The sequence below is a fragment of the Pseudomonas sp. WS 5010 genome (assembly GCF_012985565.1).
Classification (GTDB): Bacteria; Pseudomonadota; Gammaproteobacteria; order Pseudomonadales; family Pseudomonadaceae; genus Aquipseudomonas.
The window spans coordinates 284927-342273 of sequence record NZ_JAAQWQ010000005.1 but is presented as its reverse complement, the minus strand read 5'-3'; the positions used below and the strand labels follow the sequence as shown (position 1 = coordinate 342273).

Sequence of the window (57347 nt, the reverse complement as noted above, 5' to 3'; positions counted from 1 at the left end):
TCGGTCAATGGTGTTGCCGACGAAGTCAAGCGCGCCCTTGTGCGGGAAACCCTTGTCCGTGGTCAGCCCGACCTGCACGGGCAGCGAAGCCTTGCTACCGGCGCCCGCAGCGGGCCGCGAGCGGCTGACGACGTTGAGATAGGTGGCCTCATCAATGTCGAAGTACACGTGCAACGGGTCGATGGATACGATCGTGGTCAGCAGCGTGGCCGCGCCGGCGCCGCCACCGCTGACCAAGTTGCCCTCGGTCACGAGCACGCGGTCGACGCGCCCGGCGATGGGCGCAGTGACGCGGGCGTAGGACAGGTCCAGCTGAGCCGCAGCAACGGCGGCCTTAGCCGCCTGCACCTGAGCCTGGCGCGCGTTGCGTGCGGAGGCGGCATCGTCATAGGTCTTGCGCGCGACGGCGCCGGTCGCCACCAGGCGCTCGGCGCGGTCAAAGTCGGCCTGGGCCTGGCTGGCCAGCACCTCGGCCTGACGCAGTTGCGCCACGGCCGTGTCGAGCGCAACCTGGAACGGCCTCGGGTCGATCTGGAACAGCAGTTGGCCCTTGCGCACGAGGCTACCTTCGGGAACGCTCACCGCATCGACGGCGCCGCCGACCCGCGAGCGCAGCTCGACGGTCTTGGGCGCGGCCAGGAAGCCGGTGTACTCGGCCGATGGCGCGACCGTGCGGGTAATGACCTCGGCCACGGGCACCTGCGGCGCCATCGGCGCGCCCGCCGGGGGCGCCGCGGCCTTGCCCTCGTCCTTGGCGTCGCGGGCAGCGATCGCTATCCCCCCCGACGGCTGCGATGACGCCTGCCACCACAATGATTCTGATTTTTTTACGCATGGAAGTGACCCTTTCTTGGATGCAGGACTCCGGCCCTTCCGAAGCGCTCTGCAGACATTTGTGTGGAGGCTAGGCGTTACAACGACGGCAAGGTCAAGCCCTCTTGTTGCCTCAGCGGGCAGACGGCACGGGCAAGGTGGTGGGACGCCCGGCGTCGTCGCCGTGGTTGGCCTCCGGCGCGCCCTTGAAGCGCAGCAGGCGCAGTGCGTTCAGCGTGACCAGGGCCGTGGCGCCGGTGTCGGCCAGCACGGCAACCCACAAGCCGGTGATACCCAACACGGTGGTGACCAGGAACAAGCCCTTGAGGCCAATGGCGAATACGACGTTTTGGTGGATGTTGGCCATCGTCGCCCGCGACAGGGCCACCAGGTGGGCCACGTCCGTGACGCGGCTCTTGAGCAGCGCGGCATCGGCGGTTTCCAGCGCCACGTCCGTGCCGCCGCCCATGGCGATACCCACGTCGGCGGTCGCCAAGGCCGGCGCGTCGTTGATGCCGTCGCCGACCATCGCCACCTTGGCATCACGCTTCATCTCGTTGACCAAGCGCAGCTTGTCCTGCGGCAGCAGCTCGGCCTCCCACTCGATGCCCAGCTTGCCGGCGATCGCCTGCGCGGTGCGGCGGTTGTCGCCGGTCAGCATGACCGAGCGCACGCCCATGGCGTTGAGCTGGGCCACGCCTTCGCGCGCGTCGCGGCGGGGCTCGTCGCGCAGGGCCAGCAGGCCCAGAACGTTCTTGCTGGCTTCGTCGAACAGGACCACCACGGTCTTGCCGCCATCCTCCAGCTTGTCGATTTCCCTGCGGTGCGCGGCTGTCAGCGTGGCCGTCTGTTCCGCATGGGCGGGCGATCCGACAGCGAGCGCACTGCCGTTCACGGTGGCGCGCACCGCCTTGCCGGCAATGGCCGATGCGCCCGTGGCCTGGGGAATCGCCACGTCCAGGCTCTTGGCATGGGCGACAATGGCCTTCGCCAAGGGATGGTTTGAGCCGGACTCGACAGCGGCGGCAAGCGCAAGGACCTGTTGATGCTTGAACAGCCCGAAGGGCAGGACCTCGGTGATGCGCGGCTTGCCCTCGGTCAGCGTGCCAGTCTTGTCGAAGGCAATTGCGCGCACGCGGCCGATGGTTTCCAACGCGTTGCCACCCTTGATCAGCAGGCCCCGTCGTGTGGCCACCGCAAGGCCCGAGGCGATGGCCGCCGGTGTGGAGAGCACCAGCGCACATGGGCAGGCAATCAACAGCAGTGCGAGGCCGCGGTACAGCCAGGTACCCCAGTCGCCACCCATGGCAAGTGGCGGAACCACCACGATCAACGCCGCGATGGCCATGACGGCAGGGGTGTAGTAGCGGCTGAACTTTTCGATGAAGCGAGCCGTGGGCGCCTTGGAGGACTGCGCCTGCTCCACCAGTTGGATGATGCGAGAAATGGTGTTGTCCGATGCCGTCTTCTCGACTTGTACTTCGAGCACGCCATCGACGTTGATGGAGCCGGCGAACACGTCGGCACCGATAGCCTTTTGACGCGGTACGGACTCGCCGGTGATAGGCGACTCGTCCAGGCTGCTTTCACCGCGGAGGATCTTGCCGTCCGCAGGCACCCGGTCACCAGGGCGCACCAGCACGCGGTCGCTCACGCGCAGGGAAGCGGCGGGCACTTCGCGCTGCCCGCCCGCGGCATCGAGCAGTACCGCCGTCTTAGGCACCAGGGAGGCCAGCGCCTTGATGCCGGCGCGCGCGCGGCCGGCGGCCACGCTTTCCAGCAGCTCGCCGATCGCGAACAGGAACACCACGGCAGCAGCTTCCTCGGCCTCGCCTATCACGAGCGCGCCCAGCGAGGCGACGACCATCAGCGTTTCGATAGAGAACGGCGAGCCTGACACAGCCAGCGCGAAGGCTTTGCGAGCGAACGGCAGCACGCCCGCGATCACCGCAGCGGCGAAGATCCATTCAGCGTAGCCAGGAACGAACTGCGCGATCGCGTAGGCCGAGCCCATCAGGCCGCCCAGGCCCAGCACGTGCCTGCCTTTCTTCGTCTGCCACCAGCGCTGATGGCGCGCCGTCGATGCTGCTGCTGGGGCCGCGGGTGCTGAGCCATCATGGCGGCGCACGTCGGAGACGCCGAAGCCCAGGCTCTTGATGGTCTTCTCGATGTGGCCGAGCTGCGTGGGGCCGCCAGACGCGAGCGTCAATTCCAGCGTTTCTGCGGTGAAGTTGATGCGGGCATCGGACACGCCATCCATGCGAGCGAGGGCCGTTTCGATCTTGCCGACGCAACTGGCGCAGTCCATGCCCTCGACGCGCATGGACACGTTGGGGGGCGTGCTGGGTGCTCCACGGGAGGCAGAGGCCGGCGCATGGTCATGCCCACTGCAGGCCCCGTGATCGTGACCGTGGTCATGGGCATGGCCGTGACCATGGGCATGCCCATGGTCATCACCGCACGCTTTGCCGTGCGAATGATCGTGCCCGTGGTCGTGGGCATGCCCATGGTCATGGTGGCCGCCGCAGCCGGCGTGGTCATGCGCGTGGGCCGCATGGCGCGGTGCAGGTGCTGCGGACATTTCGGACGCGGGCAGTGCCTGCACGTCGAAGCCCAGGGACCGGATTTTCTTGGCAATGTCGCGTGCAGTATTTCGGCTACTTGTGCTGCGCGTCAACGTCAGCGTCTCATTTGTAAAATTAACCTGTACATTTGATACGCCATCAATTCGACCAAGCGCTGTTTCAATCTTGCCGACGCAACTGGCGCAATCCATACCTTCGACCCGAAAGCCCAGTTGTTCGTCCTGCGCTCCTGTGCCGTCCTTTGTTTCCAAAGACATATCAATCTCCTGGTTCTCTGAGTAATCGCCGTGGCAGGACGCACAAATCAGCGATCGGAATGTTATACAAACAAATGAACACTTGTTTGTATGTTTATTCAAAAAAAAGAAAGAATCTCTTTCTGGCTGAACCATCCGACCGCTGCTTTATGCTGCTGCCATTAAGTCATTTTTTGTTGCGCAGCATCTGGTAGGTTTCAAATGCGGTGCGGTAGGCATCACTATAGGTATCAGGCGTCTGCTCACCAGCCCAGAATCCAGCCATTCCCGCAACCTGCCAATCTGCCAAATCACTCTTTACTTGAGCACGAGTCAATGCCACCGGAGCCTTGTAAGCCGCACCCAGCTTGAGCTGGAGGTAGCTCTCGTAGGCTTGTTGGTAGGCTTGGGTGTGCGAAGCGGTGGTGATTCCGCGCGAGGTGAGCGCGTGCATGCCGGAGATTTTCCACAGTTCCAAATCAGCCATCACTTCAGCACGAGTCTTTCCTGCTGAGGGCGCCTGATACATATCACCTTGGGTCAATTGCAAGTAGCGCTGAAAGGCAGCCTGGTATTGAGGGCTGGACGTATCCGGGCCGCTTTCGCCGCGAGACAACGCTTCCAGCCCAGATTGCCTCCAAGCAGTCAGATTTTCTTGGACCTGTTGCCGTGTCATATCTGCGGCGAACGGTTGAGCGTTTGCTCCAGCAGCAAAAAGTGCGGAAAGCAGAACAGCAAAGCGAATTTTCTTGGACATGGTCAATACTCCTTGACGTTAAAAATAATGGCGTGGTCCTTACGCCTTTCGGATACCCCGTAGACAAATAATAACACACATGAAGATATGTTCAAGTGTTTATTTTTAGAGTGCTTTTTGCTTGTGGGGTCTTCTAGGCATTCAGCAAGGCGCGCCGGTGTCTCTCTAGATTGATAGCCAAAAAAAGCCTACCCCTTGAAGGAGTAGGCCGGCGCGCACTCACATGTTCAGTCAATCGTCGTGTCTGTCCTCCGAAATGTGAACCGCCATGTCCTGGAGTACCTGGCTGACGTGCTGGTCGGCAATGCCGTAGAAGATGTGCTTGGCTTGGCGCTCGCCGCGCACGAGGCGCGCGCCGCGCAACAGGCGCAGGTGATGGCTGACCAAGGACTGCGACAGGTCTAGCGAGCCAGCAATGTCGCCCACTGCGACCGATCCGCGCATGCACAGCAACAGGATTTTCAATCGCGATTGGTCGCCCAGCAGGCGGAAGGTCTCTGCCAGAACAGCGACGTCACTTTGCGATAGTGCGAGGACATCAGTGGTCGTGCCGTGGTTAGAGGTCGAACATTGCACAATAGCGGCGCTGGTGGTTTTGCGGGATGTCATGGATTCAAACCCTCAAGTGAACTGCGAACCGTCTAGCACGGCCTCAATGCTTGTGACCGGGAGCGGAGTGGTCATGGTCATGGTCATGATTGTGCTCACTGTGGTCGTGGCCGCTGTGGTCCTGACGGCCTGTCGTGGGTTGCAGGCTGCAGATGTTCTCGTCAGCCTCCGAGTTCCAGTCGATTCCGACTGTGGCGTGTTCGATGCTGAACTGCTCTCGCAGCACCGCCTCGACGCGCTTGACCACAGCTCGCGCCTCCTCGTCCACGTTGGGTCGAACGTGTAGCGTGGCCATCGTGCGACCGGAAGTGAGTTGCCACACGTGAACATGGCTGACAGCCGCCAGGCCGGGCACAGTGCTCATCAGGCCTTGTTCCACCTTTTCCGGCGAAGCGTCCTCTGGCGCACCCTCCAACAGGATATGGATCGACTTGGCCAGGAGCTTCCAGGCGCTGCGCAGAATCAACGCCGCTACTAGAACCGACAGGATGGGGTCGATCGGAGTCCAGCCGGTGAAGTAGATGACGATCGCTGCAACGATGGCGCCGACAGAGCCGAGCAGGTCACCCATCACGTGGAGGATGGCACCTTTCACATTGACGTGATCGGTTTCGCCGCGGGTCATGATCCACAGCACGAGGACGTTGATCAGTAAGCCGAGCACGGCGACGATCATCATCGGGCCGGCGAGGATGACGGGCGGCGCCTGCAGCCGCTCCCACGCCTCGTAGGCGATCCATGCGACGATCGCGAACAGGGTCACGGCGTTCAGGAAGCCGGCGATGACCTCGAAGCGCAGGTAACCGAATGTGCGTTTGCTGTCGGCTGCGCGGCGACCGAATCGGAAGGCAGCGTAAGCCAGGGCAAGTGCCACGGCGTCGGTCAGCATGTGGCCAGCATCGGCAAGTAGGGCTAGCGAGCCCGACAGCACGCCGCCGACAGCTTCCACGAGCATGAAGCCGAAGATCAGGAAGAAGGAAACCAGAACCTTGCGCTCGTTGGCGCTGGTCACTGTGGGGGTGTGGTCGTGATCATGGTCGTGACCATGATCATGTGCATTGGATTGGGACATGGGCGCCTCTGCTGGTTGAGTGTTTGACTATGGTGAAATATAACACATGAATATGTGTTCATTTGATATATTTTGGCTCACCCTTCTCAGCCTCCGAAGCCATGCGTTGTGATGCCGCAACGAGAAAATGTGCCTATCCTTTCGGCCAGATACGGTGCAGGTCATCCAGAATCAGCTGGTGATGGTGCCTGCCTTGGTCTGCGTGTGTGCGTAAATGAGGGTGATCCGGCGGCAAGCTGGGGTGGTCATGCGCCACGTCAGAAGGGTCGCTGGCCGGCCACAGCCAGAGCGTCAGCGCCACGCCGGCCAAGCCGACCAGGGACATGACAATGAAGGTCGATGGCAAGCCCATGACCGCGCCGAAGCGGCCGGCAAGTGGGTAGCAGATGAGCCAACAGGCGTGCGACAGCGCGAAGTGTGCCGCGAAGATCGCAGGACGGTCCTCGGCATGGGCCGAGCGGCGCAGAAGACGGCCGGATGGCGTTTGCGCCACGCTGTAGCCAAAGCCGATGATCAACCACAGCGGCAGCAACAATGCATAGCTCGGCAGCAGTGCGCCGATCCCCGTGCCCACGACCAGTACGGTAGCGCCGGTGAGCATCGCGGTTCGGTCGGCCACCTTTTCCAGTAAGGATGGCAGAACGAAGGCTGCCACCATCGAACCGCCTCCGAATGCCGCCAGTGCCGACGCCACTTCGACCTCGCCTAGGCCAAAGCGCGCCTTCACGAGAACCACCGTGTTCACGATCACCATGGCGCCCGCCGCCGAGACGGCCAAGCTGATCGCCAGCAGGCCCCGCAGGCGTGGCGTAGCGAGATAGATGCGTGTGCCGCGGGTCGTGCGATCCCAAATGCCGCGGCGCGGTCCGGGAATAGTTGTGGGCAACCGCACGCTGACCACGAGCGCGGCTGAAACGAGGAAACCGAGCACTGTTCCCGCGAACAGGTTGTGAAAGCTGATGACGGTCAGCAGCGCAGCAGCCAGCATCGGGGAAATCAGGCTTTCCAGGTCATAGGCCAGCCGGGACAGCGACAGCGCCTTCGTGTAGTCCTCTTCATCGGGAAGGATGTCCGGGATAGTGGCTTGGAAAGTCGGCGTGAAGCCGGCGGATGCCGCTTGCAGGACAAAGATCAGCAGATAGATCTGCCAGACCTCGGTGACAAATGGCAAACAGATCGCGACAACCGCTCGTACCAGGTCCAGCGCTACGAGTAATGACCGTCGCGGGAACTGGTCGGCGAAGGCCTGTGCCGACGAGTGCGATCACCTGCGCGGTGAACAGGTGGCGGTAGGTGCGGTTCTTTAGGACGGAGAGCATCGAGAGACCTCAGAGCAGTTTGGTTAGTGCCTTCATTTCGGCCAGAACGGAGTCCTCATCATGAGACAGGCAGTGGTCGATGTGGTCATGGATCAGGACGCGCTTGGCCGCTGTGACGGCGCTCTCCACCGCAGCGAGCTGGCGAGCGATGTCCAGGCAGGTTTCTTCTCCTTCGATCATCCCGATGACGTGTCGCAGATGACCCTCGGCGCGCTTGAGCCGTTTCACGAGATCTGGGTGGCTGGTGTGCTTGTGCATCTCTTTCATGCAGCAATCATATCCCCCCCTGGGGGATATGCTCAAGGAGTCTGCATAGCTGTTTGCGCAGTGGATTAGCCCCACCTCGCCTCTCGATGTCTTGCGCCCGACGCCCTCTCTAAGGCGATTGGTGCTCAAAGGAGGTAAGGTTTTCTTTCCCATTCATATGAATAAATATACAATTGTTCATATCTAAGCCAGTAGACAGTGGCTTTTCAACGACAAGCACTTGCTCGGAAAGAGAACACCCAGCCGGGGGTAAGTACTGATGCAACACCGATGGAGAATTGAATGCTTCGCAAAGACATACGCAAGGGATGGATATGGGCGGTATCCACGCTTTGGGCCGGCACCGTGCTAGCCCAGCCAGTAGCCGCCCCTCACGTCCCATCCAGACCAGACAGCCACATGGTCGCCCAATTGTGGGAGTCAGCTTGGCAGCGGCAGCCAGAAGCCGCTGGAGAAGGCGCCTGGCAGCAGGCCGCCCAAGCACGCCAAGAGACGGCCGGTAGTTGGGTGGCAGGTCCGATGGCGCTGGAAGCCTCCACCAAAACTGATCGGTTCAACAACCGCAACGGAAAGCGCGAATATGAAGTCGGGGTGGCTATTCCCCTTTGGATGCCTGGTGAGCGCGCCTCGTCGGCACGCTGGGCGGACGCGGAAAGCCTCGCTCTATCCAGCCGGATGCTGGCCGCCAAGCTACGCACGGCCGGACAGGTTCGCCAGGCATGGTGGGCATGGCAGCGTGCCCAGGCCGAATTGATGGCGGCGCAGGATCGCACCCGCAGCGCGGACGAGTTGGCGCAAGATGTGGCTCGCCGGGTTCGCGCGGGCGACCTGGCGCAAGCCGACAGAAACCAGGCCGATGGCGCCTTGGCGTCGGCTCGTAGTGCCCTGGCCATTGCTCAGGCCGAAGAAGTCACGCAGCGCGAGGCGTTGTTGGCACTGACCGGCATCGAGAGTATCCCGTCGCAGGCCGATTCCGCGCAGCCGGAGCAGTCAGGTGTCCGAGTTCAACCGGCATCGGCACAGCCGTCCGGCGCGTTGTTGGGTAACCACCCTGCGCTGCTGGAACTGCAGCACAAGGCGCTGGCGGCCCGCCGCTCTGCGGAACTGGTGTCCCATCAGAAGTACGCCAACCCCGAACTGACCCTGGCGACCACGCGGGATCGGGGCGGCTACGGCGAACGCTACAACCAGACGATCACGGTGGGTGTGCGCATTCCCTTCGGTACGGGTAGCCGTCATACCGAGCAATTGTCCAGCGCCAATGCGCAGGCACTGGAGGCTGAGTCGGCACTCGCGGCCCAGCGCACCCGGCTACTCTCGGAAATTCGAACTGCCCAATCGCGCGAACTGGCAACCAGCACCCAGATGCAGGCCGCTTCGGAGCGCCAGCGACTAGCCCAACAAACGCGCACCTTCTACCAAAAGTCGTTCGCGATGGGCGAGACGGACATGCCGACACGCCTTCGCATCGAGCAGGAGGCCACCGAGGCCGAGCGCGCGGCGCTGCTCGCCAAGGTGGAGCATGCCGCGGCCATCTCGTCCCTGTTGCAGGCTCAAGGCACGCTGCCGCAGCCGACCGAGACTTTCACTGACATCTCCGGCACGCGCTGATCAGCGCGCGCTCAACCATCCTGGAACCTTAGAAATGTCGCAATCCTCTTTCTGGCGTGCTGCTGCCTTGTCCAGCCTCCTGCTTGGCACCAGCGCAACGTGGGCCGGCGACGGCCATGACCATGGCGAAGCCGCTCCTGCCCCCGCAGCGGCCGCGCTTCCGCGCTTTGCCGCAGTTTCCGATGACTTCGAACTGGTGGGTGTGCTGAACGGCCAGCGTCTCACACTCTACCTCGACCATGCTGCCGACAACCGGCCGGTGACCAATGGCGAGCTGACCCTCGAGCTGGGTGGTCGACAGGTAAAGGTCAGCCCACACGGGGTTGGAGAGTTCGAGGCCGATCTGACTGAGCCGCTATCCGATGGCGAGACCTCAATCATGGCCACTGTTACTGCGCAGAGCCAATCGGACCTGTTGACTGGCGTTCTCGATGTTCATAGCGAAGACGCCGAACACGAGCATGCCGTCGCATCCGGCCGTGTGCTCGTACTAGGTGGCGGTGCCGCAGTCCTCGGCGTCGGTGTCCTAGCGTGGGCGCTGCGCAGACGTACACGCACCAACGGTGCACTGCGAGGTGCAGCATGAAGCGCAACTTCCGTTTCCTAATGACGACGGCCATGGCGGCTGCATTGGCTCTGGCTGCTCCCGCGTTCGCTCACGACGGTCACGACCACGGCGACGAAGCGCCGGCTGCGTCTTCCAATGGCCCCCAGCGCCAGCCTGATGGCAGCGTGTTTCTTCCGAAACCGTCACAACGTCAGATCGGTGTACGCACCCAGCTGATCAAGCAGGAGCCCTTGGCCCGCAGCCATGAACTGGCTGGCAAAGTAATCATGGACCCGACGACAGGCGGCAAGGTCCAGGCAATGGTAATGGGCCGGCTGGTGCCCGGGCCGGATGGTCTGCCGCAGATCGGCCAATCCGTGCGCAAGGGCCAGGTGCTGGCTTACATCGAACCGGCCAGCGGTGTGCTGGAGCGCTCAGGCCAGATGGCCCAGGTTGCCGAGCTGCGTGCGGGCCAAGCGCTCGCGCAGAAGCGCCTGGCCCGGCTGCGCGAGCTGTCGGAGACCGTGCCCCGCAAGGAGATCGAAGCAGCCGAAAGCGAAGTAAACAGCCTGACCGAACGCGCCCGCGCCTTGAGCGGGGGCCTCGCCGGCAGGGACGTACTAAAGGCCCCAGTCAGCGGCGTCATCGCATCCAGCCCCGCAGTTGCCGGGCAGGTCGTGGATGCGCGCGAACTGGTGTTTGAGGTGGTCGATCCGACCCAACTGCGCATCGAGGCGCTTGCCTACGATCCGGCAATGGCACAGAACCTGGCCGGTGCTGCACTCGCAGTAGGCGGTCAGAAGGTGCCGCTGAGCTTCGTCGGGGCCGCCAGCAGCCTGCGCGAGCAGGCCCTGCCCATGCTGTTCAAGGGCACCAGCGAAAGCCTCTCGCGCTTGGCGGTCGGTATGCCGGTGGTGGTCTTCGTGCAAGAGGCGACGACGGTACCTGGCTACCGCGTGCCTTCCGGTGCGCTGATGAAGAACCCTGCCAACCAGAACATCGTCTGGGTCAAAGACCAGGCCGAGCGCTTCGAGCCACGTGTCGTGAACATCACTCCTTTGGATGGTGCATCCATCGCTGTCACTTCGGGCCTGGCGGACGGCGACCGCGTGGTTGTCGAGGGCGCGTCCCTGATCAATCAAGTTCGTTGAGGGGCACCATTCCATGTTCAAGTGGCTTCTCGAAAATAGCTTACGAAACCGGCTCCTGGTCATCATCGGGGCGCTGGTGCTGATGGCGTATGGCGCGTTCACCCTGACGCGCACGCCGGTAGATGTCTTTCCCGATCTCAACAAGCCGACCGTCACTCTCATGACGGAGGCTGGCGGCATGGCTGCCGAAGAAGTCGAGCAGCTCATCACGTTCCCGCTCGAAACGGCCATGAACGGCCTGCCCAGCGTCGAAAGCGTGCGCTCGGTCTCCAGCGCCGGGCTTTCCTTCATCTACGTGACATTTGACTGGAAGACAGACATCTTCCGGGCGCGCCAGATGGTCTCCGAACGCCTGACGTCCATGGAGGAAGGGCTAGCCCCGGGCGTGACGCCCACGATGGGGCCAATCAGCTCAGTGATGGGCGAGATCATGCAGATTGCAATCCCCATCGGTGCCAAGCCCTCAGGGCAGAAGAACGCAGCCCCGCCGCTGTCGGCCATGGACACGCGCGAGTACGCGGACTGGGTGTTACGCCCCCGGCTGATGGCCATACCTGGCGTTGCCCAAGTCATCCCGATCGGAGGCGAGGTCCGTCAGTTCCAGGTCCAGCCCAACACCACGCGAATGTCAGAGCTGGGCGTGACTGCGTCCGATCTGGATGCGGCTCTCAAGGGCTTCTCCGCGAACACTTCCGGCGGCTTCCTGGAGATCAATGGCCGCGAGTACCTGATCCGCAACCTGGGCCGCACGTCCCGACTCGACGACCTGCGTAACCTGCCTCTCGCGGTGCGTGCGGGCCAACCCATCCTGATCCACCAGGTCGCCGATGTTCAGTTTGCGCCAGCCATCAAGCGCGGCGATGCGGGCTTCGAGGGCCTGCCAGCCGTGATCCTGGGCATCCAAAAGCAGCCCACGGCCGATACGATTGCACTGACCCGCTCGATCGAGTCAGCGTTAGCGGACATGAAGGGCTCACTGCCGGCTGGCATGGCCGAGCCGCAAGTGACCTTCCGACAAGCCAACTTCATCGAGGCGTCCATCAGCACGCTGCAAGGCAAGCTCATCGGCGCATCGGTCTTCGTGGCGGTGATCCTGTTCTTCTTCCTGGGCACTTTGCGCCCCCTGGTGATCGCGTTGACCGCGATTCCTGCCTCGATCTTCGTGACCGGGCTGGTGTTCCACTATTTCGGCCTGTCAATCAACACCATGACGCTCGGTGGGCTGGCGATCGCCATCGGCGGTCTCGTGGACGATGCTGTGGTCGATGTGGAGAACATCATGCGGCGGCTCAAGGAGAACCGCGCCCGCCACCCTGAGAACCGGCTGACGCCCCTGGTCATCGTTGCCAGGGCCTCGATGGAGGTTCGCTCGGCGATTCTCTACGCCACGATGATCATTGTGCTGGTGTTCCTGCCCCTGTTCGCGCTGCCGGGGATGGAAGGGCGCTTGTTCGTGCCGCTGGGCATCGCTTTCATCGTCTCCACGCTAGCCTCGCTGCTGGTCTCTGTGACGGTCACTCCGGTGCTGTCGTACTACCTGCTGCCCAAGATGAGGACGCTGGACCATGGCGACACTCGGATTCTAGCCTGGCTTAAGGCGCGTTATCAGGGCGGCCTGCAGCGGGTCTTGCAGCGGCCGCGTGCCGCCCTTGGCATGGCCGCTGTGGCTGTCACACTGGCTGTCGCCGCGGTGCCATTCTTCCCGACCACGTTCCTGCCCCCGTTCAATGAAGGAACGTTGCTGGTGGGCCTGCGCCTGAATCCCGGTGTGACGCTGGCCGAATCTTCGGCGCTTGCCCAGCAAGCCGAGCTGCTGGTCGCGCAGGTGCCGGAGGTGCAGCACGTGGGCCGGCGCAGCGGACGGGCCGAGCTGGACGAGCATGCCGAAGGTGTGCATGTCAGTGAACTGGACGTGGGTCTGCTGCCTGCCTCAGAGCTAAAGCGCTCCATGGAGGAGATCACCGCCGACATCCGTTCGCGTCTGGCTCACTTGCCCGGCTCCATCGGCATTGGCCAGCCGATCTCGCACCGCATCGACCACATGTTGTCGGGGGTGCGCTCGCAGATCGCCATCAAGGTGTTCGGCGAGGACCTGGACGTCCTGCGCGGGCAGGCGGATCTGCTGCGCGCCAAGCTGGCCGGAATTCCGGGGCTTGCTGACCTGGAGATCGAAAAGCAGGTCCTTGCGCCGCAGATCAAAATCCGCGTGGATTATGCGGCGGCGGGACGCTACGGCGTGGCCGCACCGCAAATTCTGTCCACGCTACAAAGCCTGGTCGAAGGCGAAAAGATCACCGAGGTCATCGAGGGCAACCGCCGCTTCGCGCTGGTGGTTCGCCTGCCCGAGCAGGCGCGGTCGATTGAGGGCTTGAGCCGCATCCTCATCGACACGCCCATGGGTCGGGTCCCGTTGTCGCGCCTTGCCACCATCGAAGACAGCGACGGCCCCAACCAGGTCAGCCGCGACGATGGCCGTCGGCGCATAGTTTTGTCGGCCAACGCTCAGAGACGGCCGCTGTCCGAAGTAGTGGCCGACATACGCAGCGTCGTCCAAGAAGTGCGCTTGCCCGAAGGCTACTTCATCACGCTGGGCGGCCAGTTCCAGGCACAAGAGGAAGCCTCGCGACTGGTGGGCCTGCTGTCCATCGTCTCCCTGACGCTCATGTTCGTGGTGTTGTACACGCGCTACAAGTCGGTCGCCCTATCGGCGCTCATCATGGTGAACATTCCATTGGCCCTGGTCGGCGCCGTGCTGGGGCTGTGGCTGTCTGGCCAGCCGTTGTCCGTGGCCGCTCTGGTCGGCTTCATCACGCTCGCGGGTATTTCTGTGCGCAACGGCATCCTGAAGGTGAGCCACTACCTCAACCTCATGCGCATGGAGGGCGAGGACTTCGACCAGAAGATGATCGTGCGTGGCTCGCTCGAACGGCTTTCCCCGGTTCTGATGACCGCGCTGGTCACGGCCTTCGCACTGGCCCCGCTGTTGTTCGAGGCGTCACGACCCGGTACTGAGATCCTGCACCCCGTCGCGGTGGTGATCTTCTCGGGGCTGGTCAGCTCCACGCTGCTGGACACCTTCCTTACACCCGCCATGTTCTGGCTGTTCGGCCGCAAGCCTGCCGAACGCCTGCTGGACGACCGCGACGCGGGGGCATTCTGATGCAACGCCTTCTGTCACCCGATTTCAACCACCGTAACCCTATAGGAGCTTTCATGTCTGTTCGATTTCGTTCCCTCACGGCTGGCACCGCCCTCGCCCTGGCATCCGTCACCGCCTTCGCCGCAGGCGACCATGACCACGCGCATGACCACAAGCCGCTGCATGGTGGCGTCGTGACCGAAGTCCGGGACGTGGACTACGAGTTGGTCGTTCAGCCCGCAGCAGCGCAACTCTACCTGCGCGACCACGGCAAGCAGGTCAACGTAAGCAACACCAAAGCCAAGCTCACGCTGTTGACCGGCTCACAAAAGCAGGAGGTGCAACTCACGCCTGCCGCGGACGGAAGCCGCCTCGAAGGCAGCGGGACCTTCGCCGCAGCCAAGGGCACGAAGGCCGTTGTCCAAGTCGAACGTGGGGGCAATACCGCGAGCGCCCGGTTCGTTCTTCCGTAGTGTTCAACGTGATCGTCAGGGAACGAGCTGTAATCTGGCGACCACCTGACAAAAGGCGCGACATAGGCGCTCACTATTTCCTCAAAAACTTTGGAGATGTAAATCATGGACATGCATTTCGACGTCATTGTTATCGGTGCCGGCCCTGGCGGATACATCGCGGCCATTCGCGCTGCCCAATTAGGCATGAAGGTCGCTTGTGTAGATGCCTGGAAGAACAAGGACGGAAAGCCAGCACCTGGCGGTACCTGCAACAACATCGGTTGTATCCCTTCGAAAGCGCTACTGCAGTCGTCAGAGAACTTTGAACAAGCCAAGCACCACTTTGGCACGCACGGCATCTCCACGGGTGATCTGCGCATGGATGTGACCACGATGCTGGAACGTAAGAATCAGGTGGTGAAGTCCAGCAACGAAGGCATCCTTTATCTGTTCCGCAAAAACAAGGTCCAGTTCTTCAACGGCCTGGCGTCTTTCACCAGGACTGTCGATGGTGGCTTCGAGGTGAGCGTCGCCGCCGATGAGGCTGTTACCTTGGTGGGCAAGCAGATCATCGTTGCCACAGGCTCCAACGTGCGGCCGCTCCCCAACCTACCGTTCGATGAGCGGGTCGTGCTCTCCAACGACGGCGCGCTGAACATCGCGGCCGTGCCCAATCGGTTGACCGTCATCGGTGCCGGCGTGATCGGCCTGGAGCTGGGCTCCGTTTGGCGCCGCCTGGGGGCGGATGTCACGATCCTCGAAGGCTTGCCCAGCTTCCTGCCAATCGTCGACCAAGCCATCGCCAAGGAGGCGAAGAAGGCGTTCGACAAGCAAGCCCTGAAGATCGAACTAGGTGCGAAGGTTCGCGAAGTCAATGCAACCGAGGCCGGCGTGACTATTCACTACACCGACAGCCAGGGCCAGACGCAGTCCTTGCAGGCAGACAAAGTGATCGTGGCTATCGGCCGTGTGCCCAACACCGAAGGCCTGAATCCGGCCGCCGTGGGACTCCAACTGGATGAGCGCGGCGCCGTGGTGGTGGACGATGCATGCCGCACCAGTGTGCCCGGCATCTGGGCCATCGGTGACGTGGTGCGTGGCCCGATGTTGGCGCACAAGGCGGAAGAGGAAGGTGTCGCAGTGGCCGAGCGCATTGCCGGCCAGCACGGTCACGTCGATTTCAACACGATCCCCAACGTCATCTACACCAGCCCGGAGATTGCCTGGGTAGGCCGCACCGAGCAGCAGCTCAAAGAGCAGGGCACCGCCTATCGAATCGGTTCCTTCCCGTTCATGGCCAATGGCCGCGCGCGTGCACTGGGCGACACGACGGGCCTCGTCAAGGTGATCGCCGATTCTGCCACGGACGAGATACTCGGCGTGCATGTAGTCGGCCCGCAGGCCAGCGAACTGGTGGCCGAGGCCGTGATCGCCATGGCGTTCAAGGCCAGCAGCGAAGACATCGCCCGCATCTGCTTTGCCCATCCGACCCTCTCCGAGACGTTCAAAGAGGCCTCGCTGGCAGTGGACAAGCGCGCGCTCAACTTCTGATTGATCGGAAGCGGCATCCAAACCGCCTCACCGAACGCAGCTGCGGGCGGTGGGGCGCATATCGCCATGGAACGTAGGCCACGCTGCAACGGCATGCTATGCCCAACAGTTACTCGTCGTTGTGGTCTTCCGCGATGTGGGTGGCCATATCCAGCAGCACCTGGTTCACGTGCTTGTCCGCCACCTCATAGAAGATCTGTTTGGCCTGGCGCACGCCCTTGACCAGGCGAGCACCGCGCAGCAGCCGCAGGTGGTGGCTCACCAGCGACTGCGAGAGTTCGAGGGTTTCAGCGATATCCCCGACCGAGGATGAGCCCTTCATGCAGCACAGCATGATTCTCAGCCGGGACGGGTCACCCAGGAGGCGGAATGTCTCAGCCAAGATGGTCACGTCATTCTGTGACAGCGATTCCAAATTGGCGCTGGGATCCTTCGGTGGGGTACTGAATGGCTTACTTGTATTCATTTTTAAAATATTTCCTAACCTCGAATGGCTGTTTTCGCCCTTCAGAATTAACAAGGCAGCAGCCGCTTAGGCGCGCGCAGCAAAGAACCAGTGCGAGCCTGGCAGGCAAGGCCTCCGCTCCCCGTGCACCGGGTCATTTCTGAAACCTGACAGCATCCGAAAAAGCGCTTGACCTTCCCACGATGGTAAACCCTAAGCTCCCTCCATGTCGAATTTCAACTATGGGAAGCACACCATGAGCATGGCAACAACGAGTAGTGCTGGCGGCCAAGCAGCGGCAATCAGCCTGCCCATCGAGGGCATGACCTGCGCAAGCTGCGTCGGCCGAGTCGAGGCCGCCCTTGCCAAGGTCGAGGGCGTGGCAAGCGTGTCTGTCAATCTCGCCACCGAGCGAGCGGACATTCGCCTGAACCGTGCTGTCGATCGCATGGCGCTGATCCAGGCGATCGAGAAGGTAGGGTACGACGTGCCTCAGGGCACCATCGAGCTGGCGATCGGAGGCATGACCTGCGCTTCGTGCGTGGGCCGCGTCGAGAAGGCGCTCAAGGCGGTGCCGGGCGTCACTGAGGCTGTGGTCAATCTGGCGACCGAGCGCGCTACCGTGCGTGGTGTGGCATCCGTGCAGGATCTAATCGCGGCTGTCGATAAGGTCGGCTACGAGGCCAGCCCTGTCGATACCAGCATGCAGGCCGACGAGGAAGCCGCCGAGAAAAAGGACGCCGAGCGCGCCGAACTCAAGCGCGACCTGACCCTGGCCGCCGTGCTGGCGCTGCCTGTGTTCGTGCTCGAAATGGGCTCGCACATGATTCCCGGCATGCACGAGTGGGTGGCTTCCACCATCGGCATCCAGCAGAGCTGGTATCTGCAGTTCGTGCTGACCCTGCTGGTGCTCGCCATTCCGGGCTGGCGCTTCTACGAGAAGGGCTTCCCGGCGCTGTTCCGCCTGGGTCCCGACATGAACTCGCTGGTCGCGGTCGGCACGGCCGCGGCCTTCGGCTATTCGATGGTCGCCACGTTCGCGCCCAGTCTGCTGCCGGCCGGCACGGTGAACGTGTACTACGAGGCGGCCGCCGTCATCGTGGCGCTGATCCTGCTGGGCCGCTTTCTTGAGGCACGGGCCAAGGGCCGCACCTCCGAGGCCATCAAGCGCCTGGTCGGCCTACAGGCCAAGGAGGCGCACGTGCTGCGCGACGGCCGCATCGTGGACATCCCGATCAACGACGTGGCGCAGGGCGACATCGTGGAAGTGCGCCCCGGCGAGCGCGTGCCGGTCGATGGTGAAGTGACCGAGGGCCGCAGCTTCGTGGACGAGTCGATGATCACCGGCGAGCCGATTCCCGTCGAAAAGGCGGAAGGCAGCACCGTGGTCGGCGGCACCGTCAACCAGAAGGGTGCGCTGACGCTGCGTGCCACCGCCGTGGGCGGTCAGACCATGCTGGCGCAGATCATCCGCATGGTCGAGCAGGCGCAAGGTTCCAAGCTGCCGATCCAGGCCGTGGTGGACAAGGTGACGCTGTGGTTCGTGCCCGCCGTCATGCTGGCCGCCGTGCTGACCTTCCTGGTCTGGCTGGTGTTCGGCCCGTCGCCCGCGCTGTCCTTCGCGCTGGTCAATGCCGTGGCGGTGCTGATCATTGCCTGCCCGTGCGCCATGGGTCTGGCGACGCCGACCTCCATCATGGTCGGCACGGGCCGGGGCGCTGAGATGGGCGTGCTGTTCCGCAAGGGTGAAGCCCTGCAACTGCTCAAGGACGCCAAGGTGGTGGCCGTGGACAAGACCGGCACGCTGACCGAGGGCCGCCCGGTCCTGACCGACCTGGAGATTGCCGACGGCTTTGACCGCAACCAGGTGCTGGCGAAGGTCGCCGCCGTGGAATCGCGCTCGGAGCATCCGATCGCACGCGCCATCGTCGAGTCGGCCGTGGAAGGTGGCATCGCGCTGCCGACGATGACAGACTTCGATTCGGTCACGGGCATGGGCGTGCGCGCCACCGTGGACGGCGCGCGTGTCGAGGTCGGTGCCGATCGCTTCATGCGTGAGCTGGGGTTGGACGTGGGCGGCTTCGCTCGCACGGCCGAGCGCCTAGGCAACGAGGGCAAGTCGCCGCTGTACGCCTCGATCGACGGCCGGCTGGCCGCCATCATCGCGGTGGCCGATCCGATCAAGTCCAGCACGCCCGCGGCCATTGCCGCGCTGCACCAGCTCGGCCTGAAGGTGGCGATGATCACCGGCGACAACGCGCGTACCGCGCAGGCCATCGCCAAGCAACTGGGCATCGACGAGGTGGTGGCCGAAGTGCTGCCCGAGGGCAAGGTCGAAGCCGTGCGCCGGCTGAAAGCCAGCCACGGCCAGATCGCCTACGTGGGCGACGGCATCAACGACGCCCCGGCGCTGGCCGAGGCCGACGTGGGCCTGGCCATCGGCACCGGCACCGACGTGGCGGTGGAGTCGGCCGACGTAGTGCTGATGTCGGGCAACCTGCAGGGCGTGCCCAACGCCATCGCGCTGTCCAAGGCGACCATCGGCAACATCCGCCAGAACCTGTTCTGGGCGTTTGGCTACAACACGGCCCTGATCCCGGTGGCCGCTGGCGTCCTGTACCCCGCATACGGTGTGCTGTTGTCGCCGATCTTCGCGGCTGGCGCGATGGCGCTGTCCAGCGTGTTCGTGCTCGGAAACGCGCTGCGCCTGCGCCGCTTCCAGCCGCCGCTGGCGGCGGATACCGCTCATTGAGAAAGGAGGAACACCATGAACATCGGTGAAGCATCCAAGGCCTCGAAGGTCTCGGCCAAAATGATCCGCTACTACGAGCAAATCGGTCTGATCCCTCCGGCTGACCGCACCGATTCGGGCTACCGCGCCTATACCCAGGACGACGTTCACCGGTTGCATTTCATCCGGCGTTCGCGCGACCTCGGCTTCTCGGTAGCCGAGATCACGGACTTGCTGGGACTGTGGAATGACAAGTCGCGCCAGAGTGCTGATGTAAAGCGTCTGGCCCAGCAACACATCGACGAGTTGGACCGGCGCATCGAGAGCATGCTGGAGATGGCCGCGACGCTCAAGGCGCTGATCCGGTGTTGCGCCGGCGACGAACGGCCCGACTGCCCGATCCTGCACACGCTGGAGCAGCCCGATACCAGTGACAACAAGCCCGAAGCGCGCACTGGCGCAGTGCCGCGCCGCGCGCGAGCCAACGCAGCAGGAAAAAAGCCGCGTGCGCACTGAGCAGCCAGGAGAGATATGCCCAAAATCACAGTCTTGCCCCATCCTGAACTGGCTCCCGAGGGAGCCGAACTGAACGTGCCAGCAGGCACTTCGATCTGCGAGGCCCTGCTGGACAACGGCATCGAGATCGAGCATGCCTGCGACATGAGCTGTGCCTGCACGACCTGTCACTGCATCGTGCGCAAGGGGTTTAATTCTCTAAACGAAGTCGAGGAGTGCGAGGATGATCTGCTCGACCGGGCCTGGGGACTGGAGGCGCAGTCGCGGCTGAGCTGCCAGGCCATCGTTGCGACCGAAGACCTGACCGTCGAGATCCCCAAGTACACGATCAACCATGCCAAGGAGAACCACTAGGAGCCTGCGTGCTGCCTCAGGCGCACCGGCCTGCGGCAGGGTTGCTCTGGCAGATGGAGGACTGACGGCATTGCAGCCAGATAACCAACCCGTGGGCCAGACCAACCCGCGAGCCAGGTGTCTACACTCCCTTTGCACGGTCGTCGGTTAGGCTGGAAAGGTCATCAACGTCCTTAAATCCGTGACGGCCGGCCCATGGAAAGTCACACAGGAGAAGTCCTGCATGTCTGCGCCCAAGCTAGCCACGCTCTACCGAATGGTCATGCCCGGCCATACCTGCCCCTACGGGCTGAAGTCGCTCGATCTGCTCAAACGCAAGGGCTACGAGGTCGAGGACAAACACTTGGCGAGCCGCGAGCAGACGGATGCGTTCAAGAAGGAGCATGGCGTCGAGACCACGCCCCAGGTCTTCATAAACGGGCGGCGCGTGGGCGGCTACGACGACCTACGCAAATTCTTCGGCATGTCCGTGAAGGACAAGAACGCCGTGACCTACACCCCTGTGATCGCGCTGTTCGCCATGGCGGCCGCGATGGCGCTGGCGGCGAGCTGGGCGGCCTTCGGCCAGCTCTGGAGCATTCAGGCGGCAGAGTGGCTCGTGGCCTTTGCCATGTGTCTCCTGGCGCTGCAGAAGCTCAAGGACGTGGACGGCTTCGCGACGATGTTCCTCAACTACGACCTGCTGGCCAAGCGCTGGGTTCGGTATGCCTATTTCTACCCGTTCGCGGAGGCCATCGCAGGCGTCCTGATGGTCGCGGGCGTGGGGATGTGGGTGTCGATTCCGTTGGCGCTGTTCATCGGGACCGTCGGGGCCGTGTCGGTTTTCAAGGCGGTCTATGTCGATCGCCGGGAACTCAAGTGCGCCTGCGTGGGCGGGGACAGCAACGTGCCGCTGGACTTCGTGTCCCTGACCGAGAACCTGATGATGGTGGCGATGGCCCTGTGGATGTGGGCCAAGGTCGCCTACCTTGGGATGCACTGAGCGCCGCGCCAGATATGGCGCAGCGCACGTGCTCGCATCGGCCGTCCTGTGTGCATGCCGGCCACGACGCGGTGTTACTGCGCGCGCGGCGGGAAGCCAGCTTCGCTCAGGGCCGCGGCGATCTGCTCTTGCGAGGCCGAGGTCTGGACCTCGACACGGCGGGTCGGCGGGTCCGTAACGATCTTGGCGTTGGGGTCGATCGTTTGGATCGTTTTCGTCACAGTGCGGGCGCAGCCGCCGCAGGTCATGTCTTCGAGATGGAATTGCATGGAAAACTCCTTTCGGGTTGGGATGCTTAAAGTTTGATCCTTGCCACGGTTGGAAGGTCAAGCGCTATTTGCATCCCCGCCACACCAACCTGCCGAATGTTCATAGGGGCAAGGCCGTGGTGCTCTTCACGCGGTCCAGCACGAAGCTGGTCTTGCAGTCTTGCACGCTGGGGTGCTTGAGCAGCGTATCGAGCACGAAGCGGGAGTAGTGGGCCATATCTCTGACGACCACCCGCAACAGGTAGTCCATGTCGCCGGTCAGCGCGTGGCACTCCACCACCTCGGGCCAGTTCTGAACCGACGCGCGGAACACGTCCATGGGGTTGCGCTTGTGCGAATCAGAGTGCTTTTCGAGGCGCACGTTCAGGTAGGCCGTGAGGGTGAGGCCGATGCGTTCGGGGTGCACCAGGGCCACATAGCCGGCGATGACGCCAGCCTCTTCGAGGCGGCGCACCCGCCTCAGCGTGGCCGAGGACGACAGGCTTGCGTGTTCGGCCAGTTCGTCGAAGGTGGACCTTCCATTGCGTTGCAATGCATCAATAAGGCGTCTATCCGTACCATCAAGGACTATTTCTGTGCTCATTTCTTTCACCACGCAGGAATCAGGCATCAAGAAGTCTATTTGCAATTGATTTTGCAGAAATGATGTGCGGGCTTTTTCTTACCATCTAGGGTGTCCAGATTTCCACCCCAAACCCAAGAGAGACACCCCTGATGACCGACCTTTTTGACAACCCGATGGGCCTGTGCGGCTTTGAATTCGTCGAGTTCGCCTCGCCGACGCCCGGCGTGCTGGAGCCGCTGTTCGAGAAGCTCGGCTTCACCGAGGTGGCCCGGCATCGCTCCAAGGACGTATCGCTCTACCGCCAGGGCGACATCAACTTCATCGTCAACCGCGAGCCTAAAAGCCAGGCGGCGTATTTCGCGGGCGAGCACGGCCCCAGCCCCTGCGGGCTGGCGTTCCGCGTCAAGGATTCGCACAAGGCCTACCACCGCGCGCTGGAGCTGGGCGCGCAGCCGATGGACATTCCCACTGGCCCGATGGAGTTGCGCCTACCGGCGATCAAGGGCATCGGCGGCGCGCCGCTGTACCTGATCGATCGCTTCGAGGACGGCAAGTCCATCTACGACATCGACTTCGAATTCCTACCCGGTGTGGATCGCCGTCCCAAAGGCCACGGCTTCTCGATCGTCGATCACCTCACACACAACGTCTATCGCGGCCGCATGACGTACTGGGCCGACTTCTACACGAAGTTCTTCAACTTCCAGGAGATCCGCTACTTCGACATCAACGGCGAGTACACCGGCCTGGCTTCCAAGGCGATGAGCGCGCCGGACGGCCTGATCCGCATCCCGCTGAACGAGGAAGCACGCCAGGGCGGCGGCCAGATTGAGGAATTCTTGATGCAGTTCAGCGGCGAGGGCATCCAGCACATCGCCCTGCTGTGCGACAACCTACTCGATGCGCTCGACCGCGTGCAGATGGCCGGTATCCCGCTGCTGACCGCCCCCAACGACATCTATTACGCAAACTTGGAAAAGCGCCTGCCCGGCCATGGCCAGCCCGTGCCCGAGTTGCAGGCGCGCGGCATTCTGCTCGACGGCACGACCGAAGGCGGCCAGCCCCGCCTGCTGCTGCAGATATTCTCCGAGCCGCTGCTTGGCCCGGTGTTCTTCGAGTTCATCGAGCGCAAGGGCAACTACCGCGAGGGCTTCGGCGAAGGAAACTTCGGCGCCTTGTTCGAGTCGATGGAACGCGACCAGATCAACCGTGGCTCGTTGGAAATCAACCCGGCCTGATTTGGGCTTTTCCATGAAGGCAGAGCGCCTTCGGTCCTACATCTCGCGAGCCCCTCTGTGGGCTCGCGCTACTTTGGCGTCAGTACGGCCTTAGCCGCTCAAGCATTGAGCGGGTTGGGTTCGGCGTCACGTTCCGAAACAGTTGCTACCACTCTTGACTTGAGTTAATACATGAACATATGTATTCTTATTCAGATACACCGATGGCCTTTTTCCTCGCCCTGAAGAGGGACCCAGCACTACCTCGCCCCCTCTAAGCGCACTTCGGCAGCAATGCGCCGTGGCCAACCCAATGACCAGGATTGCTGAAGGACGTGCCCATGGAACTTCGTCATTTGCGCTGCTTCGTGGCTCTCGCCGAAGAGCTGCATTTCACCCGTGCTGCGGAGCGCTTGCACATCGAGCAGCCGCCGCTGTCCCGCACGATCAAGGAATTGGAAGACGAACTGGGGGTGCTGCTCTTTGACCGCGATCGGCGGGGAACGCGGTTGACGCCAGCGGGTACCACCTTCCTTCAGGACATTCGCCGGCTGTTCACCAACCTGGAGCAGGCACGAGAAAACGTCAGGGCGATCGCCGCAGGCCTAAGAGGCAGCGTGCGCATCGCCATCTCCGATGGCGCCATCGACCCGCGGCTGTCTGCACTTCTTGCCCTGTGCCGCCAGGAGGAGCCGGAGATCGAAATACGGCTCTCCGAGGTCACCCTGGCGGAACAGTTGCGGGGGCTGCGATCCGGCGACTTCGCGATCGGTTTCGCACACACTGCGGACGTCGGCGACGGACTGGTGACGGAGCCCATCTGGCAGGACCCGCTGGTGGTGACCTTGCCGATCCGGCACCCGTTGCTGGCCCACAAGGAAGTGTCGCTACGTGAACTCGTGAGTTACCCGCTGGTGATGTGCGATCCGCAGCTTTGCGAGGGCTACTGCCGCGAATTGACCCGGCTGCTACATCCCCTGGAGCGCGAGTCCACCATCGTTGAGCATGTCTCGTCGCTGGACATGATGCTCACGTTGGTCGGAGCTGGTTACGGCATCGGCTTCGCAACGGCGACCCGAATCGCGGTATGCCAACGTCCCGACGTGGTGATCCGGCCGTTGGCGCTCGATTCGGCCGTCATCATCACCTACCTGCTTCGGCCCGAAGGCGGTAGCGGACTATCCGTTCCCGTAGAGCGCTTCATCGAGCGTTTGCGTTCGCCAAAGAGCGATTAGCTACGGCGCCTGCGCCACACCCGGCGTCACGCATCGCCCTGAAGGTAGAGGTTGCGCTCCGTGGCCGTCATCAGTTCGGCCGAGCTGATCTTGAGAGCCAGGGAAATTTTTAGAATGAGAGCGAGTGTCGGCATGTGCTCGCCGCGCTCAATCTTGCCCATGTGCGAACGCGCGATCCCCGCCAAGCCCGCGAACTCATCCTGAGCAATCCCCTGATCCAGGCGAGCGGCTCGCACCGCTTGCCCGAACGCCAACGCCGGTGCGGACTCATAGGTGGTTACTCCGGCGGGCCGTCCAGGCCGAATAGTGCGCTTCTGCATTCGCAGAAGCGTCATGGAATCACTGATCTTTAACCACGTTAAAGATATCTCTTTAGTATGATGTCGGTAGATCTTTTCGATCCCCTCCCGCCGCCTCTTTGGGGGTATCCATGCATGACGTCATCAGTCCGCCCCCGAATTTCACACTCGCCATAGCGCCAGGTGTACCGTCTTCACGGCTGTCGGCGCTGCTTGCACTGCAGCGAGCGCAGGAGCCGGGCGTCGCGATGGCCGTGCGTGAAGTTTCGGATCAAGAGTTGATGACGGGCCTGCAGGAGGGCCGCTACGACGCGGGACTATCTCTTAGCGGTGCGGGGGATCACCTGACGAGTAGCCGGAGGCTATGGTGCGAAAGCATGGCCGTTGCGATACCACCGCGGTCCCGCTTAGTTAACCAGGCGAAGCTCACCATCTCAGATCTTCAGGATTATCCAATCTATCGCTGGCGGGTGGAGGCTTGCCCCTTGCTGGACGAGAGGTTGGCCTCCCTCATGCCAGTGGACCAAGAGAACATCCTGTCTGCAACTTCATTCGAGATGATGGCGCTGTGGGTCTCATCCGGCTACGGCATCGGCGTATGCGCGCAATCGCGCATCGAGCGTGCCCATCAATGGGGGATCGGCATGCGACCGCTCGCCGATGGCCCCTACAATATCGTGACGTACCTCCAACGGCCCCACGCGCAAGCCGATTCTGCTGCCAAGCGGTTCGAGCGTAGAGCGCTACAGATTGCTGGGGAAGGTGCAAGGTGATGGGCCTACGGCCGGAAGCGTCATCCCGGCCATAGGCTGACCCGTGGATTAGGTTCCCTCGATCACCACAGCGCTGTCCACTAGCCTACGAACGCTCTGCCGCACATCTTCCGGGACGGGCTGCGGGGCGACGGCCTTGGGCACATCCTCGTGATGCTGGTAGTCGCCCATGATGACCCGTACGATCGCCGGCACGTTGGTCGGCGTGACCGCATCGATGGCGGCGCGATCGCCCAGGTCAGGGTGCGGCTGGGTCAGCATGCGGTAAAGTCCCCAAGAATCCGCGTGCGGGCACTGGTTCATGAGCACCTGGGCCAGCCTGTGTTTGAGCGGCACCAGTTGCCAGTCCGGAACACGCTGTCCCCGATTGCCAAGGCTGATAGCCAGCAACTTTCCGGCTTTCAGTTCGCGGTTGATCTGGTCCTTGGACTTCCCGGCCAGCTTGCCGAACAACGGGACCGGCAGGCTGTTCGGCGACTCATAGATAGCCAGCATTTCCTCGCGCTCGCGCTGGATCGCGGACACTTCCGGCTCTGGGACATGCACCGGAGGCGGCGGCAGATGCGACAGTCTCCGGAACGTGATTCCGCCGCTGCTCGAAGTGACGACAATGGGCGTTGCGACAAGGGACTGCACGCCGGGCACAGGGGGCTCGGCCACGATGGGGGCCGCACCCACCGCCTCTTCCACTTCTGCCATCGCAGGCACCCCATCGATGCGGATGGTCAGGTGTGCGCTCGCAGCTTCTACCTCGCCCTGTTCGAGCAGGTCGAGGCGATCGGCCCAGTCCTGCATCATCCGGCGCCTCGGCTCCACGTATTTGGCGTGGTTGTAGGCCGAGCTGACCTTGTTGGGGTCGGAGTGCGATAGCTGTGCATCCACCCAAATTTTCGGATAGCCGATTTCGTTGAGCGCCGTCGAGATGGTGCCGCGGATGCCGTGCCCGGTCAGGCGCCCCTCGTAACCCATGAGCTGCAAGGCCTTGTTCAGCGTATTTTCGCTGATGCGCTTCTTGAGTTCGCTGGTATGAGCCAACAAGTACTTCTGCGCCGGCCGCATCGCGCTCAGAAGATAGCGCACGATCTCGATGGCCTGCAGAGAGAGGGGCACGATGTAGGGCGGCACGTCCTGCGGCCGCTTACCGGCCTTGCGCATTTCGTCCTGGAGCTGCTTGACGAATTGTGGCGGGATGATCCACAAGCCGCGGTCGAGGTCGAACTGCTCAGGCTCGGCCAGCCGCAATTCGCCCGTCCGCACCCCAGTTAACAACAGCAGCCGCACACCAAGCTGGGTCTGCCAGCCGCGGGGGGTGTAGAGCCGAAGCTTCTGAAGGAACTCGGGCATCTCGGGCAGGTGCAGATAGGGATTGTGGGTCACCGGGGGCTTGGGTTCGGCCACCACATCCAGGTCAGCAGCAGGGTTGACCTCCAAGCCCTCGGCAACGACCAAGGCATAGCGGAACATCTGGTTGAACCAGGTGCGAACCTTCTCGGCGGTGGTGAACGCTTTGCGCTTCTCGATCGCCGCCAGAACTCCCAGGAGCTGAGGGCGGCGAATGTCGTAGATCGACATCTTCCCTAAGGCGGGCAGCACGTCCTTGTTGAAGATGCGCAGAATCTGCGACAGGGTGCTCTGGCGGCCTTCCTTGAGTTCCTTGCGGCGATGCTCGACCCAGGCATCAAAAACGTTCCTAAAGGTGTATTCACCCGCCAATTTGGCCGCGTGCCGGCGCTGGTCACGCTCGATTTGCGGATCAACCCCCCTGGCAAGCAGGGCTTGGGCCTTATCCCGCTCGGCGCGGGCCTCGCGCAAGCTGAGGGCAGGATATCCGCCCAGGGACATACGTTTTTGCTTGCCCAGCCAGTAGTAGCGAAACATCCACGACTTACCGCCTGCAGCAGAGACCATCAGGCCCAGGCAGTCATTATCGGAGAGGGTGTAGCGTTTTCCGGTGGTTCTTGCCTGCCGGACGGTCAGATCAGAGAGTGCCATTTCGAGGCTCCTAAGTAATGACTTAGGCCCTATGCTCGTCATGGTTCCCGCTCAGCCCCAGCAACTATCCGGTAGCCGTCCCACCCGTATTCTTGTGCCTCAATTGGTCACTCAAAAACGGTAGCTGTGGGTGGATTTCCGTGGCGCTCGCTGGAATGGAAAAAGGGGCCGAAGCCCCTTTTTTCAATGACTTACAGACGTCAGTAGAAGTCTGTAGATCATAATTTGGAGCGGGAAACGAGACTCGAACTCGCGACCCCGACCTTGGCAAGGTCGTGCTCTACCAACTGAGCTATTCCCGCAAATGGCGTCCCCTAGGGGACTCGAACCCCTGTTACCGCCGTGAAAGGGCGGTGTCCTAGGCCACTAGACGAAGGGGACACGCTAACTGAAACACATGGTGTGTATTCCAGTGCCCAGAGGCCTTGTCCGAAGACTTGGTCCTGGTTTCACTCAGTGCCGCCCGAAAGCCACACTGTTTAAAAATGGAGCGGGAAACGAGACTCGAACTCGCGACCCCGACCTTGGCAAGGTCGTGCTCTACCAACTGAGCTATTCCCGCAATGGCGTCCCCTAGGGGACTCGAACCCCTGTTACCGCCGTGAAAGGGCGGTGTCCTAGGCCACTAGACGAAGGGGACACACGTACAACATTCACTCCCTACCGCGTTTCGCTGTGTGCTTTACGCTGTAAGTGGCGCGCATTCTATGGATGGATTGAAAGGTCGTCAACCCCCAAGGATAAATTTATTTAAATCAATGACTTCCCCCTGCTTTCCAGGCACTCCCGGGGTTTCTCGCCGTCCAGGCTTTGGCGCCTATATTCTGGCGCCCGACAAGGCGTTATAGTCCCCACCCGCGAATGATGGCAATGTGCATCTATAAAGACGATGCCTACATATACAGATGAAAGCACCGACTCATCTCGTCGAAGAGTCCTATCCGCCGCATGCGCCAATCACTACACTTCAACGCACATCCCATAAAGAGGTCACACCGGTGACACCACTCATGATCACCCTGCTGGTAATAGCCGGGATCGTAATACTGATCGCCATTGGCTACATGAACCACGTGGTGGAAAACAACAAACTGGAAAAGGCCCGTGCCCAGATCGAACTCAACGATCGGCTGCGCCGCTGTGGCGAGATCACCGAGACGTTCCCTGGCCAACTGATGACGCCGCAGCTCAAGCTGCTGCTGACCCGCCTGGAACTGAACGTCAACCAACGCATGCTTCACCTGAACAAATCCAGCGCCACTATCAAGGCACGTATTGCCGAGTTGGAAGCACTGGTAGGCCAGGGCGAATCGATCCCGGTGAACAACCCCCCGGGACCGATCCAGACCGAAGCCAAGGCCAAGGATGTGCGCTTTCTGCTCGAAGCCCTGCACGGCCAGGTCACCCGCGCCGCCCAGGACGGCTTTTTGCCGACCAATGAGGCCAAGCACTGGATCCGCGAGATCCGTCACCTGCTGGTGCTGCTGCACATCGAGTTCTTCAACAATCTTGGCCAGCACGCGTTGCAACAGGCGCAACCCGGCCAGGCGCGCCTGGCGTTCGAGCGCGGCGTGCAATACCTGCGCAAGCAGCCTGAGCCGGCCACCTACAGCCAGCACCTGCAACTGCTGGAAAAACAATTGGCGCGCGCCAACTCCATGGTGCTGACCAACAGCCAGCAAACCGCAGAAGAGGTCAATGAACTGACCGCAGGCTTAAAGGCCGATGACGCGGATGCCGAATGGAAAAAGAAAGTCATCTACGATTGACCCCCTCCTGTACTTAAGTCACCGGGTGCATTTCCTGCACTCGGTGCCATCATCCTGCGGCTATCCCCCCTTCTATAATTCGCGTACAAAAGTGCACTTCATGCACTTAACCAAGGAGGCAAGCCGTGCCTATCGCCATCATTGATGATCAGCCCTTGCACTACGTGGACCAGGGTTCTGGCCCAGCTGTCCTGCTCGGCCAGAGCTACCTGTGGGACCAGCAGATGTGGGCACCGCAGATCGCCGCCCTGTCGCAACAGTACCGAGTGATCGTGCCAGAGCTGTGGGGCCACGGTGAGTCCGGCCCACTGCCAGCATCGACCCAGAGCCTGGACGACCTGGCGCGCCAGGCCCTGGCGCTACTGGACCACCTGGGCCTTGCCAAGGTCAATCTGGTGGGTTTGTCAGTCGGCGGCATGTGGGGCGCCCCGCTGGCGCTACTGGCGCCCGAGCGGGTCAATAGCCTGGTGCTGATGGACACCTACCTGGGCGCAGAGCCTGAGGCGACCCGCGAAAAGTATTTCGCGCTGCTCAGCGCGATTGAAGCCACGGGTGCTATCTCAGATGCGCTATTGGATATCATCGTGCCGATCTTCTTCCGCCCCGGCATCGACCGCGACTCTGCGCTGTATCAGGACTTCCGCCAATCCCTGCGTGACTTCCCCAAGGATCGCCTGCTACAGAGCATTGTGCCCCTGGGGCGCCTGATTTTCGGTCGAGGTGATGCGATGGCAGGCCTGTGCCGCCTGAACTCCGATACTACGTTGGTGATGTGCGGTGACGAAGACCAGCCGCGCCCATCCGCAGAGGCGCAGGAGATGGCTGAGCTGATTGGCTGCGATCTGGTATTGATCCCGGGTGCAGGGCATATCTCCAGCCGGGAAAACCCGGATTTCGTCAATGAGGCGCTGCTGACCTTTTTGGCAAATCACGCCTGATCACACCTTGCGTATCTCCAACATGGATGAGATGCCGAGGCACGCAGCTACATTCCCCTGTGGGAACGGGCTTGCCCGCGATGTACACCTCAGGGTGTCAGCTCCCACAGGGAACTCGTTCCGGTCCTGAATATGATTACAACCGGAAATGCCCCACCATCCCCTTGAGTTCCGCCCCCAGTTGCGCCAACTCGATGCTCGACGCGGCGTTACCCTGCATGCTCAGCGCCGATTGATCGGCACTGGCGCGGATGCTGGTGACGCTACGGTTGATCTCTTCGGCCACTGAGCTCTGCTGTTCGGCGGCCGCCGCGATCTGCTGGTTCATCTGCTGGATCAGCGAGACCGCCGCCGCAATGCTGCCCAAGGCGCTTTCGGTTTCCAGGGCATCGCTGACGGCCAGTTTCACCAGCTCGCCACTGTGCTGGATATCCCGCACCGAGGACTGCGCTGCACTGCGCAGGGTGCTGACCAGACGTTCGATTTCTTCCGTCGATTGCTGGGTGCGCCGGGCCAGGGCCCGCACTTCATCGGCGACCACCGCGAAGCCGCGCCCTTGCTCGCCGGCGCGTGCCGCCTCGATGGCCGCGTTGAGTGCCAGCAGGTTGGTCTGCTCGGCCACGCTTTTGATCACCTCCAGCACGCTGCCAATGTTCTGGATTTCCGCGCTCAGGCTCTCGATGCTGGTACTGGCGGATGTCGCCGAACTGGCCAGCAACTCGATGCGCTGCAAGCTCTGGCGCACCACCTGTTGGCCGCTGTCGACCTTGTCGTCGGCGGTTTGCGCCGCTTGGGCGGCCTGCTCGGCATTGCGCGCCACATCATGCACCGTGGCGGCCATCTGGTTCATGGCGGTGGCGACTTGCTCGGTTTCTTCTTTCTGGTTGCTGACTTCGAGGTTGGTCTGCTCGGTCACGCTGGACAACGACTGAGCCGAGCTGGCCAATTGCGCAATGCCCGCCTGCAACCCGCTGACCATGCTGCTCAGGCCCCCGCCCATCTGCTGCATCGCCTGCATCAACTGGCCCATTTCGTCCTGTCGGCTCACCTCCATGCGCCCGCTGAGATCCCCGGCGGCAATCTGCCGGGCCACGCCAATCACGCTGCGCAGCGGCAGCACGATCAACCGGGTAATCAGCCACGCCGCAATCACCCCCACCAACAAGGCCAGGGCCGACGAAACAATGATCAGCAAGCTGCTCTTGGCCAACTGCGCCTGCATCGACTGGTCCTGGGCGGCATAGGCCTGGTTGACCTGCGCCACCACCTGCGCCGCCCGCTCATGCAACTGCTGGTAGACGATCTTTTCCTGGGCCAACAGGCCGGTGTATTCGGTGAGTTTTTCGCTGAAGGCGCCGATGTGCCCGACCACTTCATTAAGCACCGTCTGATAGCCGGGGTCCTTGACCAGGGTCTTCAGTTGTTCGGCCTGGGCCAGGGCCTGGTCAGCCTGTTCGATGCGGCCTTGCCCGGCACTGTCCTCATCACCCTTGCGGCTTTGATCCAGACGCACCCGCGCTTCGTTCATGGCCTGCAACATCAGGCGCGAGACCTGCGCCACCTGGCCGGCCTGCTCGATAAACTCGGCGCCCTCCCTGCCCTGGCTTTCCTTGAGGCCATAGGCCCCGTCGTCGGCCAGGCCGGCCTGCAGTACATCAAGGTTGTTGGCCACGCTGGACACCGACCAACTGGCCATTTCCAGCGCCAGGTCCTTGGCCTGGGTCAGCTCGACAAACTCGTCAAACGCCTTGCGATAGGCACCCAGGGCCTGCCCGACCTCGCTCATGTTCAGCGTCAGCGCCTCGGCCAACAGGCTATCGACCCGCTGGTGCAGGGCCTCGACCGACTTGGCGTCGGTGCGCAACGCATACTCCTGCTCGATCAGGCGCACGTTCAGCAGCCCTTCATTGAGCGAAGACATGCCCTTGAGCCCCACAAAACGCTGGCCAACGGTTTGCAGGGACCACACGCCAATCGCCGCCACCAGGGCCGTCAGCAGTAATACCAGGGCAAACCCCAGCCCCAGTTTCCTGGCCAGCCCAAGGTTGGCAAATCGTCGTTGCACGGCCAAAATCATTGCGCAAAATCCTCTTGGCGTGGCGAATGCCAGCAAGCCCGGTATCCATGCAACGAGATTCGCAACCCCGGCCCCCGCAACACAAGACGTTGGCGCCACAATAATGGCAAAAAGCTACATACCCGTCGTTTTCAGAATGGTGGAGGTCGATCCTGCAGGCCCCATCGCCTTGAACAACGCCAGGGCCCGGTGATCACAGGCATAGGCCACGTTGATCCGTAGCCAATCGGCGTGCTCGCCGGTCGGGCTGAACAACTCCCCGGAAGACAGCAGGACCCCAAGCTGCCGCGCCCTGGCATGCAACCTCGTGCCATCCACTGCGCCGGGGCGCGCCCACACAAACATGCCACCTGCAGGTACCGCAAACACCTCCCACTCTTCGTCCTCCAGCACCTGCAACGTCTTCGCCATCTCCGTGCTCAAGCGACGGCGCAGGCGTTGCACCCATTTGCGGTAGGTGCCGTTGGCCAGCAGGCTCGCCACCATCGCTTCGGCGAAGCGCGAGGTGCCCAGGCCCGTCAGGGTCTTGAGCTTGAGCACTTGGCCGATCAAGGCCGTGCTGGCAGTGAGATAGCCGACTCGCAGGGCGCTGCTCAGGGTCTTGGAAAAACTCGAGACATAGATGACCCGATCACCATGGGCCAATGCCGCCAGCCGGATACAGGAAGCATGTTGCAGGTCGCCGTAGACATCCTCCTCGACAATCAGGAAGTCCCGGGCGTGGGCCAGGTGCAGCAGGCGCTCGGCCACTGTCCGCGAGAGGCTACTACCGGTCGGGTTGTGGTAGAGGCTGTTGACGAACAGGCACTTGGGGCGGTGGCTGGCCAGCAGCGCCTCCAGGGCCTGGATGTCCGGGCCACTGCGGGTCCTGGGGACCTCCAGCAACTTGACGCCGTGGAAGGCCAACTGACGATAAAGGTTGCCGTAGCCAGGGGTCTCAACCACCACCGTATCGCCGGCCTTGAGCAAGGTGCGGATCAGCAGGTCCTGGGCATGGCTGGCACCATGGGTGGTGAGAATGCGTTCGGTACTGCTGGCCACCTGGATCTGCGTCAGGCGCTTGTGCAATTGCTCACGCAACACCGGCAACCCCAGGGGTGTGCTGTAGTTGAAAACCCCTGCGGTATCGGTACGGCTGATTTCGCGAATCGCGTAGCTGATGTCATCACTTTCACGCCAGGAGTCCGGCAGCCAGCCGCACCCCAGCTTCAATTCACCCAACTGGTTATCGGTAAAGGCTCCCCACCTGCGCTCCGCGCCCTCGTACCACTGGCACTCTGCCAGTGGACTGCTGGCCACAGGTTGTTCGGCGATAACAAACCCCGAGCCGGCCCTTGAGGCCAACACCCCTTCGGCCACCATGCGCTCCAGGGCCTCGATCACATTGGATTGACTGAGCAGGTTGTCATGAGCCAGTTGCCGGATGGACGGCAGGCGCGTTCCAGGGCTGACCCCGCTCTCTCGGATCCATGCGGCAATGGCGCTGACAATTTGCTGAACCACCGGTACAAGGGCTTGTCGATTGATCCCTAAATCCATGAGCCACCCCCTTCAACTGTTTGGCTTTTAACTCAAAACAGTTAAGCACAGAAGGTCCGGATCACCCTGCTCATAAATTTATTAAATCATTGATTTTATTGAATTATTTACCTATTGAAACACAATAAACCAAGGCATCTTGCCACCTGCGGAAACGCCCCACAGCGCCTCAAATCACTTTCCCAGTGGTGCACGGCAGCAGGTCCTAAATAGCGGTCGCCCCACCATCCACCGCCAATGCATGTCCGGTGGTGAACGCCGCACCATCGCTGCACAAATACAGGACCGCACTGGCGATTTCCCCGACCGTACCAATACGCCCGACCGGGTGCATGGCGGCGGCAAATTCGGCCTTGCGCGGATCGGCTTCATAGGCGCGGCGGAACATGTCGGTGTCGATCACCGCCGGGCACACGGCGTTGACGCGGATTTTCTTTTTCGCGTACTCGATGGCCGCAGACTTGGTCAGGCCAATCACCGCATGCTTGGACGCCGCATAAATGCTCATCTTCGGCGCAGCCCCCAACCCGGCCACCGACGCGGTATTGACGATCGCCCCGCCGCCCTGGGCCAGCAGCAACGGCAACTGGTACTTCATGCACAACCACACGCCCTTGACGTTGACCCCCATGATCGCGTCGAACTCATCCAGGGTGCCGTCGGCCAACTTGCCTTGTTCGATTTCGATGCCGGCATTGTTGAACGCATAGTCCAGGCGGCCATAACTGTTCAACACCTGCTGCATCAGTTTTTTTACATCCTCCTCCAGGGTGACGTTGCAGCGCACGAACACCGCCTCACCGCCCACCTCGCGGATCAGCGCGACCGTGCCCTCGCCGCCCGTCACATCCAGGTCGGCGACCACCACCTTCAAGCCTTCCTCGGCAAATGCCAGTGCCGTGGCGCGGCCAATGCCGTTGGCGGCACCAGTGACCAGGGCGACCTGGCCGGAAAACGTCATGCTCATAGCTTTTATCCTTGGATGAATACCCGTTCGCCCAGCATAGCCAGTGCCCGGCGCCGCGCGTCAGCACTATCAGAAGGCCGGTTGAACGCCCATGCGTGGCAGTGATAAGTGTGCCGTGCCCACTATCAAGCCAGCCTATCGACGGGCATTCGCAGGCATCGGCCGAACTTGCTCCTGGCGCCTGGAAGGTCTATCACTTGAGGTTCATTTACCCAGAGTCCCTGCCATGACTGCCCAGACCAACCGCCAATTCCTGCTTGCCAAACGCCCGGTCGGCGCGGCCACGCGGGACACCTTTACCTTTCAGGAAGTGCCAGTGGGCAACCTGGCGGACGGCCAGGTACTGGTGCGTAATGAGTACCTGTCCCTCGACCCGGCCATGCGTGGCTGGATGAATGAAGGCAAGTCCTACATCCCGCCGGTAGGCATCGGTGAAGTCATGCGCGCCCTGGGCGTAGGCCAGGTCATCGCCTCGAACACCCCGAAATTCGCCGTAGGCGATTACGTGAATGGCGCCCTGGGCGTGCAGGATTACTTCCTCGGCGAGCCGCGAGGTTTCTACAAGGTCGACCCGAAACTGGCGCCGTTGCCGCGCTATCTGTCGGCGCTGGGCATGACCGGCATGACCGCCTACTTCGCGCTGCTCGACACCGGCGCGCCTAAGGCCGGCGACACCGTGGTGATTTCCGGCGCCGCCGGGGCGGTGGGCAGCATTGCCGGGCAGATCGCCAAGATCAAGGGATGCCGCGTGGTCGGGATTGCCGGCGGCGCCGACAAGTGCAAGTTCTTGCTGGATGAACTGGGGTTCGATGCGGCCATCGACTACAAGCACGAAGACGTGCCGACGGCCCTCAAGCGCGAATGCCCGAAAGGCGTGGACGTGTATTTCGACAACGTGGGCGGCGATATCCTCGATGCCGTGCTCAGCCGCCTCGCGCTGAAGGCGCGGGTAGTGATCTGCGGTGCCATCAGCCAGTACAACAACAAGGAAGCCGTGAAGGGCCCGGCCAACTACTTGTCGCTGCTGGTCAATCGGGCGCGCATGGAAGGGTTTGTGGTGATGGACCACGCGGCGAACTTTGCCGCCGCCGGCCAGGAAATGGCCGGCTGGATGGCGCAGGGCAAGCTCAAGAGCAAGGAAGATATTGTCGAGGGGCTGGAGACGTTCCCGGAGACGCTGATGAAGCTGTTCAACGGCGAGAACTTTGGCAAGTTGGTACTCAAGGTCAACTGACACCCCACAGAGCCCTTGTGGGATTGGGTGCCAGCCGACACACCATAAGCAAATGTAGGAGCTGGCTTGCCTGCGATAGCATCACCTCGGACTGACTGAAAAACCGAGGTGCCTGTATCGCTGGCAAGCCAGCTCCCACATTTTTAGCGCAAGGGCATCAGGCGATTTCGGCAACCACCGCCGCCAGGGCCTTGGCCGGATCAGCCGCCTGGCTGATCGGGCGACCAATCACCAGGTAATCAGAACCCGCATCCAGCGCCTGGCGCGGGGTAAGGATGCGGCGCTGGTCGTCCTGGGCGCTGCCCGCCGGGCGAATCCCCGGAGTCACCAACTGCAACGCCGGATGGGCGGCCTTCAACGCCTGGGCTTCCAGCGCGGAACAGACCAGGCCATCAAGGCCGGCCTTCTGCGCCAGGGCCGCCAGGCGCAGCACTTGCTCCTGGGGCTCGATATCCAGGCCGATACCGGCCAGGTCTTCACGCTCCATGCTGGTCAGCACGGTTACACCGATCAGCAGCGGCTTGGGACCGCTGCGTTGCTCCAGCACCTCACGGCACGCGGCCATCATGCGCAGGCCGCCGGAACAGTGAACGTTGACCATCCACACGCCCATCTCGGCAGCGGCCTTGACCGCCATTGCGGTGGTGTTGGGGATATCGTGGAATTTCAGGTCGAGGAACACCTCAAAACCTTTGTCCCGCAGGGTGCCGACGATTTCTGCGGCGCAACTGGTGAACAATTCCTTACCGACCTTGACCCGGCAGAGCTTGGGGTCCAACTGGTCAGCCAGCTTCAGTGCGGCGTCACGAGTGGGGTAATCCAGGGCGACGATGATAGGAGTCTGGCAGACGGACATTGGAATGGGCTCTCAGGCAAGTCGAAATCGGCGCGGATTGTAGCGCAAGCAGCGGCTTTGCGGGATCCGATGATCGGTAAATCCTCGCCGACTGCCTACTTTTCTGGGAGAAGCGGCTAATATTTCAAAGTCGATACATTCACGACACGCCTGCAACATGCCCCGCCAGTAGCCTCGCCCGCATGCCCCGACACGGCGCCTACGCTCAACGCACCTACCCCGTCGCCGCCCCTGGGCCGACGGTCAACCAGGCAGATGATCGCACCATGCATACCCCTTGTGCCCTGAACCACGAGCCCGCCACCGAGGACAAGCGCTGGAACACCCGCGCGCTGATCGTCGACGACGATGTGCCGATCCGCGAACTGCTGATCGATTACCTGGCCCGCTTCAACATCCTCGCCAGCGGCGTGACCGATGGCGCCGCCATGCGCCAGGCCATGCTGGCCGAGACCTTTGATGTGGTGGTGCTCGACCTGATGCTGCCGGGCGAAGACGGTTTGTCGATTTGCCGCTGGCTGCGGGCCGAATCGGATATCCCGATCCTGATGCTGACCGCCCGCTGCGAACCCACCGACCGCATTATCGGCCTGGAACTGGGGGCTGACGACTATATGTCCAAGCCGTTTGAACCCCGGGAACTGGTGGCGCGGATCCAGACCATCCTGCGCAGGGTTCGTGATGAGCGCACCGAGCAGCGGACCAACATCCGCTTCGATAACTGGCGCCTCAACAGCGTGCTGCGCCAACTGGTGGCCGACAACGGCCTGGTGGTGCCGCTGTCCAACGCCGAATTCCGTTTGCTGTGGGTATTTATCGAACGTCCGCGCCGGGTGCTCAGCCGCGAACAGTTGCTGGATGCCGCCCGTGGGCGCTCGATCGAAGCCTTTGACCGCAGCATCGACCTGCTGGTCTCGCGCCTGCGCCAGAAACTGGGGGACGACCCCAAGGCCCCGCAACTGATCAAGACCGTGCGCGGTGAAGGCTACCTGTTCGACGCGCGAGACATTGGCTGATGCGCAACGCCTTCAACACGTTGTTTGGCCGCCTGTTCGGGGTGTTGCTGGTGGGCATTGTGCTGGCCCATGTGCTGGCGATCCTTTGGTTCCAGCATTACGGCCCGCCACCACCACCGCCTGTCACAACGCTGGTCGAACAAGCGGACGGTACCTTGGAGCCCCAGGTACATAGCCGTCCCAGACTCAGAGGCGCGGTGGTGCTGCTGTCCTTCCAATTTATCTCGCTGATCATTGCCGCGTGGTTCGGCGCCAAGCTGCTCAGCCGCCCGATCCAGCGCTTGAGCGCGGCGGCCGAGCGCCTGAGCCTGGACCTGGACAGCCCGCCCCTGGACGAATCCGGCCCGCGCGAAGCCCGCCAGGCTGCCTCGACCTTCAACCTGATGCAACGGCGCATCCGCGAACAAGTCAGCCAGCGCGCGCGCATGCTCGGCGCAGTGTCCCACGACCTGCGCACCCCGCTGTCGCGGCTCAAGCTGCGCCTGGAGCAGATCGACGATATGCGCTTGCAGGGCCAGATGCGCCACGATCTGGACGACATGATCGGCATGCTCGACGCCACCTTGAGCTACCTGCACGAACAACGCACCGGCGAAAGCCGACAGTGGCTGGACGTGCAGGCACTGGTGCAATCTTTGAGCGAAAACGCCCAGGACCAAGGCGCAGACGTGCAGTGCCTGGGCCGAAGCGCCCCGCTGCAAGTGCAACCCATGGCCTTGCGCTCGTGCCTGAACAACTTGATCGACAACGCCCTGCGCTATGCCGGTACGGCGCGCATTGAACTGCAGGATAGCCCCCAGGCGCTGGTGATTCGGGTGATCGACCATGGGCCGGGGATTGCCGCCGAACAGCGGGAAGCGGTGTTCGAAGCGTTTTTTCGGCTGGAAGGCTCGCGCAACCGTAATTCCGGGGGCGTGGGGCTGGGGATGACCATCGCCAAGGAGGCGGTGGAGCGGTTGGGGGGTAGATTGAGCCTGGAGGAAACACCAGGCGGTGGGTTGACGGCAAAAATGTGGCTACCCAGAAGCGAACCCCTGTAGGAGCCGGCCTGCCGGCTCCTAGCAGAGATCAGTTTGTCTTGTCCTCGCGACGAACCTGCGCCTGGCTGGCGCTCCAATCCGTCAACAGGCTATACGCCACTGCCAGCAAGGTCGGCCCGATAAACAAGCCGATAAAGCCAAACGCGATCAAGCCACCAAATACCCCCAGCAGCACAATCACCAGCGGCAGGTTGCCGCCGCGGCTGATCAGGTACGGCTTGAGCACGTTGTCCACGCCGCTGATGATGAATGTGCCCCAGACGCCAAGGAACACCGCATAGGTGTAATCGCCCTTCCATACCAGCCAGGCCGTGGCCGGGATCCATACCAGCGGCGGGCCCATGGGGATCAGGCTCAGCAGGAAGGTGACGATGCCCAGCACCAGTGCCCCCGGCACGCCGGCGATCAGGAAGCCGATCAGTGCCAGCAGTGCCTGGGCGGCGGCGGTGCCGATCACGCCGTTGACCACCCGCTGTACGGTACCGGCGACCAGGTCGATGTAGTACCCGGCACGCTCACCAATCAAGCGTTCCAGCAAACGGTGGACGAACATCGCCAGGCGCGGCCCGTCGCGGTAGAAAAAGAACACAAACACCAGGCTCAGGGTCAGCTCCAGAATGCCGCCGCCGATCTGCGCGCTACGGGCCAGCAGCCAGTTGCCGACCTGCCCCAGGTACGGCTTGATCGTGACCATCAAGGCTGCGCCCTGTTGGTCGATGCTGTCCCACATGCCCACCAGCCGCTCTCCCACAAACGGGATGGAGCCCAGCCAGGTGGGCGCCTCGGGCAGGCCGTCGACCTGGACGTCCTTGATCAGCGCCACGGCGTCGCGCACGTGGTCGGCCAGGTTGAAGCCCAGCCACACCAGCGGCACCGCCACCAGCAGCATCCAGCCCAGGGTCAGGATCCCGGCGGCCAGGGACTCGCGGCCACCCAGGGCGCGGGTCAACAGGCGCATCAGCGGCCAACTGGCAAACGCCAGCACCGCGCCCCAGAACAGCGCCGACCAGAACGGCGCCATCACCCAGAAACTGGCACCAAACAGCACCAGGAGCAGGATCTGCACCAGCAGGCGATCATTGTTGAGCATGTGGTTTCTCGAAAAAAGTCTGTAGAGGAAGAGCTTAGGCGAACGGCACGGGTCCGTTCGCCCTGGAACGATCAGCGGATCACTTGCAGATGCAGGCCCTTGGCCTCGCTAGTGGCGGTTTCCAACCGCGCCGCGCGTACGCCCTTGTCGATCAGGCCCTGGCGCCAGGCTTCGGCGTTGGGCCCGCTCAAACTGACCCGCAAGGTGGTATCGAGGTTCAATCCACGGGAAATCAGGGTCAGCCACGTGGCGTCGGGCTCAGCCCCCAGCGAGGGGAAATCCAGCTCGTCGGTGCTTTTCAGTTCGCGCAACAACGTGGCCGAGGTTGGCAGCAATTGCCCCAAGGGCGCGCTGGCGTCCATTTGCTCCACATGCAGGTACGCCCGGCGATTGCCGCGAGTGATGCCGTACAGCGCCACCAGGGAGTTGTCCTGGGGGGCGGCCAGGCGCAGCAAGAGGAATTCCTGCTGGCCATCGGCGCCCACCAGCTTGGCATTGCCCAGGACCTCGTTGGCCCACAGGCTGCTTTCGCCACAATCGCGGGCCTGGCACCAGAACAGCAACTGTGCGCCCTGCTCTTGCAAGGCCTCGCGCGTGGATTTGAAGGCCGCGCTGGAACTGTGCTCGGCGGGCAGTTCATAGGTGATGGCGGTCACTTGACCACGCGCCGTGGCCTGGCCTTCGTAACGTAACTGGCCGCTGATCTTGCGGATCGCGCCCATCGGGTAGATGCGTTCTTTTTCTTCGGCGGGACGGTAGTCGACAATCTGCGCATCCACCTGACGGGCCACGCTGGGCAGATCCTGGCTTCCCGGTAGATCAGCAGCGAAAACCAACGGGCTGACGCAGCACAGCCCAAGCACACGGATAATTCCCTTGGCACTACTCATCGGATCGGTGCGCCTGGGCCGGTGGATGCCTTCGCGGTATTCGGATTGTTCATGGTTGACTCCCTTTCAATCCGCCCAGCCTCGACAGTTGCCCCCGCCAAGTCAAGGCGCGGTGAAGAACCGATTGAAACAGTCTGCAACAAGAGCGGCCCCCGGCTCGTCATTCAGGTGCAAATGATGGCCACCTGCAAGGGTCGTCACGGTGAACGGCAGCTGCGAAAGCAGCTCGGGATGCTTGGCCAGCATGCCCTCTTGTGCGACCACCAACTGCGTAGGGCAAGCTACCCGGCGCACGAAGGCCATGGCCTGTTCTTCCGTCAGGCGCATCGGCGAGGCCAGTGTCAGGCGGCTGTCGCTGCGCCAGGTGTAGCCGCCCGGTACCGGCATCAAGCCGCGCTGGGCCAGGAGTTCCGCGGCTTCACGGCTGACGGCGACCACACCTTTCATCCGCGCCTCCACCGCCCGGTCGAGGCTGCCATACACCGGCTTGCGCTTGTCTTGCAGGTTGATTTGCGCCTGCAAGGCCATGCCCAGGCGCTCGGCGGCGTTCTCGCCGGTGGCGGTCGGCGGGATCACGCCGTCGATCAATGCCAAATGCGTCACGCGCTCCGGCATGGCCCCGGCCAGTACGGTGGAAACAACTGCACCGAGGGAGTGGCCAAGTAATGCAAAACGTTTCCAGCCCAGTTGTTCGGCCACTTGCAGTACATCGAACACGTAATCCCACAGCGCATAACCTGCGCCGGCCGGACGATGGGACGAGTGGCCGTGGCCGGCCATGTCCAGGGCGACAATACGCAAGCCGTGCAGCTTGGGTGCCAGGCGCGCGAAGCTGTTGGCGTTGTCCAGCCAGCCATGCAGGGCGATCACCGGCAGGCCGTCTTGCGGGCCGAACAGATGGGCCGCCAGCTCGATATGCGGCAGGCTCAGGCGCACTTCTTCGACAGGCACGGTCATGCGCAACTGCGCTCGCGGGCTTGCCAACGGGTGAACAGGTTCTTGATCAAGGTCGCCGTATCCTGCGGGCGCTCCAGGGGAAACATGTGGCCGCCGGGCATGGTCAGCATCTCGCCCATGGGCAGGCGCGCGACGCCGCTGGCGTGATGGCGCATCACCACCCGGCTCTGCCGGCCGCGTACCACGGCCAGTGGCACTTTCAATTGGCGAGTCTGGCCAGGGCTGGTGTGTGGCACGCCGCGGTAGATGCTGATTTCCGTGGCCGGGTCGAACCGCAGGCGCAGGCGATCGCCGACCTGGTGCAAACCGTGTTGCAGATAGGCCTCCAGGCAATCCGGGTCAAACCCGCGGAACAACGTCTTGCCGGAAAAATACTGGCGCGCGGCCTCCAGATCGGCGAACTCTTCGCGCCGGCCCAGGGTGCGGCCAGCCGGGGTCAGACGGTCGATCAGGCCAAAACGCTTGGCCGCACGGATCACCCAGCGGTCGGCCAGGGTCAGCACCGGCGAGTCGAGCATCACCACCCCGCGATACAACTGCGGGCAGCGCAAGGCCGCATGCAAATGCAACACCCCACCCAGTGAATGGCCGACGCCCCACACCGGCTCCGGTTGCTGTTCCAGGTGGTGGATCAATTCGTCCACCAGGTTCTGCCAGTTGTCATCCACCGGAAACCGCGGATCGTGGCCGTGCTGTGACAGGTGCGCCACTGCGTACTCCGGCGCCAGGGCCGCGAACAATTTGCCGTAGGTCGCCGAAGGGAAGCCATTGGCATGGGTGAAAAACACATGTTGCGACATAGCCTGCCCATCTTCAAAAACAGAAATCGATTGTCCCCACCCCCGGTCGCTACAGCAATGACTGTAACTGCCAGGAATGATGACACTCACGCCACGCCTATCGCGCTGGCGGGTTCTCGCCCAGCGGCACCACGGCCATGGTCAGGCGCGACACGCAACTGGCCTTGCCCTCGTCACTGGTCAGGCGAATGTCCCAGACATGGGTGGTGCGCCCGATATGGATCGCCCGGGCCACCGCCGTCACCCGCCCGGACCGCAGGCCGCGCAGGTGATTGGCGTTGATCTCCAGGCCCACGCAGTAGAACTTGCTGGCGTCGATGCACAAATAGCTGGCCATGGAGCCGACTGTTTCGGCCAACACCACCGAGGCCCCACCGTGCAGCAGGCCATAGGGTTGATGGGTGCGGTGGTCGATCACCATGCTGGCGGTCAGGGACTCGTCGTCGAAGCGTTCGAAACGGATGTCCAGCACTTCACCAATGGTGTTTTTCTGGATGGCATTGAGTTGCTCGATATTGGGAAGGGTGCGCCACAGGCTCATTGCAGTGTCCTTATTGATTTTATTGAATGCTCAATCCTGCCACAGCACCGCCTCGGAGCGCGCGCTCCAGGCCTGGAACTGTGGACCGTAGGTTGACTCGATCACGTTGCGCTTGATCTTCAGGGTCGGCGTCAGAAAGCCGTTTTCGACGGCCCAACTGTCTTTCACCACCACCAGTTGACGCAAGCGCTCATGTTTATCCAGCACCTGGTTGACCTCCTCCAGCAGGCGCTCCAGGCTGCCGTGCAAGGATTGCCGGGCCTCGCTGGCTGCCTCTTGCAGGCCCACCGCAGACAGCACGCACAAGCCCATCGGCGCGCTCAGGCCATCGCCGACCACACACACCTGCTCGATGCGCCCGTGCTCCGCCAGGCGGTTTTCGATGGGCGCCGGGGCCACGTACTTGCCCTTGCTGGTCTTGAAGATTTCCTTGAGGCGCCCGGTCAGGCGCAAGCGGCCTTCGGCATCCTGCTCGCCCTTGTCGCCGGTACGCAGGAAGCCGTCCTCGGTGAGGGTCTCGGCGGTCTTCTGCGGGTCCTTGAAGTAGCCGAGCATGGTCGCGCCGCTGCGTACCTGGACTTCGCCAGCCGGATCGATGCGCACCTCCACGTCCGGGCATGGCAGGCCGATCCAGCCGATCTTCTGCTGGCCGGGGCGACAGACGTGGGAGTAACCACAACTTTCGGTCATGCCATACACCTCCAGCACGTCCAGGCCCAGGCGCTGGTACCAGCGCAGCAGCGCCTCGGGCACCGGCGCGGCACCGGACAGGGCCACCCGGACCGCGTCCAGCCCCAGGCCGGCAAGGACCTTGTGGCCTACACGCTTGCCGATAAATGGCAGGCGCAGCAGCAGGTCCAGGCGTTTTTCCGGGATTTTGCCGTACACCCCCATCTGGAATTTGGTCCAGATCCGCGGCACGCCGAACAGGGCCGTGGGCCGGGCGCGCTGCAGGTCAGTGAGGAAGGTGTCGAGGCTTTCGGCAAAAAACACCGTTTGCCCGGTGTAGATCGCCGCCATCTCGACAAACATTCGCTCGGCCACATGGCACAGCGGCAGGTAAGACAGCAGGCGATCGCCCTCCCCCAGGCCGAACAGCTCGGTACCCCGGGTCGCCGCGAACGCCAGGCCGCCGAAGGTATGCATTACGCCCTTGGGCAGGCCAGTGGTGCCGGAGGTGTAAATGATGGTGGCCAGGTCCGTGGCCGCAGGCGCGGGGTCATCCTGGATCGGCGAGCAGGCTTGCAGGTCGGCCCAGGTGAAGTCGAACTCACCTTCGGGGCACAGCGGCAGGCTGATGGTCGCAAGCCCGGCCTTGATGCCTGGGGCCATGGCTGGCCAGTCGTCAAGCTTGCCGATAAACGCCAACGCGGCCTCGGAGTGCTCCAGCACATGGGCCACGGAATCGGCGGTGAGGTTGGGATACAGCGGGACCGAGACATGCCCGGCCATCCAGATCGCCAGGTCGGCGATGATCCAGTGCGCGCAGTTTTTCGAGATCAGGGCAATGTGCGAGCCCTGGGGCAGCTCCCGCGCGCGCAGCCAATGGGCGGCACAACGGGCCTGGTGACCGGCTTCGCCCCAGGTGAGCGTCTGCACCTCGCCGCCGCCCAGGGGCTGGACCAGAAAGCGCTGGCGCGGATGGCGCGCCTCACGTTCAAAGAAGACCTGCAGCGGCAAACGAAAAGCGACAGACATGGGACGCGCTCCTGTGTGTTCCGATGGTAGCCAACCAAGCACTTGCTTGGTGGACTATTCCATGCACAAAGGAGCACTGCAAGTTCCTTACTGACACAACACAAATAAGTGTGGGAGCGAGCTTGCTCGCGAATGCGCAGTGTCAGCCAATATATTCATTGACTGATACACCGTATTCGCGGGCAAGCTCGCTCCCACAGGTGATTGTGTCGTGCCTGAAAAATCAGGGTTTTTTGACGCTATTGAGGCTCATCAGCCCCGCCAACGGAAAGTCCCCTTCCAGCTCCGCCAGGCTGGCGGTGTGCATCGGTTGCGGCTGGCGCTGGTGGCCGTGCTGCAAAAAGCTGATCAGGTTGCCCACCAATGGCTGATGGCTGACCAGCAGCACACTGTCATCGGTGTCGAGTTTTTCCAGCACTTGCAGGGGGTTGCCGTCCGGCGTCAGCCACGGCACGGTGCGGATTTCTGGCACAAACCCCAGCGCCTCACGCACCAACTGTGCAGTCTGCTGCGCCCGCGCATAAGGGCTGGCAATGATTGCGCTGATGGGTTGGCCGATCAGGTGCGCGGCGCTGTGCAGCACTTCTTCGCGGCCCCGCTCGGTCAGGTTGCGCTGGGCGTCGCTGGACGCATGGGACTCGGCCTCTCCGTGGCGCAATATCCACAGTTTCATAGCTTGGGCTCTTCATCGCGCACCGGGTGCGGGGCTGGCGGCACGCTGTGGGCGGCCTCGCCTTCCGGAGCGCGCGGGGTTGGCCAATCAGCGAAGGGCCAGGGTTTCTGCTCGCTGTGGAAGCTGCCAAAACGGCCAATCTGCGCGAGGAACTGGCTGAGGCTGTCGCCAAAGTTCATCAGGCCCAGGTTCGGTGCGCCGTAGATCAGGCGGTAGATCAACTGCACCACCACCAACGCCCCGAGGATGAACTGCGCCACTTGCCAGACCAGGGCAAACACCAGCATCCACAGGATGCGCAGGACAATGGATTCATACTTGGGTGCTGTTTTCGGATCGTTCATCGCGCGTTCCTCAGTTGAAACCACTGGTGGAAATAAAGTCGACATCGGTCTTGGGTTCGGCACGCATCAGCAACTCGATGACCTGGTTCAAGGTGCGCCCTTCGAACAGGATCGCGTGCAGGCCGGCGACCAACGGCATATAGACCCCGGTCTCCTGGGCCTTGGCCTTGAGCACCTTCAAGGTGTTGACCCCTTCGGCCACTTCACCCAGGCGGGTGACGGCATCTTCCAGGCTCAAGCCCTGGCCCAGGGCAAAACCCACTTGGTAGTTGCGGCTTTTCGGCGACGAGCAAGTGACGATCAGGTCGCCCACCCCGGCCAGGCCGAGGAACGTCATGGGGTTGGCGCCCTGGTTGACCGCAAAGCGGGTCATTTCCGCAAGCGCGCGGGTGATCAGCATGCTCTTGGTGTTTTCCCCCATGCCCAGGGCCACCGCCATGCCGGCGATGATGGCGTAGACGTTTTTCAACGCACCGCCCAGCTCCACGCCAAAGCGATCGGCACTGGCATAGACACGGAAGGTGCGGCCATGCAGCACCGCCTGCACCTGTTCGCACAGGGCCTCGTCTTCACTGGCGACCACGGTGGCGGTCAAGGCGTGTTCGGCCACTTCCCGCGCCAGGTTCGGCCCGGAGAGCACGCCAATACGGGCCTGGGGCGCGATGTCCTCGAGGATTTCGCTCATCAGCTTGAAGGTCTGGGCCTCGATGCCTTTGGTCAGGCTGACCAGCATCTTGCCCGCCAGCCGCTCGGCATGGGGCGCCAGCACCGAGCGCAGGGCGCTGGAAGGCAGCGCGACGAAGCACAGGTCGCAGTCATCCAGGGTGGCCTGCAGGTCCGTGACCGGCGTGACCGCCGCATGAATCTTGATGCCCTTGAGGTAACGGGGGTTTTCCCGGTTGACCCGGATGGCCTCGGCCTGTTCGGGATCGCGCATCCACTGACGCACCTGATGGCCGTTCTCGGCCAGCAGATTAGCCACGGCGGTACCAAAACTTCCGCCTCCCAGGACCGCAATTGGGCGCTGTTCAGTCATATGCAATCCGTTAATCCATAGCAGTGGCGATGGCGGCATTATACGGGCCGGCCCGATGGCGGCCAGCCCTTCCGTAATTTCCCGCGATTGTCGGAAAATGGCCGGATAGACCACAGTAATTGCGATAGCGCCGACTGGCAAAAGCGCCCGCCTCAGTTAACATGGGCGGCTATCCGCAATTATCAAGGCCGTGCCGTGTATTTGGGCCCTCCTCCTCGTTCATCTGTGTTTCTGGCGCTGCTGGTCAGTACGCCATTGCTGGCCGACGATCTGTTCCTCGACAACCAACCGCTGCCCCAGGTCCTCACGGCGACCCGGCTCAAGCAGTCGGCCGCCGCCGTGCCTGGCAGCATGACGGTGATCGACAGCGAACTGATCAAGGCCAGCGGCGCGCGGGATATCGCCGAGTTGCTGCGCCTGGTGCCGGGGATGATGGTGGGCTACACCTCGGGCAACCAGGCTGCCGTCAACTATCACGGCACCAATGCCAGCGAAGCACGGCGCATGCAGGTGCTGATCGATGGCCGCTCGGTGTACCGCGCCGGCCTCGCCACGGTGGACTGGAGCGATATTCCGGTGGCCATGGAGGATATCGAGCGGATCGAGGTGTTCCGTGGGCCCAATACCGTCAGCTACGGCGCCAATGCGCTGATGGCAGTGGTCAATATCCTCACCCGCTCGCCGGCCAACAGCCTGGGCACCCGGATGAAAATGACCCGGGGCGAGCGCGGCATCAATGATTGGTATGCCAGCCAGGGCCTGGGCTGGGACACCGGCAACCTGCGGCTGTCGCTGTCCGGGCAACAAGACGACGGTTTTGACAGCGACCGGGTGGGTGCCGACTACCGCGATAGCCGGCGCCTCAACCGCTTCAGCCTGAAAGTCAGCCAGACCCTCGACCAGCAGCAAAGCATCGACTGGCAGATCAACGCCAAGGAAGGGACCAACCAGCGGCCGTACACCTACAAGCCGGTGTTTGCCGGGATTACCGATGGTGGGACTGATTCCGACGTCAGCGCCAAGGACTACGCCGCCTCCCTGCGCTGGAACTTCGACTTCAATCCCGACCACAGCCTGTATATCCAGGGTTCGGCGCAGCAGTGGGATCGCCGCCAGGTGTGGAAAGCCTGTGACGCCAAGGTCTCGTTCAGCCCGCAGTTGACACAGTTGTGGCAAATGAACCCCAACTACGCTGAAAAGTTGGCGCGGCACATGCAGGATTACCAGGGCGGCACCCCACCGCAGGGTTCCGCAGCCGAGCAGGCGCTGGCCCAAGAGGTCATCGAACAGTGGAATCAAGGCGGCAAGGAAAGCGTCTGCGGCAACATCGACCAAAGCACCAAGGAAAGCCGCTACGACCTGGAAGTACAGGACACCCTGAGCCTGTCCGACAGCCTGCGCCTGGTCAGCGGCATGAATTACCGCTACGACCGCGCCGACTCCGACACCTATTTCAATGGCCGGCTGGACGACACCACCTGGCGCCTGTTCGGCCATCTGGAATGGCGCGCCAGCGAACACTGGCTGTTGCAGGGCGGGGCAATGTACGAAAGCACCCAATTGAGCGGCAACTCGCTCACGCCCAGGGTCGCGGTCAACTACCTGATCAACCCGCGCCATGGGCTGCGCGCGGTGTACTCCGAGGCCATCCGCTCGCCGGACATGTTCGAGAACAATGTGAACTGGAGCTACCGGGTCACCAACCTCAGTTCCCCCGTGTACGGGCAGAACTCCGGGCAGTATTTCGTCAAGACCCGGGGCCCGGGTGACCTCGACAAGGAGCTGATGCGCTCCCGGGAGCTGGGCTACAACGGTTTTTTTGCCGACATTGGGCTGAACCTCGACGTCAAGCTGTTCTATGACGAAATCACCGGCATGATCAGCGAGCCCTTGCGCAACAACCAGTACATCGCCAGCAACAGTAACAGCTCGCGTTTTACCGGGACCGAGACCCAGCTGGACTGGCACTTGAGTACCGCCGACCGCCTGCGCCTGACCTATGCTTACGTGGATGCCGACGCCAGCAACGCGCTGGACCGCCAACAGACCGCACGCAACAGCGGCTCGGCCGGCTGGATGCGCGAGTGGGGGCAAGGCTGGTCCAGCGCGCTGTTCTATTATGGCAACGATGCACTCAATCAATATCGCTTTGAACGGGTCGACATGCGAGTCGCCAAACGCATCGCCCTGGGCAAGGCCAACCTGGAGCTGGCCGGCATGCTGCAACAACGCCTCGACCACCAGCCCACCACCCAGGTCGACAATAACTACGACCAGCGCCACGTCCTCTACTTCAGCGCGGAGTTAGAGTTCTGACATGAACCCTGCCCAGTCAAGGATGACCGCCCTCTTCGGCGCCAGGTTCTGGCGCCGCTGCCTGCTGCTCGCCAGCCTGGCATTGGCCAAGCCCGTGTGGAGCGCCGAAATCCTGCTGACCGCCGCCGAGGATGGCCCCGGCGTGCAGGCATTCACCCAGGCCCTGCGCGAGCAACGCCCTGCCGATAGCGTCACCTTCAAGGCCCTGCAAGACATGCCCGCCCCCGGCCAACTGCCGAGCAGCACCCGCCTGGTCCTGCTGGACCCGCCCAGCCTCGACTGGCGCCTGCAGGATCCCCAGGGCCCGGCCACCCTGGTGCTGCGTATCAGTCGCCTGCAAGCCCGCGAGCGCCTGGGCAACCATGTGCCTGGCAAGATCAGCCTGCTGTGGAGCGACCCGCCCCTGGACCGGCAGTTGCGTCTGATCGCCAACATCCTGCCCCAGGCCCGGCGTATCGGCGTGCTGTACGGCAGCGAAAGCGAATTCCTGCTGCCAGAGTTGCGCCAGCATGCGTCGGCCCAGGGCCTGGAAATCGTCGCCCAGCACTGGGACAACATTAATGACAGTCGGCCGCTGCTGAACCTGTTCAAAAACAGCGATGTGTTGCTGGGGCTGGATGATCCGCAGCTGTACAACCCAAAGACCGTGAAAAACCTGCTGCTGAGCAGCTACGCCAGGCAGTTGCCACTGATCGGGCCCAACGCCGGCTTCGTACGGGCCGGCAGCCTGGCCAGTACCTACAGCGACCAGGCCGACTGGCTGGATGTACTTGACCGCCTGCTCGATCGCCCGCCGGCCAGTTGGCCGCGCTCGCTGTACCCGGAACACTTCAAAGTCGTGGGCAACCCGCAAGTGGCGCGCTCGCTGGGGATCGAACAGGTGGACGAGACCGCCGTCGCGACCCGATTGGCCGAAGGGGAGAAACACCCATGACCTTGCGTCGCCGCTGGGATATCAACACCCGCACCCAGATCATCACCCTGGGCCCGGCCCTGTTGCTGACGTTGCTGTTGATCAGCTTCTTTACCTTCGTGCGGATCCAGGATCTGCGCCAGGAACTGGACCACACCGGCCAACTGATCGCCAACCAACTGGCCCCGGCCACCGAGTACGGGGTGATCTCGGGCAACAACGACGTGCTCGACAGCCTGCTACGGGCGACCCTGGCCACGCCGCACGTGCGCTTCCTGGAAATCCAGGACAGCGCGGAAAACATCCTGGTGTATGTGGAGCAGCCATCGGAAAAGCACGACCGCTCGCTGTCGGTGAAAATCTTCCAGGCGCCGATCCGTCTGCAGCATATCCAGCTGGGCAACGATTTTTTCCAGGACAGCACCGCGCAATCCAAGGCGCCACGGGCCGACTACCTGGGGCGGGTGATCGTCGGCATGTCCAATGACGCCTTCAGCCAGCGCCAGCAGGAAATCCTCTTCAAGGCCGCGATCCTCGCCCTGTTTGCCCTGCTCTTTACCTTCCTGCTGGCGCGGCGCCTGGCCGCCAGCCTGTCGCAGCCGATCAGCGCCATGGGCCATGCGGTCAAGGCGATCCAGCAGGGTGACTACAGGGCCCCGCTGCCGATTGTCGACGACTCGGAGTTGGGCGATCTGTCCCGGCATATCAACAACCTTGCCGAAGGCCTGCACCACGCCAGCCGCGAACAGCAGCAGGCCATGGCCCAGTTGATCCAGACGCGCGAGGAAGCCGAGCGTGCCAACAGCGCAAAATCCGACTTCCTGGCGATGATGAGCCACGAACTGCGCACGCCGATGAATGGTGTGCTGGGCATGCTGCAACTGCTCGAAACCACGTCCATGACCGACGAGCAGACCGAGTACGCCGCGCTGGCCTCGGAGTCCACCGAGCACCTGCTCAAAGTCATCAACGATATCCTCGACTTCTCGCGTATCGAACGTTCGGCCCTGGAGCTTGAACATATCCCGTTCAACCTGGTGGACCTGATCAACAGTTGCGCCCAGGCCTTCCAGCACAGCGCCATACAGCGCGGGCTGATCCTGGAACTGCCGATCCCGCCGGGCATGGAGGCGTTGCGCGTGCAGGGCGACCCGACGCGGATCCGGCAGATCCTGGTGAACCTGATCGGCAATGCGCTGAAATTCACCGAGCAGGGCACGGTCAGCGTCGAGCCCAACTGGCAGACCCTGGACCATGAACTGCTGTGGTTCACCTGCACCGTGCGCGACACCGGGATTGGCATCTCGGCCGAGCGCCTGGAACTGATGTTCGATGCTTTTCAACAGGCGGACAGCTCTATCTCCAGGCGTTACGGCGGCACCGGCCTGGGCCTGCCGATTGCCCGCACCCTGGCCGAGCGCATGGGCGGCACCTTGCGCGCCAAGAGCGAAGAAGGCCTGGGGTCGGTGTTCACCCTGGAAATCCCCCTGGCGATCTACCAACAGAGCCTGCCGCAGATCGCCGCAGCCACCCAGCACAAAGCCAGTGCCGGTGAAGGTCGCAATGTGTTGCTGGTGGAGGACAACCCGGTCAACCGCACGGTGGTCCAAGCCATGCTGCGCAGCCTGGGGTTCGAGGTGAGCATCGCCACCGATGGCGCCGAAGCGATTCGCAGTGCCGAAAGCCTGATTTTCACGGCGATCCTGATGGATTGCCGGCTGCCGGTGATCGACGGCTATGAAGCCACCCGCCAGATTCGCCAATTGCCCGGCTGCGCCGACCTGCCAATCATTGCCCTGACAGCCAATGCGTTACAGGGCGATCGCGAGGCGTGCCTGGCCGCTGGAATGAACGATTACCTGGCCAAGCCGTTCAAACGCACGGATTTGCAGCAAATCCTACAGCGCTGGGTGCATTAGATCAGCACCATCAGCCAACTGCGACTGGCGTGAAACACGAAAGTGCGGCAGTCTTAGGCACCCGAGCGGGCCTATAAATGAGTCCGGTTTAAAATTTCAGTGCACAAGTGTACATTCATGTCCTTGATGCTGTGACTTTCACTACAACGCAATAGTCTACCTGTAGGCTGCCGACGTGAGGCAAGCACGCTTCAGTCGGTCGGGAAGATTTACCCGGCCCTGCCGCATGGGATTATTGAGGAGCTCGCATGACCAAACAAAACGCCTTTACCCGGGAAGACCTGCTGCGCTGCAGTCGCGGTGAGCTGTTCGGCCCAGGTAACGCGCAACTGCCCGCCCCTAACATGCTGATGGTGGATCGCATCACCCATATCAGCGAAGAGGGTGGCAAGTACGGCAAAGGTGAATTGGTCGCCGAGCTGGATATCACCCCGGACCTGTGGTTCTTCGCCTGCCATTTCGAAGGTGACCCGGTGATGCCAGGCTGCCTGGGCCTGGATGCCATGTGGCAACTGGTCGGTTTCTACCTCGGCTGGCAAGGCCTGCCGGGCCGCGGTCGCGCCTTGGGTTCGGGCGAAGTGAAGTTCTTTGGCCAGGTCCTGCCAACCGCCAAGAAAGTCACCTACAACATTCAAATCAAGCGCGTCCTCAAGGGCAAGCTGAACCTGGCCATTGCCGACGGTTCGGTGACTGTCGACGGTCGCGAGATCTACACCGCCGAAGGCCTTCGCGTCGGCGTGTTCACTTCCACTGACAACTTTTAAGGGTTATCCGCATGCGCCGCGTCGTTATCACTGGTCTGGGCATCGTTTCGTGCCTGGGCAATGACAAAGAGACCGTCTCCGCTAACCTGCGTGCAAGTCGCCCTGGCATCCGCTTCAACCCGGAATATGCCGAAATGGGTCTGCGTAGCCAGGTTTCCGGCTCCATCGACCTCCCCCTCGAAGAACTGATCGATCGCAAGATCTATCGCTTCGTTGGCCACGCCGCAGCTTATGCCTACCTGGCCATGAAAGACGCAATCGCCGACTCCGGCCTGAGCGACGACCAGGTGTCCAACGTACGCACCGGCCTGATCGCAGGCTCCGGTGGCGCGTCGACCTTGAACCAGATGGAAGCGCTGGACATCCTGCGCGAGAAAGGCGTCAAGCGCGTTGGCCCGTACCGCGTCACGCGGACCATGGGCAGCACCGTTTCCGCATGCCTGGCCACGCCATTCCAGATCAAGGGCGTGAACTACTCGATCTCCTCCGCCTGCGCCACCAGTGCTCACTGCATTGGTACTGCGGTCGAGCAGATCCAGCTGGGCAAGCAAGACATCGTATTCGCCGGTGGCGGTGAAGAAGAACACTGGAGCCAATCGTTCCTGTTCGACGCCATGGGCGCGCTGTCCACCCAGTACAACGAAACCCCGGAAAAAGCCTCCCGTGCCTACGACGCCAAGCGTGACGGTTTCGTCATCGCCGGTGGTGGTGGCATGGTGGTGGTCGAGGAGCTGGAACACGCCCTGGCCCGTGGCGCGAAGATCTACGCGGAAATCGTCGGCTACGGCGCGACTTCCGACGGCTACGACATGGTTGCGCCAAGCGGCGAAGGTGCCATCCGTTGCATGCAGATGGCCATGTCCACCGTGGATACGCCAATCGACTACCTGAACACCCATGGCACCTCCACTCCGGTGGGCGATGCCAAGGAAATGGAAGGCGTGCGTGCGGTATTCGGCGACAAGGCTCCGGCCATCAGCTCCACCAAGAGCCTGTCGGGTCACTCCCTGGGCGCCGCCGGCGTTCACGAAGCGATCTACTGCCTGCTGATGATGGAAGGCAACTTCATGGCCGGTTCGGCCAACATCGAGGAGCTGGACCCAGCCGTGGCTGATATGCCGATCCTGACCAAGACCCGTGAAGATGCCACCATCAACACGGTCATGAGCAACAGCTTCGGCTTTGGCGGCACCAATGCCACCCTGGTGCTCAAGCGCTGGCAGGGCAAGTAATACTCCGCAGGTTGTGCTTATGAAAACGCCCCGACTGGTTCGGGGCGTTTTTTATTGGGCGGGGGTTTATTCAAGGCCGAGTCGTCTTCATCGCAGGCAAGCCAGCTCCCACATTGATCGCATTCCAACTCAGTCAACTGTGGGAGCTGGCTTGCCTGCGATGGGGCCAACCCGGTTTAAAGCCCTACACCGAAAACCGCGCCACCATGGTGTTCAAATCCACCGCCAAGCGTGACAGCTCATGACTCGCCGCACTGGTCTGGTTCGCCCCCGCCGAGGTCTGCATCGCCAGGTCGCGAATATTCATCAGGTTGCGATCCACCTCCCGCGCCACCGCTGCCTGCTGCTCCGAGGCGCTGGCAATCACCAGGTTGCGCTCATTGATCAGGGTAAACGCCGAGGCAATCTCCTCCAGCGCAGTGCCCGCTGACTTGGCAATGTCCAGGGTCGCTCGCGCCCGACCGTTGCTCTGTTGCATGGCGCTGACCGCCTGATCGGTGCCCTGCTGAATCCCACCGATCATCTGCTCGATTTCCCGGGTCGATTGCTGGGTGCGATGGGCCAGGGCCCGCACTTCATCGGCCACCACCGCAAAACCACGCCCGGCCTCGCCGGCTCGCGCCGCCTCGATCGCCGCATTCAGCGCCAGTAGATTGGTCTGTTCGGCAATCGCGCGGATTACATCCAGCACCTTGCTGATGCCGTACACCTTCTGCGCCAGGTCCTCGACCTGGGTGGCGTTGGCGGTCACGTCGTCGGCCAGGGACTCAATCGACAGCACCGTCTGATGCACCTGCTCGCGCCCCTGCTGGGCAATGCGATCGGATTCGCGCGAGGCCTGGGAGGTAGCCACCGCGTTACTGGCCACCTCCTCCACCGCGGCGGTCATCTGATTGACCGCCGTGGCGGCCTGTTCGATTTCCTGGCTTTGCTGGTGCAGGCCACGGGTGGCGTCTTCGGTGACCGAACTGAGCTCCTCGGAAGCAGAGGCCAATTGGCTGGAGGATTGGGAAATACGCAGGATCGTCTCGCGCAGGTTTTCCTGCATGCTCTTGAGCGCCTGTTGCAGGCGCGCTGGCTCGTCCTTGCCGCTGACGGTGATCTCACCGGTCAAGTCGCCGCTGGCCACCCCCTGGGCGACCCTCACCGACTGCGCCAGTGGCAATACGATGCTGCGGGTCAACAACACCGCCAGTCCCACGGTAATCAGCGCGGTCAGGGCAATCATGCCGATCACCCAGACTCGCGATTGACTGAACACTTGCTGGGCCAGGGTGGCCGCCTGGTTGGCGCTGACCTTGTTGAGGGTAACCAGTTCGCCGAGGGTGCCGGCCAACGCGTCGGCCAGGTGGTTCATCTCGCCGTTGACCACCTTGATCGCGTCTTCCACCTGGTTCTGCCGGGAAAACGCCATGACCTGCTCCTGGCGTTGCAGGTATTGCTGCTCCTCGAGCTTGAAGCGGTCAAACAGCACCCGCTCCTGGGGCAGGACTATCAGGGCATCGTACAGCGACTGCGCGTTGTGCAACTGCTTTTTGATATCGAGGATTTTCTGTTCATTCTGCGCCACTGCCTGTGGGTCGCGGTTGACCAACAGGCGCAAGGTCAAGGCCCGTACCCGCAGCAGGTCCTGATTCATTTCGCCGACGGCCATTACGCTGGGCAGCCAGTTGGTTTCCACCTGGTCCGACTGCGCACGCATATTGGCCATTTGCACCAAGGCGAACCCGCCGAGCACAAACACCATCAACGCCAACAATCCAAAACCCAGGCCTGCACGTGGAGCGATATTGAGACTTCGGATACTCATTGCTCGGACTCCTTCCAAGAGCGCTGCATCCACCTGCAGCGGGTTGCTCTTGAAAGGTATCGGCGTCTTCGACTTTTTGCGTAAGACGAAAACGCGATATCAAAACGCCTTTATCTGCCTAGCCCATGACTGTAGCGATTCAGCGCACGGTAAAGCTCTTCTGGGTCAGCAGGCGATCGCCCTGGAACACCATGAATCGCCACTCGCCCGGCACCACCTCGTGGCTTTCGGTGAACTCGTAGGCCATCACGTCCTGAGGCGCACCGGGCACCAGTTTCTGGGTCACTTCGAATTTGTCATGCCGCTGGCCATCAGCCGTGCGGATGCCTGGGGTGAAATAGAGCAAGGTCAGCGGCGTGTCTTCGGCGACCTTGCCCAACAACTGATAACGCAGGCCGAACTTGGTGCCCAGCTTGGCCGGCACCACGGTAGTGGCCTGGATCTGTTCGTTGCTGCGGCGCAACACACGCTCGCCCGACTGCAACTCGGCTTTCGGGCCTTCGAACACGCCGAACTCTACCGGGCCTTCGATACGGACTTCGGCGCCAGCCAGGCCGCTGATCATCATCAATGCCGCCAGGGCGCTTAAACGGGTGAGGTGCATAGTGGGCTCCTTGAGTGAGATGGCGGGAGCTTATGACACCGGTATGACGGGACGATGACAAACCCGATCAGCGCGCCTTGGGCAAAATCGCCAGGAAATTGTCCCGTGCGACTTTTCGCGCGACGTCTTCAGGCAAGGCATCGAGGAAGGGATTGAAGCTGCGCATTTCCTTACCCAACTTATTGAACCGCCCTACAACATCAGACCCCAGCATAAAGCGCTCCGGGAAGCGCTCCACCAGTTTCAACCACTCCGGCCGGGGCTTTCCCGCATCGTCGAGCAAGTACGGCGTGAGCACGCTCCAGGACAGGTCGACGTACAGGTTGGGATACGCCTCAAGCATGCGGCTCAAGGTCGGCAACAGGAAATCCAACTGCGTCTGGTGCCGGTGGATTTCCATGCTGGTGCCGGCATGGGCCCAGATAAACCGGGTGTGCGGATGATTGCGCAGTGGTTCTTCGATTTCTGCCAGATACAGGGGGTTGCGTTCGCGCTTGGAGGTGATGTTGGAATGCACCAGTACTGGCAGGTCATTCTCGGCGGCCAGGTGATAGATGCGCGTCATGGCTTCGTTATTGGCCCGCGGCGTGTCACCGGAGGTCAGCGCGGTCAGGTCATCGTGGCGGGTGAACACTTCGCCGATGCCCTGCCACAGGCCCGGATAGAGGTCGAGCATGCGCTGGATATGGGCCTCGGAGTTCTTGTCGTTGGGGTTGAAGCCGCTGAGGAACGGGTGCAAGTGCTGGCGCTGCTCGGGGGCCAGCTTGCTGACCGCTGCGGCGACGATCACATCGGTGGCGCTGTACCAGTAGGCATCCGCGTCATCCCCGGCGT

At 62.4% G+C, this 57347-nt stretch carries 50 protein-coding genes, 4 tRNA genes and 1 pseudogene (2 of these 55 running past the window's edge); 23 read left to right on the top strand and 32 right to left on the bottom strand.

Features of this window, described 5'->3' with window-relative positions:
• From HBO11_RS18445 to HBO11_RS18415, 7 genes and pseudogenes are all read right to left on the bottom strand, one after another.
• On the bottom strand, positions 1-711 hold the 5' portion of the coding sequence (locus HBO11_RS18445) for an efflux RND transporter periplasmic adaptor subunit (RefSeq protein WP_275941751.1). Its footprint begins 474 nt before the window's first position; the window shows 711 of its 1185 coding nt (coding positions 1-711); the start codon lies at positions 709-711; its stop codon lies off the left edge, out of view.
• Positions 712-946: 235 nt separating this feature from the next.
• Entirely contained in the window at positions 947-3655 is a 2709-nt protein-coding gene (locus tag HBO11_RS18440; protein WP_071556409.1) for a heavy metal translocating P-type ATPase, read from the bottom strand.
• 166 nt (positions 3656-3821) lie between these two features.
• Complete coding sequence (locus HBO11_RS18435; protein ID WP_021204993.1) at positions 3822-4391, bottom strand: DUF4148 domain-containing protein; 570 nt, start codon at positions 4389-4391, stop codon at positions 3822-3824.
• 231 nt (positions 4392-4622) lie between these two features.
• Positions 4623-5000: a metalloregulator ArsR/SmtB family transcription factor gene (locus HBO11_RS18430; protein ID WP_023110690.1), complete on the bottom strand. Its 378-nt coding sequence runs from the start codon at positions 4998-5000 to the stop codon at positions 4623-4625.
• A 43-nt stretch (positions 5001-5043) separates the two neighbouring features.
• Positions 5044-6072 carry a cation diffusion facilitator family transporter gene (locus tag HBO11_RS18425; RefSeq protein WP_021205762.1) on the bottom strand — a complete coding sequence of 343 codons (1029 nt, stop codon included), beginning with the start codon at positions 6070-6072 and terminating at the stop codon, positions 5044-5046.
• Positions 6073-6205: 133 nt separating this feature from the next.
• Positions 6206-7391, bottom strand: a pseudogene (locus HBO11_RS18420) (MFS transporter).
• 9 nt (positions 7392-7400) lie between these two features.
• Positions 7401-7658 (bottom strand): metal-sensing transcriptional repressor, encoded by a 258-nt coding sequence (locus tag HBO11_RS18415; RefSeq protein WP_039016764.1) that lies wholly within the window; start codon positions 7656-7658, stop codon positions 7401-7403.
• 282 nt (positions 7659-7940) lie between these two features.
• On the opposite strand from HBO11_RS18415, the gene HBO11_RS18410 reads away from it, so the two are divergent.
• The 6 genes from HBO11_RS18410 (at position 7941) to lpdA (ending at position 16112) form a co-directional block, all read left to right on the top strand.
• Positions 7941-9269: a TolC family protein gene (locus HBO11_RS18410; RefSeq protein WP_058201276.1), complete on the top strand. Its 1329-nt coding sequence runs from the start codon at positions 7941-7943 to the stop codon at positions 9267-9269.
• Between the two features lie 34 nt (positions 9270-9303).
• Positions 9304-9855: a hypothetical protein gene (locus HBO11_RS18405; RefSeq protein WP_039016763.1), complete on the top strand. Its 552-nt coding sequence runs from the start codon at positions 9304-9306 to the stop codon at positions 9853-9855.
• 44 nt (positions 9856-9899) lie between these two features.
• Positions 9900-10967 carry an HlyD family efflux transporter periplasmic adaptor subunit gene (locus HBO11_RS18400; protein ID WP_262381073.1) on the top strand — a complete coding sequence of 356 codons (1068 nt, stop codon included), beginning with the start codon at positions 9900-9902 and terminating at the stop codon, positions 10965-10967.
• A gap of 13 nt (positions 10968-10980) precedes the next feature.
• Positions 10981-14127: an efflux RND transporter permease subunit gene (locus tag HBO11_RS18395; protein WP_039016762.1), complete on the top strand. Its 3147-nt coding sequence runs from the start codon at positions 10981-10983 to the stop codon at positions 14125-14127.
• Between the two features lie 53 nt (positions 14128-14180).
• Positions 14181-14579 carry a hypothetical protein gene (locus tag HBO11_RS18390; protein ID WP_015912828.1) on the top strand — a complete coding sequence of 133 codons (399 nt, stop codon included), beginning with the start codon at positions 14181-14183 and terminating at the stop codon, positions 14577-14579.
• A 105-nt stretch (positions 14580-14684) separates the two neighbouring features.
• The gene (gene lpdA / locus HBO11_RS18385) at positions 14685-16112 is read left to right on the top strand and encodes a dihydrolipoyl dehydrogenase (protein WP_003821161.1); all 1428 of its coding nucleotides are present in this window, start codon (positions 14685-14687) and stop codon (positions 16110-16112) included.
• Positions 16113-16221: 109 nt separating this feature from the next.
• On the opposite strand, the gene HBO11_RS18380 is transcribed toward lpdA, so the two are convergent.
• Positions 16222-16578: a metalloregulator ArsR/SmtB family transcription factor gene (locus tag HBO11_RS18380; protein WP_003821162.1), complete on the bottom strand. Its 357-nt coding sequence runs from the start codon at positions 16576-16578 to the stop codon at positions 16222-16224.
• 235 nt (positions 16579-16813) lie between these two features.
• Here HBO11_RS18380 and HBO11_RS18375 point away from each other — a divergent pair, with 235 nt between their 5' ends.
• The 4 genes from HBO11_RS18375 to HBO11_RS18360 all read left to right on the top strand — a co-directional run bounded on the left by HBO11_RS18375 (position 16814) and on the right by HBO11_RS18360 (position 21140).
• Positions 16814-19309, top strand: a complete 2496-nt coding sequence (locus HBO11_RS18375; RefSeq protein ID WP_033471058.1) for a heavy metal translocating P-type ATPase — start codon at positions 16814-16816, stop codon at positions 19307-19309.
• A 15-nt stretch (positions 19310-19324) separates the two neighbouring features.
• Positions 19325-19804 (top strand): Cu(I)-responsive transcriptional regulator, encoded by a 480-nt coding sequence (gene cueR, locus HBO11_RS18370; protein WP_003821164.1) that lies wholly within the window; start codon positions 19325-19327, stop codon positions 19802-19804.
• Between the two features lie 15 nt (positions 19805-19819).
• A complete protein-coding gene (gene fdx / locus HBO11_RS18365; RefSeq protein WP_003821165.1) occupies positions 19820-20158 on the top strand; it encodes an ISC system 2Fe-2S type ferredoxin in 339 nt (112 codons plus the stop codon).
• Between the two features lie 223 nt (positions 20159-20381).
• On the top strand, positions 20382-21140 hold the full coding sequence (locus HBO11_RS18360; protein WP_017642570.1) for a glutaredoxin: 759 nt from the start codon (positions 20382-20384) through the stop codon (positions 21138-21140).
• 74 nt (positions 21141-21214) lie between these two features.
• Here the strand turns inward: HBO11_RS18360 and HBO11_RS18355 are convergent, their stop codons facing one another.
• Together HBO11_RS18355 and HBO11_RS18350 are read right to left on the bottom strand one after the other, a co-directional pair.
• The gene (locus tag HBO11_RS18355; protein WP_003821167.1) at positions 21215-21409 is read right to left on the bottom strand and encodes a heavy-metal-associated domain-containing protein; all 195 of its coding nucleotides are present in this window, start codon (positions 21407-21409) and stop codon (positions 21215-21217) included.
• A gap of 100 nt (positions 21410-21509) precedes the next feature.
• Positions 21510-21992: an Lrp/AsnC family transcriptional regulator gene (locus HBO11_RS18350; protein WP_033471055.1), complete on the bottom strand. Its 483-nt coding sequence runs from the start codon at positions 21990-21992 to the stop codon at positions 21510-21512.
• A 131-nt stretch (positions 21993-22123) separates the two neighbouring features.
• On the opposite strand from HBO11_RS18350, the gene hppD reads away from it, so the two are divergent.
• Together hppD and HBO11_RS18340 are read left to right on the top strand one after the other, a co-directional pair.
• A complete protein-coding gene (gene hppD / locus HBO11_RS18345) occupies positions 22124-23212 on the top strand; it encodes a 4-hydroxyphenylpyruvate dioxygenase (RefSeq protein ID WP_003821169.1) in 1089 nt (362 codons plus the stop codon).
• A 320-nt stretch (positions 23213-23532) separates the two neighbouring features.
• Positions 23533-24426 (top strand): LysR family transcriptional regulator, encoded by an 894-nt coding sequence (locus HBO11_RS18340; protein WP_003821171.1) that lies wholly within the window; start codon positions 23533-23535, stop codon positions 24424-24426.
• A 26-nt stretch (positions 24427-24452) separates the two neighbouring features.
• On the opposite strand, the gene HBO11_RS18335 is transcribed toward HBO11_RS18340, so the two are convergent.
• On the bottom strand, positions 24453-24746 hold the full coding sequence (locus HBO11_RS18335) for a helix-turn-helix transcriptional regulator (protein WP_003821173.1): 294 nt from the start codon (positions 24744-24746) through the stop codon (positions 24453-24455).
• Positions 24747-24856: 110 nt separating this feature from the next.
• On the opposite strand from HBO11_RS18335, the gene HBO11_RS18330 reads away from it, so the two are divergent.
• Positions 24857-25498 (top strand): substrate-binding domain-containing protein, encoded by a 642-nt coding sequence (locus tag HBO11_RS18330; protein WP_023110687.1) that lies wholly within the window; start codon positions 24857-24859, stop codon positions 25496-25498.
• A gap of 48 nt (positions 25499-25546) precedes the next feature.
• Here HBO11_RS18330 and HBO11_RS18325 read toward each other — a convergent pair whose 3' ends face one another.
• The 5 genes from HBO11_RS18325 to HBO11_RS18305 all read right to left on the bottom strand — a co-directional run bounded on the left by HBO11_RS18325 (position 25547) and on the right by HBO11_RS18305 (position 28130).
• A complete protein-coding gene (locus tag HBO11_RS18325; protein WP_017642575.1) occupies positions 25547-27490 on the bottom strand; it encodes an integrase arm-type DNA-binding domain-containing protein in 1944 nt (647 codons plus the stop codon).
• Positions 27491-27716: 226 nt separating this feature from the next.
• A tRNA-Gly gene (locus HBO11_RS18320) sits at positions 27717-27792 on the bottom strand.
• A 3-nt stretch (positions 27793-27795) separates the two neighbouring features.
• Positions 27796-27871, bottom strand: a tRNA-Glu gene (locus HBO11_RS18315).
• A gap of 105 nt (positions 27872-27976) precedes the next feature.
• Positions 27977-28052: transfer RNA gene (locus tag HBO11_RS18310), tRNA-Gly, on the bottom strand.
• Positions 28053-28054: 2 nt separating this feature from the next.
• Positions 28055-28130: transfer RNA gene (locus HBO11_RS18305), tRNA-Glu, on the bottom strand.
• 358 nt (positions 28131-28488) lie between these two features.
• Between HBO11_RS18305 and HBO11_RS18300 the strand changes: the two genes are divergently transcribed.
• Together HBO11_RS18300 and HBO11_RS18295 are read left to right on the top strand one after the other, a co-directional pair.
• Positions 28489-29259 (top strand): hypothetical protein, encoded by a 771-nt coding sequence (locus HBO11_RS18300; RefSeq protein ID WP_092234781.1) that lies wholly within the window; start codon positions 28489-28491, stop codon positions 29257-29259.
• A gap of 125 nt (positions 29260-29384) precedes the next feature.
• The gene (locus HBO11_RS18295) at positions 29385-30197 is read left to right on the top strand and encodes an alpha/beta fold hydrolase (RefSeq protein ID WP_170058937.1); all 813 of its coding nucleotides are present in this window, start codon (positions 29385-29387) and stop codon (positions 30195-30197) included.
• Positions 30198-30333: 136 nt separating this feature from the next.
• Here the strand turns inward: HBO11_RS18295 and HBO11_RS18290 are convergent, their stop codons facing one another.
• From HBO11_RS18290 to HBO11_RS18280, 3 genes are all read right to left on the bottom strand, one after another.
• Positions 30334-32274: a methyl-accepting chemotaxis protein gene (locus HBO11_RS18290; protein ID WP_169956825.1), complete on the bottom strand. Its 1941-nt coding sequence runs from the start codon at positions 32272-32274 to the stop codon at positions 30334-30336.
• A gap of 114 nt (positions 32275-32388) precedes the next feature.
• On the bottom strand, positions 32389-33813 hold the full coding sequence (locus HBO11_RS18285) for a PLP-dependent aminotransferase family protein (RefSeq protein WP_169956823.1): 1425 nt from the start codon (positions 33811-33813) through the stop codon (positions 32389-32391).
• Positions 33814-34018: 205 nt separating this feature from the next.
• Positions 34019-34780, bottom strand: coding sequence for an SDR family oxidoreductase (locus HBO11_RS18280; protein WP_169956822.1), 762 nt, complete (start codon positions 34778-34780; stop codon positions 34019-34021).
• A gap of 226 nt (positions 34781-35006) precedes the next feature.
• Here HBO11_RS18280 and HBO11_RS18275 point away from each other — a divergent pair, with 226 nt between their 5' ends.
• Entirely contained in the window at positions 35007-36014 is a 1008-nt protein-coding gene (locus tag HBO11_RS18275) for an NADP-dependent oxidoreductase (protein WP_169956820.1), read from the top strand.
• Positions 36015-36171: 157 nt separating this feature from the next.
• On the opposite strand, the gene pyrF is transcribed toward HBO11_RS18275, so the two are convergent.
• Positions 36172-36870, bottom strand: a complete 699-nt coding sequence (pyrF, locus tag HBO11_RS18270) for an orotidine-5'-phosphate decarboxylase (protein ID WP_029292743.1) — start codon at positions 36868-36870, stop codon at positions 36172-36174.
• Positions 36871-37136: 266 nt separating this feature from the next.
• Here pyrF and HBO11_RS18265 point away from each other — a divergent pair, with 266 nt between their 5' ends.
• On the top strand, positions 37137-37886 hold the full coding sequence (locus HBO11_RS18265) for a response regulator (RefSeq protein ID WP_169956845.1): 750 nt from the start codon (positions 37137-37139) through the stop codon (positions 37884-37886).
• Positions 37886-38926, top strand: a complete 1041-nt coding sequence (locus HBO11_RS18260; RefSeq protein ID WP_169956818.1) for an ATP-binding protein — start codon at positions 37886-37888, stop codon at positions 38924-38926. Before HBO11_RS18265 ends, HBO11_RS18260 begins: the two co-directional genes overlap by 1 nt.
• 28 nt (positions 38927-38954) lie before the next feature.
• On the opposite strand, the gene HBO11_RS18255 is transcribed toward HBO11_RS18260, so the two are convergent.
• The 9 genes from HBO11_RS18255 to HBO11_RS18215 form a co-directional block, all read right to left on the bottom strand.
• Positions 38955-40016 carry an AI-2E family transporter gene (locus tag HBO11_RS18255; protein ID WP_169956816.1) on the bottom strand — a complete coding sequence of 354 codons (1062 nt, stop codon included), beginning with the start codon at positions 40014-40016 and terminating at the stop codon, positions 38955-38957.
• Positions 40017-40087: 71 nt separating this feature from the next.
• The gene (locus HBO11_RS18250) at positions 40088-40906 is read right to left on the bottom strand and encodes a DUF4892 domain-containing protein (protein ID WP_169956814.1); all 819 of its coding nucleotides are present in this window, start codon (positions 40904-40906) and stop codon (positions 40088-40090) included.
• A 102-nt stretch (positions 40907-41008) separates the two neighbouring features.
• Positions 41009-41863 carry an alpha/beta hydrolase gene (locus HBO11_RS18245; protein ID WP_169956812.1) on the bottom strand — a complete coding sequence of 285 codons (855 nt, stop codon included), beginning with the start codon at positions 41861-41863 and terminating at the stop codon, positions 41009-41011.
• Positions 41860-42663 carry an alpha/beta hydrolase gene (locus HBO11_RS18240; protein ID WP_169956810.1) on the bottom strand — a complete coding sequence of 268 codons (804 nt, stop codon included), beginning with the start codon at positions 42661-42663 and terminating at the stop codon, positions 41860-41862. Before HBO11_RS18240 ends, HBO11_RS18245 begins: the two co-directional genes overlap by 4 nt.
• Positions 42664-42760: 97 nt before the next feature.
• Positions 42761-43204: a hotdog fold thioesterase gene (locus tag HBO11_RS18235; RefSeq protein WP_169956808.1), complete on the bottom strand. Its 444-nt coding sequence runs from the start codon at positions 43202-43204 to the stop codon at positions 42761-42763.
• A 30-nt stretch (positions 43205-43234) separates the two neighbouring features.
• Entirely contained in the window at positions 43235-44902 is a 1668-nt protein-coding gene (locus HBO11_RS18230) for an AMP-binding protein (protein WP_169956806.1), read from the bottom strand.
• A 223-nt stretch (positions 44903-45125) separates the two neighbouring features.
• Positions 45126-45575, bottom strand: coding sequence for a phosphohistidine phosphatase SixA (gene sixA / locus HBO11_RS18225; protein ID WP_169956804.1), 450 nt, complete (start codon positions 45573-45575; stop codon positions 45126-45128).
• On the bottom strand, positions 45572-45919 hold the full coding sequence (locus HBO11_RS18220; protein ID WP_038447121.1) for a DUF4389 domain-containing protein: 348 nt from the start codon (positions 45917-45919) through the stop codon (positions 45572-45574). Before HBO11_RS18220 ends, sixA begins: the two co-directional genes overlap by 4 nt.
• Before the next feature lie 10 nt (positions 45920-45929).
• A complete protein-coding gene (locus HBO11_RS18215) occupies positions 45930-46955 on the bottom strand; it encodes an NAD(P)H-dependent glycerol-3-phosphate dehydrogenase (protein ID WP_169956803.1) in 1026 nt (341 codons plus the stop codon).
• 195 nt (positions 46956-47150) lie between these two features.
• Here HBO11_RS18215 and HBO11_RS18210 point away from each other — a divergent pair, with 195 nt between their 5' ends.
• The 5 genes from HBO11_RS18210 (at position 47151) to fabB (ending at position 54099) form a co-directional block, all read left to right on the top strand.
• Positions 47151-49271: a TonB-dependent receptor gene (locus HBO11_RS18210; protein ID WP_169956801.1), complete on the top strand. Its 2121-nt coding sequence runs from the start codon at positions 47151-47153 to the stop codon at positions 49269-49271.
• A 1-nt stretch (position 49272) separates the two neighbouring features.
• Complete coding sequence (locus HBO11_RS18205; protein WP_262381072.1) at positions 49273-50205, top strand: ABC transporter substrate binding protein; 933 nt, start codon at positions 49273-49275, stop codon at positions 50203-50205.
• A complete protein-coding gene (locus HBO11_RS18200) occupies positions 50202-52103 on the top strand; it encodes an ATP-binding protein (RefSeq protein ID WP_169956799.1) in 1902 nt (633 codons plus the stop codon). The genes HBO11_RS18205 and HBO11_RS18200 overlap by 4 nt, the downstream gene beginning before the upstream one ends.
• A gap of 248 nt (positions 52104-52351) precedes the next feature.
• The gene (gene fabA, locus HBO11_RS18195) at positions 52352-52867 is read left to right on the top strand and encodes a 3-hydroxyacyl-[acyl-carrier-protein] dehydratase FabA (protein WP_003210552.1); all 516 of its coding nucleotides are present in this window, start codon (positions 52352-52354) and stop codon (positions 52865-52867) included.
• An 11-nt stretch (positions 52868-52878) separates the two neighbouring features.
• Positions 52879-54099: a beta-ketoacyl-ACP synthase I gene (gene fabB / locus HBO11_RS18190; protein WP_170042649.1), complete on the top strand. Its 1221-nt coding sequence runs from the start codon at positions 52879-52881 to the stop codon at positions 54097-54099.
• A 184-nt stretch (positions 54100-54283) separates the two neighbouring features.
• On the opposite strand, the gene HBO11_RS18185 is transcribed toward fabB, so the two are convergent.
• From HBO11_RS18185 to HBO11_RS18175, 3 genes are all read right to left on the bottom strand, one after another.
• Complete coding sequence (locus HBO11_RS18185) at positions 54284-55909, bottom strand: methyl-accepting chemotaxis protein (protein ID WP_169956502.1); 1626 nt, start codon at positions 55907-55909, stop codon at positions 54284-54286.
• 139 nt (positions 55910-56048) lie between these two features.
• On the bottom strand, positions 56049-56513 hold the full coding sequence (locus HBO11_RS18180; RefSeq protein ID WP_169956500.1) for a DUF3859 domain-containing protein: 465 nt from the start codon (positions 56511-56513) through the stop codon (positions 56049-56051).
• Positions 56514-56580: 67 nt separating this feature from the next.
• Positions 56581-57347: the 3' portion of an amidohydrolase family protein gene (locus HBO11_RS18175; RefSeq protein WP_169956498.1), read on the bottom strand. The gene runs 238 nt beyond the window's last position; the window shows 767 of its 1005 coding nt (coding positions 239-1005); its start codon lies off the right edge, out of view; it ends in the stop codon at positions 56581-56583.

Coding starts and splice junctions, on each gene's coding strand:
- HBO11_RS18440 (WP_071556409.1), bottom strand. CDS start 3,655: ATGTCTTTGGAAACAAAGGACGGCACAGGAGCGCAGGACGAACAACTG.
- HBO11_RS18435 (WP_021204993.1), bottom strand. CDS start 4,391: ATGTCCAAGAAAATTCGCTTTGCTGTTCTGCTTTCCGCACTTTTTGCT.
- HBO11_RS18430 (WP_023110690.1), bottom strand. CDS start 5,000: ATGACATCCCGCAAAACCACCAGCGCCGCTATTGTGCAATGTTCGACC.
- HBO11_RS18425 (WP_021205762.1), bottom strand. CDS start 6,072: ATGTCCCAATCCAATGCACATGATCATGGTCACGACCATGATCACGAC.
- HBO11_RS18415 (WP_039016764.1), bottom strand. CDS start 7,658: ATGAAAGAGATGCACAAGCACACCAGCCACCCAGATCTCGTGAAACGG.
- HBO11_RS18410 (WP_058201276.1), top strand. CDS start 7,941: ATGCTTCGCAAAGACATACGCAAGGGATGGATATGGGCGGTATCCACG.
- HBO11_RS18405 (WP_039016763.1), top strand. CDS start 9,304: ATGTCGCAATCCTCTTTCTGGCGTGCTGCTGCCTTGTCCAGCCTCCTG.
- HBO11_RS18395 (WP_039016762.1), top strand. CDS start 10,981: ATGTTCAAGTGGCTTCTCGAAAATAGCTTACGAAACCGGCTCCTGGTC.
- HBO11_RS18390 (WP_015912828.1), top strand. CDS start 14,181: ATGTCTGTTCGATTTCGTTCCCTCACGGCTGGCACCGCCCTCGCCCTG.
- lpdA (WP_003821161.1), top strand. CDS start 14,685: ATGGACATGCATTTCGACGTCATTGTTATCGGTGCCGGCCCTGGCGGA.
- HBO11_RS18380 (WP_003821162.1), bottom strand. CDS start 16,578: ATGAATACAAGTAAGCCATTCAGTACCCCACCGAAGGATCCCAGCGCC.
- HBO11_RS18375 (WP_033471058.1), top strand. CDS start 16,814: ATGAGCATGGCAACAACGAGTAGTGCTGGCGGCCAAGCAGCGGCAATC.
- cueR (WP_003821164.1), top strand. CDS start 19,325: ATGAACATCGGTGAAGCATCCAAGGCCTCGAAGGTCTCGGCCAAAATG.
- fdx (WP_003821165.1), top strand. CDS start 19,820: ATGCCCAAAATCACAGTCTTGCCCCATCCTGAACTGGCTCCCGAGGGA.
- HBO11_RS18360 (WP_017642570.1), top strand. CDS start 20,382: ATGTCTGCGCCCAAGCTAGCCACGCTCTACCGAATGGTCATGCCCGGC.
- HBO11_RS18355 (WP_003821167.1), bottom strand. CDS start 21,409: ATGCAATTCCATCTCGAAGACATGACCTGCGGCGGCTGCGCCCGCACT.
- HBO11_RS18350 (WP_033471055.1), bottom strand. CDS start 21,992: ATGAGCACAGAAATAGTCCTTGATGGTACGGATAGACGCCTTATTGAT.
- hppD (WP_003821169.1), top strand. CDS start 22,124: ATGACCGACCTTTTTGACAACCCGATGGGCCTGTGCGGCTTTGAATTC.
- HBO11_RS18340 (WP_003821171.1), top strand. CDS start 23,533: ATGGAACTTCGTCATTTGCGCTGCTTCGTGGCTCTCGCCGAAGAGCTG.
- HBO11_RS18335 (WP_003821173.1), bottom strand. CDS start 24,746: ATGCAGAAGCGCACTATTCGGCCTGGACGGCCCGCCGGAGTAACCACC.
- HBO11_RS18330 (WP_023110687.1), top strand. CDS start 24,857: ATGCATGACGTCATCAGTCCGCCCCCGAATTTCACACTCGCCATAGCG.
- HBO11_RS18325 (WP_017642575.1), bottom strand. CDS start 27,490: ATGGCACTCTCTGATCTGACCGTCCGGCAGGCAAGAACCACCGGAAAA.
- HBO11_RS18290 (WP_169956825.1), bottom strand. CDS start 32,274: ATGATTTTGGCCGTGCAACGACGATTTGCCAACCTTGGGCTGGCCAGG.
- HBO11_RS18285 (WP_169956823.1), bottom strand. CDS start 33,813: ATGGATTTAGGGATCAATCGACAAGCCCTTGTACCGGTGGTTCAGCAA.
- HBO11_RS18280 (WP_169956822.1), bottom strand. CDS start 34,780: ATGAGCATGACGTTTTCCGGCCAGGTCGCCCTGGTCACTGGTGCCGCC.
- HBO11_RS18275 (WP_169956820.1), top strand. CDS start 35,007: ATGACTGCCCAGACCAACCGCCAATTCCTGCTTGCCAAACGCCCGGTC.
- pyrF (WP_029292743.1), bottom strand. CDS start 36,870: ATGTCCGTCTGCCAGACTCCTATCATCGTCGCCCTGGATTACCCCACT.
- HBO11_RS18265 (WP_169956845.1), top strand. CDS start 37,137: ATGCATACCCCTTGTGCCCTGAACCACGAGCCCGCCACCGAGGACAAG.
- HBO11_RS18260 (WP_169956818.1), top strand. CDS start 37,886: ATGCGCAACGCCTTCAACACGTTGTTTGGCCGCCTGTTCGGGGTGTTG.
- HBO11_RS18255 (WP_169956816.1), bottom strand. CDS start 40,016: ATGCTCAACAATGATCGCCTGCTGGTGCAGATCCTGCTCCTGGTGCTG.
- HBO11_RS18250 (WP_169956814.1), bottom strand. CDS start 40,906: ATGAGTAGTGCCAAGGGAATTATCCGTGTGCTTGGGCTGTGCTGCGTC.
- HBO11_RS18245 (WP_169956812.1), bottom strand. CDS start 41,863: ATGACCGTGCCTGTCGAAGAAGTGCGCCTGAGCCTGCCGCATATCGAG.
- HBO11_RS18240 (WP_169956810.1), bottom strand. CDS start 42,663: ATGTCGCAACATGTGTTTTTCACCCATGCCAATGGCTTCCCTTCGGCG.
- HBO11_RS18235 (WP_169956808.1), bottom strand. CDS start 43,204: ATGAGCCTGTGGCGCACCCTTCCCAATATCGAGCAACTCAATGCCATC.
- HBO11_RS18230 (WP_169956806.1), bottom strand. CDS start 44,902: ATGTCTGTCGCTTTTCGTTTGCCGCTGCAGGTCTTCTTTGAACGTGAG.
- sixA (WP_169956804.1), bottom strand. CDS start 45,575: ATGAAACTGTGGATATTGCGCCACGGAGAGGCCGAGTCCCATGCGTCC.
- HBO11_RS18220 (WP_038447121.1), bottom strand. CDS start 45,919: ATGAACGATCCGAAAACAGCACCCAAGTATGAATCCATTGTCCTGCGC.
- HBO11_RS18215 (WP_169956803.1), bottom strand. CDS start 46,955: ATGACTGAACAGCGCCCAATTGCGGTCCTGGGAGGCGGAAGTTTTGGT.
- HBO11_RS18205 (WP_262381072.1), top strand. CDS start 49,273: ATGAACCCTGCCCAGTCAAGGATGACCGCCCTCTTCGGCGCCAGGTTC.
- HBO11_RS18200 (WP_169956799.1), top strand. CDS start 50,202: ATGACCTTGCGTCGCCGCTGGGATATCAACACCCGCACCCAGATCATC.
- fabA (WP_003210552.1), top strand. CDS start 52,352: ATGACCAAACAAAACGCCTTTACCCGGGAAGACCTGCTGCGCTGCAGT.
- fabB (WP_170042649.1), top strand. CDS start 52,879: ATGCGCCGCGTCGTTATCACTGGTCTGGGCATCGTTTCGTGCCTGGGC.
- HBO11_RS18185 (WP_169956502.1), bottom strand. CDS start 55,909: ATGAGTATCCGAAGTCTCAATATCGCTCCACGTGCAGGCCTGGGTTTT.
- HBO11_RS18180 (WP_169956500.1), bottom strand. CDS start 56,513: ATGCACCTCACCCGTTTAAGCGCCCTGGCGGCATTGATGATGATCAGC.